Genomic DNA, 50547 nt, shown 5'->3' with positions numbered 1-50547 from the left:
CGACCGCCCGCGGTCGCGCACCGGCATCCGGCTGGCGACCGCCCGTAGCCGCGTACGGCTGACGTTGCCGCGTGTGCCCGCCGGCAGTCGCGTGGGACTGCCGGCGGGGCGGAGGCGCGACTGCCGACGCCCGGAGGCGTTCCCCTGGGGTGCGGCCGGGGGTGACTGAACGCGACCGGTCATGGCTGGACGGCCGGACGGCGGGTGGGTTCGGTCCGGAAGTGATGCGGGACACCTTGATCCCAATGGATTTGCTTCCGTGGGCTTCTCTCGCGTAATGTCGTGTTCACCGACGCGGGGTGGAGCAGCTCGGTAGCTCGCTGGGCTCATAACCCAGAGGTCGCAGGTTCAAATCCTGTCCCCGCTACTGAAGGCCGAGGGCCGGAATCCAGAAATGGGTTCCGGCCCTCGGTGTTTGTGTACGCACACGAGAAGCGTTCGTACGCGCGGGACGCGGCCGCGCGTACGCGAAAGGTCTCCGCGCCCCACCGGCCGTGCGAGGGGTCCGCACGCGCACCGGAAGCACCTCGGATGCGGGAAGTCTTCGTGTGCATTCCGGGGGCCTCGGGGATTCCGGGGGCCTCGGGGTGCGTACGAGGGCTTCCCGCGCGGGTACGCGAAGAGCCCCGGCGGATGCCGGGGCTCCAGGGAAGCGATGGTGTTACGCGCTCGCGCAGTCCGGGCACAGCCCCCGGTACGTCATCTCGACGTCCGACACCGTGAAGCCGAAGCGCTCGGAGTCGGGGAGATCGGCGAGGGGGTTGCCGATCGGGTGGACGTCACGGATCGCACCGCAGCGGGCGCAGACCAGGTGATGGTGCGGCCGGTGCGCGTTCGGGTCGTACCGCTTGGCGCGCTTGTCCGTCGTGACTTCCAGCACCTCGCCGAGGGAGACCAGCTCGCCCAGCGTGTTGTAGACGGTCGCCCGGGAGATCTCGGGCAGCTTGGCGACGGCCCGGGCGTGCACCTCGTCGGCCGTCAGATGGACGTGCTCGCCGTTCAGGACCTCGGCCACCACGCGTCGCTGCGCGGTCATCCGCCATCCGCGTCCACGCAGCCGTTCCAGAAGGTCGCTCATAGCCACCAGCCTAACAGGAAGAGGGACCAGGTCGGGAATAGGTGTGACTTTGGATCGACATTTGACTTAGACAAAGTCCATTGTAGGATCGAGACCGGCTTTGGCCACAGGGCAGGACTGGGACAGGACTAGTCAGCGATGACGCAGGAGGCGCACGTGACGCAGGGACCGCTCACCACGGAGGCCGGTGCCCCGGTCGCCGACAACCAGAACAGCGAGACGGCGGGCGTCGGTGGGCCGGTCCTCGTCCAGGACCAGCTGCTGCTGGAGAAGCTCGCCCACTTCAACCGCGAGCGCATCCCGGAGCGCGTGGTCCACGCGCGCGGTGCGGGGGCCTACGGCACCTTCACGGTGACCGCGGATGTCACGAAGTACACGCGTGCCGCCTTCCTCTCCGAGGTCGGCAAGCAGACGGAGACGTTTCTGCGCTTCTCGACGGTGGCCGGCAACCTCGGCGCGGCCGACGCCGTCCGGGACCCGCGCGGCTTCGCGCTGAAGTTCTACACCGAGGAGGGCAACTACGACCTCGTCGGCAACAACACCCCGGTCTTCTTCATCCGGGACGCGATCAAGTTCCCCGACTTCATCCACACTCAGAAGCGCGACCCGTACACCGGCAGCACGGAAGCCGACAACGTGTGGGACTTCTGGTCGCTGTCGCCCGAGTCGACCCACCAGGTGACCTGGCTCTTCGGCGACCGCGGCATCCCGGCGTCCTACCGGCACATGGACGGCTTCGGCTCGCACACCTTCCAGTGGAGCAACGAGGCCGGCGAGGTCTTCTGGGTCAAGTACCACTTCAAGACCGACCAGGGCATCAAGAACCTCACCGCCGAGGAGGCCGAGGTCCTCGCGGGCAAGGACCCCGACTCCCACCAGCGCGACCTGCGCGAGGCGATCGAGCGCGGCGAGTTCCCGAGCTGGACCGTGGGCGTGCAGATCATGCCGGCGGCGGACGCGGCGACGTACCGCTTCAACCCGTTCGACCTGACCAAGGTGTGGCCGCACGCCGACTACCCGGTCGTCGAGATCGGCAGGCTGGAGCTGAACCGTAACCCGCGGAACGTCTTCGCCGAGGTCGAGCAGTCGGTCTTCTCCCCGGCGCACTTCGTGCCCGGCATCGGCCCCTCGCCCGACAAGATGCTCCAGGGCCGGCTCTTCGCCTACGGCGACGCGCACCGCTACCGCGTCGGCATCAACGCCGACCACCTGCCGGTGAACCGCCCGCACGCCACCGAGGCGCGCACCAACTCCCGGGACGGCCTCCTGTACGACGGCCGGCACGGCGGGGCGAAGAACTACGAGCCCAACAGCTTCGGCGGACCCCGGCAGACCGGCCGCCCGCTGTGGCAGCCGTTCGACGGCTTCACCGGCGGCACCGGCAACCACCCGACCCCCGTGCACGCCGAGGACGACGACTTCGTGCAGGCGGGCAACCTCTACCGGCTGATGTCGGAGGAGGAGAAGGAGCGGCTGGTCGCCAACCTGGCCGGTGCCCTCTCGCAGGTCTCGCGCGAGGACATCGCCGAGCGCGCCATCGGCAACTTCCGCAACGCCGACGCCGACTTCGGCAAGCGGCTGGAGGCGGCGGTGCAGGCGCTGCGCGGCTGAGCCGGCCGCCTTCGCGGCTGGGCGGGCCGGACCCACGGTGCTCTGGGTCCGGCCCGTTCGTGTGCTCAGGGCACGGGTGCGGGCTCGCGGGCCGGGACCCAGCGGCGGATGATGTCGCGGACCGAGACGATCCCGGCCACCTCGCCGCGGTCGAGCACGATCAGGTGCCGGAAGCCGCCGTGCGCCATGGCGCGGGCCGCCTCCTCCAGGGTCCAGGCCGGTGCGGCGAAGACGACTTCGGTGGTGGTGTGGGCGTGGGCGCGTTCGGTGTCCGGGTTCTGGCCCAGACCGACGGAGTTGAGGATGTCGCGTTCGGTGAGGATGCCGATGCCGCCGGCGTCCGGGTCGAAGACCACGGCGGCGCCGACACGGCGGGCGGACATCAGGGCGGCTGCCTGGCGGAGGGTGTGGGCGGGGCCGAGCGTGAGGATCACCGTGCTCATGGCATCTCGGACGAGCATGGATGGGCCACCTCCTAGGAATCCCCGCCGCTGTTCAGGCCCGGCGCCGGAGGCGCCTGTTCGATACTGCACAAGTTCACAAGCGGGGGTGGACTCAGAGTGCCAGGTAAAGGGCGGGTCAACAAGGGGGTGCGCGGCGCCAGTTGAGGGCGTACCGGGACCACTCCCGTTCCTCAGCCGCGCTGGTTGAGATACCCCAGCAACTCGTCGTGCAGCAGGCCGTTGGACGCCGCCGCGTTTCCGCTGTGCGGGCCCGGGCGGCCGTCGAGGCCGGTGAAGGTGCCGCCCGCCTCGGTGACGACGATCGCGTTGGCGGCCATGTCCCACAGGGACAGCTCCGGCTCGGCGCAGATGTCCACGGAGCCCTCCGCGACCATCATGTACGGCCAGAAGTCCCCGTACGCGCGCGTGCGCCACACCTGGCGGGTGAGGTCCAGGAAGCCGTCCAGGCGGCCCCGCTCCTCCCAGCCGGAGAGCGAGGAGTACGCGAAGGAGGCGTCCGCGAGCCTGCCGACCCGGGAGACGTGGATACGGGTCGCGGAGGTGAGGTTGCGGCCGGTGAAGGCGCCGTGGCCCTTCGCGGCCCACCAGCGGCGCCCCAGGGCGGGAGCGGAGACGACGCCGACGACGGGCTCGTAGCCGCCCTCCGTCGCTTCCATCAGGGAGATGAGGGTGGCCCAGACGGGGACACCGCGTACGTAGTTCTTGGTGCCGTCGATGGGGTCGATCACCCAGCGGCGGGGACCGGTGCCCTCGATGCCGTACTCCTCGCCGAGGACCGCGTCCCTCGGGCGGGCGCGCTGGAGCTGGCCGCGGATGACGTCTTCCGCCGCCTTGTCCGCTTCGCTCACCGGGGTCATGTCCGGCTTCGTCTCCACCTTCAGGTCGAGCGCCTTGAAGCGGGCCATGGTGGCGGCGTCGGCCGCGTCCGCGAGAACGTGGGCGAGACGGAGGTCGTCGAGGTAGTCCGGCATGTGAGGCACGGTATCCGGCGGGCGGGGGCGCGGGCCACCAGGGGGCGGGTGTGAACGACCGTCGCGAACCCTTGACAGTGCATACAAGCGCGTCAAATCTGGGCGCAATGTCGCTGTGGTCCAGGGAGGCGAGGATGCCTGCTGCCCGGGAATCGCTGTTGGACGCCGCGTACACGGCGCTCGCGCGCCGGCCGTGGTCCGCGGTGCGGATGGTCGAGGTGGCCGCGTCGGCCGGGGTGTCCCGGCAGACCCTGTACAACGAGTTCGGCAGCAAGGACGGGCTGGCCCGGGCGCTGGTGCGGCGGGAGGCCGACGGCTACCTCGCCGGTGTCGAGCGGGCTCTGGCCGACTCCACCGGGGCGGTGGACCGGCTCACCGCCGCCGCCGAGTGGACGGCCGCCGCGGCCCGGGAGAACGCGCTGGTGCGGGCCATGCTCACCGGCTGCTGGACCGAGCGGCTGCCGGCCCCGCCGCTCACCGCCGTGCCCTCCGTCACCGCGGTCCCGGCCCAGCGCAGGGCGGACGGGCCGCTGCCGGCGCCCCGCGACTTCGTGCGCATCGTCCGGGACCGCGCGGCGACCGCGCTGGCCGGTCCCGGTGCCGCCCCCGGCGACACCGCCGAACTGCTGCGCTCCTGCGAACTGGTCGTCCGCGTCGCGCTGTCCTGTGTGGCGGCCCCGCCCCCGGAGGGCGGGATGGCGGAGCTGGTGCGGGCGGTGCTTCCACGGCACCTGGTGTGAGCCGGCCCCGCTGGGGTCTTCCGTTCTGACCAGGCCGGATCGGGGACGATGCCACATCCCAGCCAGCCGCGTCACCGACCTCTCCGAACAGCACACCTAGATCGAGAGGCCCTAGTACGGGCGGCCCCGGAAGTACAGGGCCCGGTACCGCCGGGGGCGGCCGCCGTGCTCGTGGGCCGCGTCGGACCGGTCGGCGGGGTCCGAACACGCCGACAGCGCGCGCAGCCGCTCCAGCCCGGCCAGCACCGCGGCCCGCCGGCCGGACTCCTTCATCCACCGCGGCAGCCGCGGGAACATCGCCCTGGTGAAGCCGGTGCCGCCCTCCCGCAGGGTCGCACCGGCATAGGCGGCCAGCGCCTCGACGTGTTCCTCGTTGTAGGCCCACAGGACACGGCTCGCACAGCGCGTCTGGAGCCACAGGGGCCGCCGGAAGAACGGGTCCTCGGTGCCGCCGAGCTGGGCCGCGACCAGCCCGCCGTCCCGCCTGTCGGCCTGCCATCCGGCGCTCGCGCCGCACCCGCCGCAGGTGAGCCGGCGGGGCCGGAACAGCAGCTCGCCGTAGTACTCGAGCGCGGGAAGACCGGGGCGCGGGAGCACGTCCGCCCGCCCGCCGCAGCGGGGGCAGACGACCAGGATGCGGCCGGCGAACCGGGCCAGCCACTCGCCACGGTCGAGATGCCGGACCGGGCCGGTGCCCTGTTCGCGGTCCACGCGGCCGCGCCTAGTGGGCGGAGCCCGACAGCTGAAGCCCGATCACCCCGACGATGACCAGGCTGATGGAGACGATCTTCAGGGTGGACACCAGGTCGCCGAGGAAGACCATGCCGTAGATCGCGGTGCCCGCCGCGCCGATCCCGGTCCACACGGCGTAGGCGGGACCGACGTCCAGCTTCTTCAGGGAGAGGGTCAGCAGGCCGAAACTGCCCAGGGCGAACGACGCGAAGGCGATCGTCGGCCACAGGCGCGTGAACCCGTGGGAGAGTTTCAGACACACGGCGAAACCGGTCTCCAGAATCCCGGCCACTATGACCAGCAGCCACGCCATGTGCGGTCCTCCCGTTGGTCCGGATCTCCGGCTCGGTGCGATTATGCACTTACCGAACTCACGCCCGGGCAAACAACGCGAGGCTCAGTCGCCCTCCTTGCGTTCCCGCGTGGCCAGCAGCCGGCGCAGGGAGAACAGCCGCGCCGGGTCCGCGTGGCCCTCCTCCACCCACGTGTCCAGCGCGCAGTCCGGCTCGTCGTGGCTGCACGCGCGCGGGCAGCCCTCCGTGCCGGGTTCGAGGTCCGGGAAGGCGTGGATCACCCGGGACGGGTCGATGTGCGCGAGCCCGAAGGAGCGGACGCCCGGGGTGTCGACGACCCAGCCGTCCCCGCCGGCCAGCGGCAGCGCGAGGGCCGAGGTGGTGGTGTGCCGGCCCCGGCCGGTCACCGCGTTCACATGTCCCGTCGTACGCCGGCGCTCCTGCGGCACGAGCGCGTTCACCAGGGTCGTCTTGCCGACGCCGGAGTGGCCCACGAACGCGGTGATCTTGTCGTCCAGGTGCGCGCGTACCCGGTCCGCCGCGCCGCCGTTCTCCAGCTCCTCCCGGCTGGTGACGACGTACGGGATGTTCAGGTCGCCGTACAGCTCCAGCAGCTTGTCCGGCGGGGCCAGGTCCGACTTGGTCATCACCAGCAGCGGTTCCAGACCGCCGTCGTAGGCCGCGACCAGACAGCGGTCGATCAGCCGGGGGCGTGGCTCCGGGTCGGCCAGGGCCGTCACGATCGCCAGCTGGTCGGCGTTGGCCACGACCACCCGCTCGTAGGGATCGTCGTCGTCGGCCGTGCGGCGCAGCAGCGACGACCGCTCCTCGATGCGGACGATCCGCGCGAGCGTGTCCTTCGCGCCGGACAGATCGCCGACCAGGGCCACCCGGTCGCCCACCACGGCCGCCTTGCGGCCCAGCTCGCGGGCCTTCATCGCCACGATCGTGCGGTCGTCGACCAGACAGGTCAACCGGCCCCGGTCGACGGTGAGGACCATCCCCTCCGCCGCGTCCTCGTGCTTCGGGCGGATGTTCGTCCGCGGCCGGTTGCCCTTGCGGTTGGGGCGGCTGCGGATGTCGTCCTCGTCGGTGTGCTTGCCGTAGCGGCGCATGGCGTGATCCCTACTGCCCGAGCATCCCGGTCCACAGCTGGGGGAAGTCCGGAAGGGTCTTCGCCGTCGTCGCCACGTTCTCGATCTGCACACCCTCGACCGCCAGGCCGATGATCGCACCGGCGGTCGCCATGCGGTGGTCCTCGTAGGTGTGGAAGGTCCCGCCGTGCAGCGGGCGCGGGCGGATGTGCAGGCCGTCGGCCGTCTCCGTGACGTCACCGCCCAGCTCGTTGATCTCCTTGGTGAGCGCGGCCAGCCGGTCGGTCTCGTGCAGCCGCAGATGGGCCACGCCCCGCAGGGTGGACGGCGAGTCGGCGAGCGCGGCCACCGCCGCGATGCCGGGGGTCAGCTCGCCCACGTCACCCAGGTCCACGTCGATGCCGTGGATCGCACCCGAACCGGTGAAGGTCAGCCCGTACTCGGTGAGTTCGCAGGAACCCCCCATCTCGGTGAAGATCTCCCGCAGCCGGTCACCCGGCTGGGTGGTGCGGGCCGGCCAGTCCGGGACCAGCACCTTGCCGCCGGTGACCAGGGCCGCCGCCAGGAACGGCTGGGCGTTGGACAGGTCCGGCTCGATCGTCAGGTCCCGGCCGAGCAGGGCGCCCGGCGTCACCCGCCACACGTTCGGCTCGCCGCCCGACTCCGGGGTGTCCACCTGGGCGCCGACCGCGCGCAGCATGTCCACCGTCATCCGGATGTGCGGCAGCGAGGGCAGGGTCGCGCCGGTGTGCCGGACCTCGACGCCCTGGTTGAAGCGCGGTCCGGACAGCAGCAGCGCCGAGACGAACTGGGACGACGAGGAGGCGTCGACGGAGACCGGGCCGCCGTCCAGCGCCCCGCCGCCCTGCACGGTCAGCGGCAGCGCGCCCCGGCCGTCGTCGTCGATCCGGGCGCCGAGCACCCGCAGCGCGTCGATCACGCCGTCGAGGGGACGCTCGTACGACCGCGGGTCCCCGTCGAACCGGATGGGACCGTCGGCCAGCGCGGCCACCGGCGGCAGGAACCGCATCACGGTGCCCGCGTTGCCGACGTCGACCGTGGCCGGGCCGTGCAGGCCCGTGGGCAGCACCCGCCAGGCCTCGCCGGTTCCGTCGGGGCCGACCCCCTCCTCGATCTCCACGCCCATGGCCCTGAGGGCGCCGGCCATCAGCAGGGTGTCCCGGGACCGCAGCGGCCGGCGCAGCCAGCCCGGCTCGGAGGCAAGGGCGGCGAGGACCAAGGCGCGGTTGGTGACCGACTTGGACCCGGGCACGTGGACCGTCGCGTCGACGGCCCCGCTCGCGTGCGGGGCGGGCCAGAGGGCGGTGGAGGAGCTGTTCGGGGCCATGGGGCCACTTTATAAGGAGGGCCCGGGGTCAACCTTCCAGCAGCCAGCGGCCGCCGCCGATCAGCGAGCACAGGGACACCGCGTGGAACAGGAACAGCCACAGGCCCGCCGGTACGTGCGTCAGCCGCGACAGCTGGTCCGCGTCCGAGTCCCCCGCCCCTCCCCGTGACCGCTTGGCCTGGAGCTCGAACGGCGGCCGGACCCCGCCGAGCAGCAGGAACCACACCACCGCGTACGCGAACGCCGCCTGCACCTGCGGTCCCGCCAGCCAGGAGACCAGCAGGAACGCCCCGCCCGTGAGGACCACGGTCAGTACGCCGTACGCGTTGCGGATCATCAACAGCATCACCAGCAGCAGGGCGGTGGCCGCCCACAGCAGCAGGGTGATGCGGCCGGCGGCCAGCAGCGCGGCTCCGCCGAGCCCGAGCAGCGAGGGGGCCGTGTACCCGGCCGCGGCCGTGAGGATCATCCCCAGGCCGTACGGCTTGCCCCGGCTGACCGTGAGCCCGCTGGTGTCGGAGTGCAGCCGGATGCCGGTGAGCTGCCGGCCGGTGAGCAGGGCGATCAGGCCGTGCCCGCCCTCGTGGGCGATGGTGATCGCGTTGCGGGATATCCGCCACAGCGGGTGCGGGACGACCACGGCGAGCGCCGCGGCCACGGTGGCCAGCACCACCCACAGGTCGGGATCGGGCTGGGTACCGGTGAGCCGGTCCCAGAAGTCGGGCAGCGCGGTGGCGGCGAGGCTGTCCATATCTCGCGGTGGCTCCCTGCGGTAGTACGGAGTCTGGCAGTGTGGCACGTATGTGCGGACGGTATGCATCGAGTCGTGGGCCCGAGGATCTCGCAGGAATCTTTGAGATCGAGAAGTGGGAGCCCGAAGAGACCTTGGAGCCGGACTACAACGTGGCTCCGACCAAAGAGGTCTACGCCGTCCTGGACCGCCCCCTGAAAGACGCGGACTCCCCGCGTCCGGTTCGCCAGCTGCGCAAGCTGAAGTGGGGCCTGGTCCCGTCCTGGGCCAAGACGCCCGAGGGCGGCGCCCGCATGATCAACGCGCGCGCGGAGACCGTGCACGAGAAGCCCTCCTACCGCCGGGCCTTCGCCGCCCGCCGCTGCATCGTGCCCGCCGACGGCTACTACGAGTGGGTCACCGGCTCGCAGGAGCGCGAGCTGGAGGTCGAGGGCAAGAAGAAGCGGCCGCGCAAGCAGCCGTACTTCGTGCTGCCCGCCGACGGCTCGGTGTTCGCGATGGCCGGCCTGTACGAGTTCTGGCGCGACCGGACCCTGCCCGACGACCACCCCCGGGCCTGGTGGGTCACCTGCTCGGTGATCACCACCGAGGCGGAGCGGACCCCGCTGGCGGTCGCCCCGGCCGACGGCCCGCACACCCTCGCCGACATCCACCCCCGGATGCCGCTGATGCTCACCCCGGACCGCTGGGACGCCTGGCTCGACCCCTCCCGCACCGATCCCGACGACCTGCGCGGCCTGCTCGCGCCGCCCCCCGCCGGCCTGATGCGCGCCTACCCGGTCGCCACCGCCGTCAGCAACGTCCGCAACAACGGCCCGGAGCTGCTGAAGGAGCTGGCGGCACCGGAAGAGGGCACACTCTTCTGACGTGACTACGCAGACCATCACCACGGACGCGGGAGAAGCCCGGATCACCTGGCACGAGGCGAGGCGGGCCCGGCTGGTGCTGGCCGTCGGTCATGGGGCGGGCGGCGGCATCGAGGCACGCGACCTCCAGGCGCTCGCCGGGACGCTCCCGGGCCACGGCGTCACCGTCGCCCTCGTCGAGCAGCCCTGGCGGGTGGCGGGCAAGAAGGTCGCGCCCGCGCCCAGGACCCTGGACACCGGATGGCGCGGCGTGTGGCCGGCCCTCGCGAAGCCGGGGCTCCCGGTGATCTCCGGCGGCCGGAGCGCCGGGGCGCGCGTCGCCTGCCGCACGGCGACCGAGCTGGGCGCCCACGCCGTCCTCGCCCTGAGCTTCCCGCTGCACCCGCCGGGCAGGCCGGAGAAGTCCCGCGCGGAGGAGCTGCTGGGCGCCGGCGTGCCCACGCTGGTCGTGCAGGGCGGCAACGACCCCTTCGGGAGGCCGGAGGAGTTCCCCGACGGCTCCTACGAGCTGATCGAGGTGCCGCACGGCGATCACGGGTTCGCCGTGCCCAAGCGCGCGGAGATCACCCAGGAGCGCGCGCTGGAGATCATCACCGCCGGGGTGCGGGAGTGGGTGTCGTCACTCGCGTGACCCGGGAATGCCGGGCGGCGGCCCGCTGTTGTGGCGTGCAGAAGTGCTGAGGTTCTCGGCGCCGACGTCGTGGGAGAGGAAGTCCGCCGCATGGGTTCGACCGTATGCCCGAGCCGCAGCAGCCGTACCGACCTGGACTGGACGGTGCTGTACGCGGGCAAGACCGCCTCTATTCGAGCGGCGGCAGGCATGGGTCGTGTTCTATCCTCCGAAACGAGTGGGACCGGTTTCGGTCCCGCCCGGGATCTTGAGGAGGTGGGTCCGGTCACTGGGACCGACGCAGGGACCGACAACGGCCAGGCGGAGCTGCCCGAGGGCCAGGGCGTCAGCGCGGAAGCGTCCGGTGAGACGACCGCGGAGCGCAGCGCGCGCTTCGAGCGGGACGCGCTCGAATACCTCGACCAGATGTACTCGGCCGCCCTGCGCATGACGCGCAACCCGGCCGACGCCGAGGACCTGGTGCAGGAGACGTACGCCAAGGCCTACGCGTCCTTCCACCAGTTCCGCGAGGGCACCAACCTCAAGGCCTGGCTCTACCGGATCCTCACCAACACCTTCATCAACTCGTACCGCAAGAAGCAGCGCGAGCCCCAGCGCAGCGCGGCCGAGGAGATCGAGGACTGGCAGCTGGCGCGCGCCGAGTCGCACATGTCGACGGGGCTGCGCTCCGCCGAGTCGCAGGCGCTGGACCACCTGCCGGACTCGGACGTGAAGGAAGCGCTGCAGGCGATCCCCGAGGAGTTCCGCATCGCCGTCTATCTCGCGGACGTCGAGGGCTTTGCGTACAAGGAGATCGCGGACATCATGGGGACACCCATCGGTACGGTGATGTCCCGGCTGCACCGGGGCCGCCGGCAACTGCGCGGCATGCTGGAGGACTACGCCCGTGAGCGCGGGCTGGTCCCGGCGGGCGCCGGAGAGTCGAACGAAGCGAAAGGCTCGGGCTCATGAGCTGCGGAGAGCCGCACGAGACGGACTGCAGTGAGGTCCTCGACCATCTGTACGAGTTCCTCGACAGTGAGATGCCGGACGTCGACCGCGACAAGTTCCAGCACCACTTCGAGGAATGCTCCCCGTGCCTGGAGAAGTACGGCCTGGAGCAGGCCGTGAAGAAGCTGGTCAAGCGGTGCTGCGGGCATGACGACGTGCCCGCGGACCTGCGCGCCAAGGTCATGGGGCGGATCGACCTGATCCGCTCCGGGCAGACCGTGCCGGAGCACGATGTGACCAAGGCCCCGGCCGCGCCCCAGGAGTCCTGACACGCCGGGTCATATCACCCGAACGTGCTAATCCTCAGGTCATAAGCCCCGCACCCCCCGAAATCCACCCTAGGCTCCGAGCCCGGACAGGCACGGTCGGGGAGGGGCGTGATGGACGCGGTACCGGCGAGGGCACGGGGCTATGTGACCGGCGTCGCTCTGCTCGCCGCGCTCTGCCTGCTGCGCCTGCCGGCCACCCCCACCCCCTGGGCGGCCTCGCTCCTGCTGGCCGCGCTCTACGCGAGCTGCGAGCACGTCGTGCACCGCCGCTTCGGCGGGCCCTTCTACCCGGTCCTGCTCGCCGGCGCGTTCCTGCTGCCCCCGGCGGCCGCCGCGTTCGTCCCGGTACCCGCCGGCCTGCTCTCCCCGGTCGAACACCGGCCCGCCCTGCCGCGACGCGTGTGGCGGGCCGCGCGGCCCGCGCTCGCCGTGTGGGGCGCCGCCCGGGTGCACGGGGCACTCGGCGGCCGGGACGCCGTCGTCCACCCCGACTTCCCGTACGCCCTGCTGCCCGCCGGCGCGGCCGTCCTCGCGTTCTGCCTGGTGCTCACCGCACTCGACGGCGGCCTGCGCGCGGCGGCCGGGCTGGTGCCGCCGCGCCGGGCATGGCGCGGGCTGCTCGCCCGCTCCCTCGCCGCCGTCGCGGTGCACGGACTCGCCGGACTGATGATGGCCGTGCTGTGGCGCAGCCCGTACGGACCCGTGTCCGCGCTGCTCGTGCTGCTGCCGATGTGCGTCTCCTGGTGGGTGTTCGCCCAGTACCACCGCGAACGCGCGGCCCACCAGGCCACCATCCGCGCCCTCGTGCAGGCCGTCGACATCAAGGACGGCTACACCCGCGGCCACAGCGAACGCGTCGGACAGGCGTCCGTGCTGATCGCCCGTGAACTCGGTATGGACGACGACCGCGTCGAGGTGCTCCGCTTCGCCGGCATCCTGCACGACGTCGGCAAGCTGGGCGTGCCCACCCGGCTGCTGCGCAAGGACGGGCCGCTCACCCCGGAGGAGCGGCGGATCATCGAACTGCATCCCGAGTACGGCCACGAGATGGTCCGAGGCATCTCCTTCCTCGGCGAGGCCCGCGCGGCCATCCTCCACCACCACGAGCGGCTCGACGGCACCGGCTACCCGTACGGCCTGGCCGGCGCCCAGATCCCCGAGTGCGCCCGGATCGTCGCCGTCGCGGACGCCTTCGACGCCATGACCTCCACCCGCTCCTACAGCAGGGCCCGCCCGGTCGAGGCGGCCATCGCCGAGCTGGAGCGCTGCGCCGGGGCGCACTTCGACCCCCGCATGGTCACCGCGCTCGTCCGCGCCCTGCGCCGCTCCGGCTGGCATCCGGCGGTCACCGCCGACGAACCGGCGTACGGCACCCCGCCCGCGGAGCGGGCCTCCCGCACCGGAGCGCCCCGATGACCGTCCTGAGGCTCATCCACGGCGCCGCCGCCCTCGTCGCGGCCGGCTCCTTGACCGTCACCCTGGGGACCGGACTGGCCGACCGGCGGGACGCGCTCGCCTTCGGAGTGCTCATAGCCGTCGGCGAGCTGACCCGGTGGAGCGACTCCCGGGGACGCCAGGCCGCGCCCTTGGGCGCCGCCGGCTCGCTGTCGTACGCCCTGCTGGGCGCCGACGCCGGGCGGCCCAGCCAGCACGACGCCGCCCAGGTCGTCACCGTCGTCCTCGTCGCCGCCCTGCTCGGCGCCGTCCCGCACATCTGGGCCGGCCGCGCCCCCACCGTCGACCACCTCGCCCGCCGCATCCTCACCGTCGGCTTCGCCGCCGTCTGCTTCCAACCCCTCTACAACCGGGGCGTCTTCAACTCCTGGGACGGACCCGCCTACGCCCTGCTGCTGCTCACCCTGCTCGCCCTCACCTCCCTGTGCGGCGCGATCCTGGCCGCCGCGCTGGCCCACTGCCGCACCGGCTGGCCGTTCGGTCCGCTGCTGCGCGAGGAACTGCGCGGGCTGCTCGGCATCGGCTCCACCGTCGTCGCGACCGGCGCGGTGATAGCGCTCGCGGTCGCCGTCGTCGGCCTGTGGGCGTTGCCCGTGTTCTGCCTGCCCATGCTGCTCGTCCAGCTGTCCGTGCGCCGGTACGCGGCCGTCCGCGCCACCTACCGGCAGACCATCGCCTCCCTGGCGCGTGCCACCGAGATCGCCGGCTGCACCCCCGCCGGGCACGCCCGTCGCGTCGCCGCGCTCAGCCTCGCCGTCGGCCGGGACCTCGGCCTGACCGGCCCGGAACTGGCCGTCCTGGAGTACGCGGCCCTGATGCACGACATCGGACAGCTCAGCCTGGTCGACCCGGTCCCGGCCGGCGCCACCGCCGCCCTGCCCGCCGCCGAGCAGCGGCGCATCGCCCTGCTCGGCGGCGCGGTCGTCCGGCAGACCGGGGTCGACGCGGCCGTCGCCGTCGTCGTGGAACGGCAGGCCGACCCCTACCCGGAACAGCCGCTCGCCGCCCGGATCGTCCGGGCCGTGAACGCCTACGAGGAGAAGACCCGGGACGCCGGACCCGAGGGCCCGCTCCGTGCGCTGGAGGAGTTACGCCTCGGCACCGCCGGGGACTACGCTCCCGAGGTCGTGGAGTCGCTCGCCCGGGTACTGGCCCAGCCCCAGGGCGTGCGCGAGCGCGTCCCCGTGAGACGAACGGGACTGTCTGACCCCGCACCCGGCTGGGTAACCCATGGGTAATGAGCGCCTTTCCCGTCGTACGTGGTTGGATGCGAGGGAGAGGGTGTCCGGGGGCACAAGCCAGCCCACTGTGCGGAAATGGAACTGGCAGGCGGGAATCGTGAGGATCTTCGGCAAGGGACGGCACCGGCCCTCCGCCTCCTGGCGGCAGGCCACGGACCGCGCGTTCACGCTCATCGGAGACGGCCGGTACGAGGACGCGGGCGAGCTGCTGACCCGCGCTGCGGACCTGGAGCCCTGGCTGTCGGAGTCCTGGTTCAACCTCGCCCTGCTGCACAAGTTCCGGCACGACTGGGAGCAGGCCCGCGCGGCCGGACTGCGTGCGGTCGCCCTGCTCGACCGGGAGACCGGGGCGCCCGACTGGTGGAACGTGGGCATCGCCGCGACCGCCTTGCAGGACTGGCCGCTGGCCCGCCGCGCCTGGCAGGCGTACGGGCTCAAGGTGCCCGGGGGTGCCGCGGCCTCCGTCGAGCCGCTCGGCATGGAGCTGGGCAGCGCGGCCGTACGGCTCTCCCCGGAAGGCGAGGCCGAGGTCGTCTGGGGCCGCCGGCTGGACCCGGCCCGGCTGGAGGTCCTCTCCATCCCGCTTCCCTCGTCCGGGCGGCGCTGGGGCGAGGTCGTGCTGCACGACGGCGTCCCGCACGGCGAGCGCACCACGTCCGCCGGGCACTCCTACCCGGTCTTCGACGAGATCGAGCTGTGGGCGCCGTCACCGGTTCCCACCTGGGTGGTGCTGCTGGAGGCGGCCACCGAGGCCGACCGGGACGCGCTGGAGCAGCTCGCGGCCGACGCCGGGTTCGCCGCGGAGGACTGGTCGTCGTCGGTGCGGCTGCTGTGCCGGACGTGCTCCGAGTCGAGGATGCCGTCGGACGAGGGCGAAGGCGTGCACCTCGATCCGCACGACCACAGTGAGCCGGGTCATCCCGGGCCGCTGGGACACCGGACGGACGGGCAGCTGTGGGTGCCGGAGCGGGAGTGCGGGGTGGCCGCGCCGGCCGCGCTGGTGCGGGGGCTGCTGGACGGGTGGGTGGCCGACAGCCCGGACTCCAGGGACTGGCGGGATCTGGAAGAGGTTTGCTGAGCCATCGGTGACCGGCCGCCTTTAGGCTGTACTCGCAGAATTTTCCAGGCTTGCAGGAAGGCGTACGTCGGTCATGGCGCAGCAGGACACCGATCAGCAGCACGCGGGCGTGCTCCCCGTCGACGACGAGGGCTATGTCGTCGACACGGAGGACTGCGAGGAGCGTGAGAGCGCCTGGCGTGAGCGCGGCACCTCGCGGCCGATCACGGTCGTCGGCAACCCGGTGCTGCACAAGGAGTGCAAGGACGTCACCGAGTTCGGCGAGGAGCTCCAGCAGCTGGTCGCCGACATGTTCGCCAGCCAGCGCACCGCCGAGGGCGTAGGACTGGCCGCCAACCAGATCGGCGTCGACCTGAAGGTCTTCGTCTACGACTGTCAGGACGACGAGGGCGCCCGGCACGTCGGTGTGGTGTGCAACCCGAAGCTGGTCGACCTGCCCGCCGAGCAGCGCCGGCTCGACGACAGCAACGAGGGCTGCCTGTCCGTGCCCACGGCGTACGCGTCGCTCGCGCGTCCCGACCACGCCGAGGTGACCGGCCAGGACGAGAAGGGCAACCCGATCAAGGTCCGGGGCACCGGCTACTTCGCACGCTGTTTGCAGCACGAGACCGACCACCTGTACGGCTACCTGTACATCGACCGGCTCTCGAAGCGGGACCGCAAGGACGCGCTGCGGCAGATGGCCGAGAACGAGCCACGCTACCCCGTGGTCGCCAACGACTGACCAGCACGGGCCGACTGGGCGCCCGGCCGGGAATCCTTCCTGGCCGGGCGCCTTCGTGTTGTCACGGTTCGCTCGGGCGTGCGTCGCACAACCATCCCCTGAGTGCTCCTACTGATCCTTAATCAGTCACGCAAGGGGGGAATCTCGGCACCTTGGGGTAGTGAGTGAAGCAAATCCGTTCCCACGGCGGTCAGTTGTGGTGCTGAATGTAAGTGCGGGGATACGCAACGGCGCACACCCGGCACAGGGGAGGGCGTGCGCTCCTGGCGGCTGAGAGGGGTTTGTCCGTGCAAGCTTTCCCACACGGCACCACAGCGACACCGACGGCGGTCGTAGTCCCACCCTCACTGGCACTGCCGGTGATCGAATCCGGCTTTCCACGGCAACGGCACCCGTATTGGCCACGACTACAGGAGAAGACACGGGTCTGGCTCCTGGAAAAACGGCTCATGCCGGCGGCCAAGGTAGAGGAATATGCCGACGGTCTGTGCTACACGGACCTCATGGCGGGCTACTACACGGGAGCCCCGGACGAGGCCTTGCAGGCCATAGCCGACTACAGCGCCTGGTTCTTCATCTGGGACGACCGCCACGACCGGGACATCGTGCACGGGCGGGCGGGCCACTGGCGGCGGCTGAGGTACCGGCTGCACGCCGCCCTCGACGCGCCGAGGCACCATCTGCACCACCCCGACCCGCTGGTGGCGGGCTTCGCGGACAGCGCGCTGCGGCTCTACGGCTTCCTGCCACGCACCTGGAACCAGCGGTTCGCCCGGCACTTCCACGCGGTGATCGAGGCCTACGACCGTGAATTCCGCAACCGCACCGAGGGATACATACCCGGCGTCGAGGAATATCTCGCCCTGCGCCGCCACACTTTCGCACACTGGATATGGACGGACCTGCTGGAAATCAGTGCGGGCTGTGAACTCCCGGGCGCCGTGCGGAAGAACCCGGCGTACCGCAGGGCCGCACTCCTCAGCCAGGAATTCGCCGCCTGGTACAACGACCTCTGCTCGCTGCCGAAGGAAATAGCAGGCGACGAGGTGCACAATCTGGGAATCAGTCTCATCACCCATGAGGGATTGACCCTGGAAGAAGCGGTCGACGAAGTGAGACGACGCGTCGAGGAATGCATCGATGAATTCCTCGCGGTCGAGCGCAATGCCCTGCGGTTCGCCGATGAAATCGACGACGGAACGGTGCGCGGCAAGGAACTGAGCGCCGCCGTCCGGTCCTGTGTCGCCAATATGCGCAACTGGTTCAGCTCCGTCTACTGGTTCCACCACGAGTCCGGCCGGTACATGGTCGACAGCTGGGACGACCGGTCCACGCCCCCGTACGTCACGAACGAAGCGGCAGGTGAGAAATGACCGTCGAGTCGGTGAAGCCCGCGACCCCCGGGACCTCCGGGACGCCCGAACTGCGCGAACCGCCCCTGGCCGGGGGCGGCGTACCGGTCCTCGGACACGGCCTGAAACTGGTCCGCGACCCGCTCGCCTTCATGTCCGGGCTGCGCGAGCACGGCGACGTCGTGCGTCTGAGGCTCGGCCCCAAGACGGTGTACGCCGTCACCACGCCGGAACTCACCGGGGCACTGGCCCTGAGCCCCGACTTCAAGATCGACGGCCCGCTGTGGGAGTCCCTCGAAGGGCTCCTCGGCAAGGAGGGCGTGGCCACCGCGAACGGCCCCCGGCACCGCCGGCAGCGCCGCACCATCCAGCCCGCGTTCCGGCTCGACGCGCTGCCCGCCTACGGCCCGGTCATGGAGGAGGAGGCGCACGCTCTGACCGGGCGCTGGAAGCCCGGCGAGACCGTCGACTGCACCTCCGAGTCCTTCCGGGTCGCCGTCCGTATCGCCGCCCGCTGCCTGCTGCGCGGCGACTACATGGACGAGCGCGCGGAACGGCTCAGCATCGACCTCGCCACCGTCTTCCGTGGTATGTACCGCAGGATGGTGATCCCGCTCGGGCCGCTCTACCGGCTGCCGTTTCCGGCCAACCGCGAATTCAACCGGGCGCTGGCCGATTTGCATCTGCTGGTGGACGAGATCGTCGCCGAGCGCAGGGCGTCTGGTCAAAAGCCGGACGATTTGCTGACGGCATTGCTGGAGGCGAAGGACGACAATGGCGACCCCATCGGGGAACAGGAGATCCACGACCAGGTCGTCGCGATACTCACCCCCGGAAGCGAAACTGTCGCCTCCACGATCATGTGGCTGCTCCAGATCCTCGCCGCACATCCGGAACACGCCGAGAAGGTACGGACCGAGGTCGAATCCGTGACCGGTGGCCGACCCGTCGGATTCGAGCACGTTCGCGCGCTCACACACACCAACAATGTCGTCGTCGAGGCCATGCGACTCCGGCCCGCCGTATGGATTTTGACGCGGCGGGCGGTGACCGACACCGCACTCGGCGGCTATCGCATTCCGGCCGGGGCGGACATCGTCTACAGCCCGTACGCGATCCAGCGCGACGGCCGCTCCTACGCCCGCCACCTCGACTTCGACCCCGACCGCTGGCTGCCGGAGCGGGCCAAGGACGTGCCGAAGTACGCCATGAGCCCGTTCAGCGTGGGCAACCGCAAGTGCCCCAGCGACCACTTCTCCATGACCCAGCTGAGCCTGATCACCGCGGCGATCTCGGCGAAGTACCGCTTCGAGCAGGTCGACGGGTCCGACGACAGCACCCGGGTGGGCATCACGCTCCGCCCGCACAACCTCCTGCTGCGGGCGATGCCCTGGTAGGTCACCTGGTACCGGCGCGCGCTCAGGCGGCCTGAGGGCCCCGGAACGCGCGCCGGTAGGCGTTCGGGGTCGTCCCCAGCGCCCGGACGAACTGATGGCGCAGCGCGGCGGCCGTACCGAAGCCGGTGCGCCAGGCGATGGCGTCCATGGTCTCGTCCGTTCCCTCCAGCAACTCCTGGGCCAGCAGCACCCGTTGCCGAAGAATCCACCGGTAGGGAGTGGTCCCCGTCTCCTGCTGGAAGCGCCGGGCGAAGGTGCGCGGCGCCATATGGGCGCGGGCGGCGAGCTGCTCGACGGTGACCTCCTGGTCGAGGTGGGCCTCCATCCAGGCCAGCACGTCCCCGACCGTGTCGCAGGGGGCCTTCGGCAGGGGCCGCTCGATGAACTGCGCCTGCCCGCCGTCCCGGTGCGGCGGGACCACCATCCGGCGGGCGATCTTGTTGGCCACCTCCGGGCCCTGCTCCTTGCGTACGAGGTGCAGACAGGCGTCGATGCCGGCGGCGGTGCCGGCGGAGGTGATGACGGGATCCTCGTCCACGTACAGCACGTCCGGCTCGACCATGAGCCGGGGATAGGCCCGGGCGAGCTGCTCGGCGTGGCGCCAGTGCACCGCGCATCGCCGGCCGTCCAGCAGGCCGGCCGCCGCCAGCATGAACACCCCGGAGCAGACGCTGAGCACCCGCGTGCCCCGGTCGACGGCGCGCCGCAGCGCCGCCAGCAGCTCCTCCGGGTACGCGCGCTCCGCGTAGGTGTCACCGGCCGGTACGGCGATCAGGTCGGCCTCCTCCAGCCGCTCCAGGCCGTACGGGGTCGACACGGTGAATCCGCAGTGCGTGCCCAGTTCGGGGCCCTCCGCCGACACCACGGCGAAGTCGTACACCGGCAGCCCTTCGTCGCTGCGGTCGATGCCGAACACCTCGCACACGACACCCAGCTCGAAAGGATGCACACCGTCCAGCAGGACGGCGGCCACGTTCTTCAGCATGACTCACCCCGTCTCGGCACCCGGCTCGGCACAAGGGCCGGCCGGAGGTCCGGGGAGCCGTCCCCCGGTACCGCACAGCATGCTGCCAGTGTGCCTCGGCAGTGGCAGTAATTCGAGGGTGTGCGGCAGTCCTGCCGCTCACGGTAAGGAGCATTCGGCGCGACAGTAGTGTCCATGAACGGAAACCAGATCGAAGGCCTCATCGGAATGCTCGTCACCCTCGGGATCCTGGTCCTCATGATCCTCCCGTCCGTGCTGGGAGTGGTGCGCGACCGGCGCGTCGACCGGCAGCTGCGGGAGGCGGAGCGGGGCGCGGCGCCCGGTTCCACCGGCCCGGCGGAAGAGCCCCGGTCCCTCAGGGGGCGCCACGGTGTGGCCCGCCATGCCTGACCGCACAAGCGAACGGCGCCGCCCGGCACCGCACCCCCCGAAGGGGGCGCGGCCGGGCGGCGCCGTCGGGCGACCGGCCGGTCAGAAGTCCTCGTCGAGGTCGACCGTGCCCTCGACCGCGACCTGGTAGGCCGAGGCGCGGCGTTCGAAGAAGTTGGTCAGCTCCTGGACGCCCTGGAGTTCCATGAAGGAGAAGGGGTTCTCGGAGCCGTACACCGGGGCGAAGCCGAGGCGGGTGAGGCGCTGGTCGGCGACGCATTCCAGGTACTGGCGCATCGAGTCGGTGTTCATGCCGGGCAGGCCGTCGCCGCACAGGTCGCGGGCGAACTGCAGCTCGGCCTCGACGGCCTCGCGGAGCATGTCGGTGACCTGCTGCTGGAGCCGGTCGTCGAAGAGGTCCGGCTCCTCCTTGCGGACGGTGTCGACGACGTCGAAGGCGAAGGACATGTGCATGGTCTCGTCGCGGAAGACCCAGTTGGTGCCGGTCGCGAGGCCGTGGAGCAGGCCGCGGCTGCGGAACCAGTAGACGTAGGCGAACGCGCCGTAGAAGAACAGGCCCTCGATGCAGGCGGCGAAGCAGATCAGGTTGAGCAGGAAGCGGCGGCGGTCGGCCTTGCTCTCCAGCCGGTCGATCTTCTCGACCTCGTTGATCCACTTGAAGCAGAACCCGGCCTTCTCGCGGATGGAGGGGATGTTCTCCACGGCGTCGAAGGCGGCGGCGCGGTCCTCGGGGTCGGGGAGGTAGGTGTCCAGCAGGGTCAGATAGAACTGGACGTGGACTGCCTCCTCGAACAGCTGGCGGCTCAGGTAGAGCCGTGCCTCGGGGGAGTTGATGTGCTTGTAGAGGGTCAGCACGAGGTTGTTGGCGACGATGGAGTCGCCGGTGGCGAAGAAGGCGACCAGGCGGCCGATGAGGTGCTGTTCCTCGGGGGTCAGCTTGGCGAGGTCGGCGACGTCGGAGTGGAGGTCGACCTCCTCGACGGTCCAGGTGTTCTTGATGGCGTCCCGGTAGCGCTCGTAGAAGTCCGGGTAGCGCATCGGGCGGAGAGTCAGTTCGAAGCCCGGGTCGAGCAGGTTCTGGGATCGGGTGGTCATTACTGGCAGGCCTCGCAGGACTCGGGGTTTTCCAGGGAGCAGGCGACCGCGTCGGGATCGGTGGCCTGCTGCACGGGGATGGTGGCCTGCGCCTGGGCGGCACGGGCGATGCGCGTCGCGGGGCGCGAGCGCAGGTAGTAGGTGGTCTTCAGACCGGCCTTCCAGGCGTAGGCGTACATCGAGGAGAGCTTGCCGATCGTCGGCGTCTCCATGAACAGGTTCAGCGACTGCGCCTGGTCCAGGAACGGGGTGCGGGCCGCGGCCATGTCGATCAGGCCGCGCTGGGGGATCTCCCAGGCCGTGCGGTACAGGTTGCGCACCTCCTCGGGGATCCAGAGGAAGTCCTGGACGGAGCCGCTGGCGTCGCGCAGGGCCTCGCGGGTGCGGGCGTCCCACACGCCGAGGTCCTTCAGGTCCTGCACCAGGTAGGAGTTGACCTGGAGGAACTCACCGGACAGGGTCTCGCGCTTGAACAGGTTCGACACCTGCGGCTCGATGCACTCGTACACACCCGCGATCGAGGCGATGGTGGCCGTCGGCGCGATCGCCAGGAGCAGCGAGTTGCGCATGCCCGTCGCCGCGATCCGCCCCCGCAGGGCGTCCCAGCGCTCGGGCCAGGTGAGGCTGGTGTCGTAGTGGTCGGGGTGGAGGACACCGCGGGCGGCGCGGGTCTGCTCCCAGGCGGGCAGCGGGCCGTTGCGCTCGGCGAGGTCGGCGGAGGCCTCGTAGGCGGCGAGCATGATCCGCTCGGCGATCCGCGTGGACAGCGCCCTGGCCTCGGCGGAGTCGAACGGCAGACGCAGCTTGAAGAAGACGTCCTGAAGGCCCATCGCACCCAGGCCGACCGGACGCCACTTGGCGTTGGACCGGCCCGCCTGCTCGGTCGGGTAGAAGTTGATGTCCACGACCCGGTCGAGGAACGTGACGGCCGTGCGGACCGTCTCGTCCAGCCGCGCCCAGTCGATGTCACCGGTCGCCGTGTCCACGAAGGCGCCGAGGTTGACCGAGCCGAGGTTGCACACGGCCGTCTCGCCGTCGTCGGTGACCTCCAGGATCTCGGTGCAGAGGTTGGAGGAGTGGACGACGTTGCCGGGCTCGGCGGTCTGGTTGGCGGTGCGGTTGGCGGCGTCCTTGAACGTCATCCAGCCGTTGCCGGTCTGCGCCAGCGTGCGCATCATCCGGCCGTACAGCTCCCGCGCCGGCATCGTCTTCTTCGCCAGGCCCGCGGCCTCGGCCCTGCGGTAGGCGGCGTCGAACTCCTCGCCCCACAGGTCGACCAGGTCGGGCACGTCGGCGGGGGAGAACAGCGACCACTGCTCGTCGGCGTTGACCCGGCGCATGAACTCGTCCGGGATCCAGTGCGCCAGGTTCAGGTTGTGGGTACGGCGGGCGTCCTCACCCGTGTTGTCCCGCAGCTCCAGGAACTCCTCGATGTCGGAGTGCCAGGTCTCCAGGTACACCGCCGCCGCGCCCTTGCGCCGGCCGCCCTGGTTCACCGCGGCCACGGAGGCGTCCAGGGTCTTCAGGAACGGCACGATGCCGTTGGAGTGCCCGTTCGTCCCCCGGATCAGCGAACCGCGCGAGCGGATACGGGAGTACGACAGACCGATGCCGCCGGCGTGCTTGGACAGCCGGGCGACCTGGTGGTAGCGGTCGTAGATGGAGTCCAGCTCGTCCAGCGGGGAGTCGAGCAGGTAGCAGGACGACATCTGCGGGTGCCGCGTACCGGAGTTGAACAGGGTGGGGGAGGACGGCAGGTAGTCCAGACGGCTCATCAGGCCGTACAGCGCCGCGACCTCGTCCAGGGAGCGCTTCGTGTCGTCCTCGGCGAGACCGCTCGCCACGCGCAGCATGAAGTGCTGGGGCGTCTCGACGACCTTGCGGGTGATCGGGTGGCGCAGCAGGTAACGGCTGTGCAGGGTGCGCAGGCCGAAGTAGCCGAACCGGTCGTCGGCCGCGCTGTCGACCAGCGCGTCGAGCCGCTCGCCGTGGATGCGGACGAACTCGGCGGTGCGGTCGGCGATCAGGCCCTCGCGGTGCCCGACGGAGATGGACTCCGTGAAGGTCGACACGCCCTGCGTGGCGGCCTCGCGGCGGATGCTGATCGTCAGCAGCCGGGCGGCCAGCCTGGAGTAGGCGGGGTCCTCGGAGATCAGGCCGGCGGCGGCCTCCGTGGCCAGCTCCCGCAGCTCCGCCTCGTCGGCCCGGGCGGACCGGCCGCGCAGCGCGGCGGCGGCGACCCGTCCGGGGTCGGCGTCGGGCAGGTCGACGGTCAGCTCGGTCAGGGTCCGCAGCAGCGCGGCACCGGGACCGTCGGTCTCCGGCTCGGTGACTGAAGCCGGGTCGACTGGCGCGATGGTCACGTGAGGCTCTCCCTCGCTCGGCACGGGGGCCTGGCGGAGGGCAGGGGGCGGCGACCGCGAGCGCGCACGGCGTCGCGTCCACCGGCCCACTCCGCGAGGCCCGGACGTCGGAACGCACCCGGATCGGACGATCGGGTGGGCTGCCGGCAGGTCCTCGGACTGGAACAGGCGTGTGGATGCACGCGAGTACACCGTTGCGGGACAGTTCCGGACTCGCACCGGATTCCCCTGCGGCGACAGCGAGGACGAGCATACATCTAGTGCCGGGCTGTCCCATCACCCCCAGATGTTGTGTCGCTCCGGTCTCAGAGGGTCAACGCGTAGGTGAGCAGCGTGAGGTCGGGGCGGCCCGGGAGGGGATTGCGGTCCCGCTCCGCTGCGCGCGCGAAGCCGAGGCGTTCGCAGACGCGGTGGGCGGTGTGCATGGTGAGGTGGCGCCGCCGAGCAGGGTGTCGTCGCGAACCGCCACGAGGACCTCCGCGGCGGCGGCCCGCTTGGCCACGTCCCGCAGCTCGCCGAGATACCAGCCGTCCTCGTCGAAGGCGAGGAGACCGTCCCCGAGGAACGCCTGAGCGCTGGTCTAGCCCAGCCGGCCGTACTCGTCGCGGGCGGCCTGCCGGACCAGGAAGTCCATGGCACCGAGTCTGCCGGACGGGTACGACAACGGGCCGCCGGATCACCTCCGACGGCCCGTCGAGCGTTGGTCGTTCAGTGGCCGGCGCCCGCGGTCGCGGACGGCAGCTCCACCTGGACCCCGGCGTCACCGGCGTCCGCCGTGTAGTCCTCGGGCCTGGTCTCGTCGAGGCCCTCGGGGGCCTTCACGGCCTTCAGCACGAAGGTCAGGACCACCGTGACCACGACGTTCATCACGAACGCCGTCAGGCCGATGTAGCCGATCTCGCCGATGCCCGGGATCTCCTTGGCGCTGCCGCCGAAGTGCTTCTGGGTGGGCGAGGCGACCCCGTACGCCGCCATCGTGCCGTAGACCATGCCCACGGCCCAGCCGGCCAGCAGCGCCCAGCGGTGGAACCAGCGGGTGAACAGACCGCCGACCAGGGACGGGAAGGTCTGCAGGATCCAGATGCCGCCCAGCAGCTGGAAGTTGATGGCGACCGTCTTGTCCATGGTGAGGACGAAGACCAGGGCGCCGACCTTCACCAGCAGCGACACGATCTTGGAGACCCGGGTCTCCTGTTCGGCCGTGGCGTCGGGCTTGATGAAGTCCTTGTAGATGTTGCGGGTGAAGAGGTTGGCCGCGGCGATGGACATGATCGCCGCCGGGACCAGCGCACCGATGCCGATCGCGGCGAAGGCCACGCCCGCGAACCAGTCGGGGAACATGTCCTCGAACAGCTGGGGGATGGCCAGCTGACCGTTGGTGACCTTCACGCCGGCCGCGATCGCCATGAAGCCCAGCAGCGCCAGCAGACCCAGCATGAGGGAGTACAGCGGCAGGATCGTGGTGTTGCGGCGGATCACCTCACGGCTCTTGGAGGAGAGCGTCGCGGTGATCGAGTGCGGGTACATGAACAGGGCGAGCGCGGAGCCCAACGCCAGGGTGGCGTACGTCCATTGCCCCGCATCCCCCGGGGCCAGCGCCCCACGTGGCGCGCCGGTCTTCGGGTTGACCTGGGCGAACGCGTCGCCCGCCTTGGCGAAGATGTCGTCGAACCCACCCAGCTTGATCGGGATGTAGATGATCGCCACGGCGATGACGATGTAGATCAGGGTGTCCTTGACGAACGCGATCAGCGCCGGGGCGCGCAGGCCGGAGGAGTAGGTGTAGGCCGCCAGCACACCGAAGGCGATGAGCAGCGGCAGGTCCTTCACGAACCAGTTGGTGTTCTCACCGCCGCCGACGCCCATCACGTCCAGCACCGCCTGGATGCCGACGAGCTGGAGCGCGATGTACGGCATCGTCGCCAGGATGCCGGTCACCGCGACCGCCAGCGACAGGCCCTTCGAGCCGAACCGGCCGCGCACGAAGTCGGAGGTGGTGACGTACCCGTGACGGTGCGAGACCGACCAGAGGCGCGGCAGGAAGGTGAAGATCAACGGGTACACCAGGATCGTGTACGGCACCGCGAAGAAGCCCGCCGCGCCCGCCGCGTAGATGGCCGCCGGTACGGCGACGAACGTGTACGCCGTGTACAGGTCGCCGCCGAGCAGGAACCAGGTGATCCAGGTGCCGAAGGACCGGCCGCCCAGGCCCCATTCGTCCAGGGAGTGCTCGTTCTCGGCCTTGCGCCAGCGCGCGGCCATGAAGCCCACGACCGTGACGGCCAGGAAGAAGAAGATGAAGACGCCGAGCGCGACGCCGTTGACGCCGTCCTTCACTTGACCGCACCCCCGTTCGTGTCCTTGCGGGCGCGCTGGTCACGCTTCCACAGCTGGTAGGCGAGCATCGTGAGTGCGGTGGAGATCAGCACCCAGAGCATCTGGTACCAGTAGAAGAACGGGATCCCGACGAACGCGGGGTCCGTCTTGGCGTACGAGCCGACCCACAGCATCGCCACGAAGGGCGCGATGAGGCACAGGGCGATGACCGCCCGGGCCGGTGTCACCACCGGTGGTCTCACTTCAGGTGTTTCGGACATGCCACGCTCCGTCCCCTCGTTGATCACCCGTGTAATGCGCAGGCAATCTAGGTGACGGTGTCGTGACAGCGGAAGACCTCGCCCGCATATCGGTATACCGATTCGGCGAACGTGCCGCGTCGTCAGTCCGCCGGCCGCTTCAGCCGGGCCACGAACTTGTACCGGTCGCCGCGGTACACCGACCGCACCCACTCCACCGGCTTGCCCTCACGGTCCAGCGAGTGACGGGAGAGCATCAGCATCGGCAGACCCACGTCGGTGCCGAGCAGACCCGCCTCGCGCGGGGTGGCCAGGGAGGTCTCGATGGTCTCCTCGGCCTCGGCGAGATGGACGTCGTAGACCTCGGCGAGCGCGGTGTACAGGGAGGTGTACTTCACCAGCGAGCGCCTGAGGGCGGGGAAGCGCTTGGCCGACAGATGGGTGGTCTCGATCGCCATCGGCTCGCCGTTGGCCATGCGCAGCCGCTCGATGCGCAGCACGCGCCCGCCGGCGGTGATGTCGAGCAGCTCGGCGAGCCGGTCGTCGGCGGTGATGTACCCGATGTCCAGCAGCTGCGAGGTCGGTTCCAGGCCCTGCGCCCGCATGTCCTCGGTGTAGGAGGTGAGCTGGAGCGCCTGGGACACCTTCGGCTTGGCGACGAAGGTGCCCTTGCCCTGGATGCGCTCGAGCCGGCCCTCCACGACCAGTTCCTGAAGGGCCTGGCGCACCGTCGTGCGGGAGGTGTCGAACTCGGCCGCCAGCGTGCGCTCGGGCGGCACCGGCGTGCCCGGCGCCTGCGTCTCCGTCATGTCGAGCAGGTGCTTCTTCAAGCGGTAGTACTTGGGCACGCGCGCGGTACGGGTTGTGCCGGCCTCGTTCTCCGCACTGCTGACGTCGGTGGTCATGCTCTGCCTTCCCGGCTCCGAATGCCGAAAGCGACCGACATCCCATCGGCCACGGCTCACATCGTGGCACGGGTTGTTGTGTCAGGACTCCACCCGCACGCTCCGTGATCCCCTCTATATACCGTTGCACCCGCTGTTGGTCTAGTCCACCGTGCGGGCGGAGCGAGCGGCCAGGCGCGCCACGGCCGTCGCCCTCACCGACTCGCGGCCCAGGTTCCGTCCGGCCCCGGCTCACCCCGTCCCAGTCTCCGCCGCCACGGCCGGCCCCGCCACGCCACCCTTCTCCGTCCGGCGCCCCGGCGGCCCCGCCACGCCACGCTTCTCCGTCCGGCACCCCGGGCTAGATCCCCTGCCACTCCGGCTTGTTGGCGTAGGTGTGCCGGAAGTAGTCGGCCAGCTTCAGCTTGGACGCTGCGGCCTCGTCCACCACCACCGTGGCATGCGGGTGGAGCTGAAGCGCGGAGGCCGGGCAGACGGCCGCGACCGGGCCCTCGACGGTCGCGGCGATCGCGTCCGCCTTGCCCTCGCCGGTCGCCAGCAGCACCAGGTGCCGGGCCTCCAGGATCGTCCCGATGCCCTGGGTGATGACGTGGTGCGGGACCTGCTCGATGTCACCGTCGAAGAAGCGGGCGTTGTCGATGCGGGTCTGCTCGGTCAGCGTCTTGATCCGGGTGCGCGAGGCGAGGGAGGAGCAGGGCTCGTTGAACCCGATGTGCCCGTCGGTCCCGATGCCCAGCAGTTGCAGGTCCACTCCGCCGGCCTCGGCGAGCGCCCTGTCGTACGCCTCGCAGGCCGCCTGGACGTCCTGGGCCGTGCCGTCCGGGCCGAGGAACGCGTCCATGTCCGTGCCCAGCGGCTCCAGCACCTCGCGGCGCAGTACCGAACGGTAGGACTCGGGGTGGTCCGAGGGAAGCCCGACGTACTCGTCGAGCTGCGCTATCCGCGCTCGTGAGGCGTCCACGGCGCCGGAGCGCACCTTGGCGGCCAGTGCCTGGTAGATGGGCAGCGGGGTGGAGCCGGTGGCCACACCGAGCAGGGCGTCGGGCTTGCGTCGCAACAGCTGGGCCATGGCCTCGGCGATCAGCTCGCCACCCGCCTCGGCGTCCGGAACGATGACAACTTCCACGCTGGGCCTGCCGTTCTGAAGAGGGCTCTGTGCGTCTATGTGGTTTAGACCAATCTAACAGAATCGACGTTCGAGAGTGCGGAGGGAAAGGGGCTTTTCCGGGCGAGTCATGTCCACCCCTCCAGATTTTCCTAGCGGTCGCTACAGAAAGACCGTACACGACCCCACGGACAATTTTCTAGGGTGCGCTATAAAATATCCCCCATGACGACGGGCCGGGACACGCAGACGCAGGGCGGCACGGGCCGGACGCGGGGCCGTCCGCGATCCTTCGACCGGGCCACGGCGCTGGAGAAGGCGCTGATGGCCTTCTGGGAGCACGGGTACGAGGCCACCTCGGTCTCCGACCTCACCAGGGTCATGGGCATCGGCGCCCCCAGTCTCTACGCGGCCTTCGGCGACAAGCGCACCCTCTTCGACGAGGTCGTCCGGGTCTACGCCGGCACCCACGGCGCCTTCGCCGACCGGGCCCTCGCCGAGGAGCCCACGGCCCGCGAAGGCATCGGGCGCATGCTCCGCGAGGCCGCCGCCGAGTACACCGACCCGTCCCATCCGTACGGCTGCCTGATCGTCCACGCCGCCACCAACTGCACCAGCGCCGAGGTCGAGGCGCTGCTCCGGGAGCGGCGCAACGCCGGCATCGCGGCCCTGGAATCCAGGATCCGGGCGGACGTCGTGGCGGGCCTGCTGCCGGCCGGCACCGATGCCGCCGCCCTCGCCCGGCACGCCGGCGCCGTGATCCAGGGCATGTCCCAGCAGGCCCGGGACGGCGCGCAGCGGGAGGAACTGGAGGCGCTCGCGAAAATTGCCATGACCATCTGGCCCCACGACTGAGCCGGGCGGGCTAGGCTGCGTGGCATCGTGTGCCAACGCCTTCGCGGCGCGGACGCTTCCGCGCCATGGACACGCCATCGTGGTCTAGTCCACAATCGAGAATGACAAGCCTCCGCCTTCCCCGCACAGGAGGGCGGATCGAGGAACTGGTGCTCTCTGCCCTGACTGCCCCGGCTCCTCGACCTTCGGCCGACCGGGACCGCACACCCCACGGCCGATGATGCTCCGGGCTGCGGTGCCGGGAGGGTTGAGGGTCCCTTCCAGGCGCCGCGGCCCGCGGGTGTTTTCCGGCCACCCGCAAGCCGCGGGTACGCTCGCACACGTGCCCTCCATGAACGAACTCGTACGCCAGCACACCGCCCTCGGGGACTCCGACCTCGAGTGGCTCCACCTGCTGGTCTCGGAGTGGCAGCTGCTCTCCGACCTCTCCTTCGCCGACCTGGTGCTCTGGGTCCCCACCCGGGACGGCACCCGGTACGTCTCGATCGCCCAGATGCGCCCCAACACCGGCCCGACCTCCTACCAGGACGACATGGTCGGCCACCTGGTCCCGCGCGGCCGGCGGCCCATGCTGGACGTGGCGCTGGACGAGGGCCGGATCGTGCGCGAGGGCGATCCGGAGTGGCGCGAAGAGGTCCCCGTACGGGTCGAGTCGATCCCGGTGCGGCGTGAGGGCCGCGTCCTGGGCGTGATCGCCCGGAACACCAACCTGCTCACCGTGCGCACCCCGAGCCGGCTGGAGCTGACCTACCTCCAGAGCGCCTCCGACCTCGCACAGATGATCGCGGCCGGCTCCTTCCCGTTCCCCAACCAGCAGGTCGACATGGACGCCTCCCCGCGCGTCGGCGACGGCCTGATCCGGCTGGACGCGGACGGCGTCGTCCAGTACGCCTCCCCGAACGCCCTGTCCGCCTACCACCGGCTCGGCCTCGCCTCCGACCTGGTCGGCCAGCCCCTCGGGCAGACCACCGCGGAACTCGCCCCCACCCGGGGTCCGGTGGACGAGGCGCTGGCCAAGGTGGCCAGCGGCTGGGCGCCGCGCGAGTTCGAGATCGAGGCCAGTGACGGCGTCATCCAGTTCCGGGCCATCCCGCTCAAGCCCAAAGGGGTACGCATCGGTTCGCTGGTGCTGCTCCGGGACGTCACCGAACTGCGGCGCCGTGAGCGCGAGTTGATCACCAAGGACGCCACCATCCGGGAGATCCACCACCGGGTGAAGAACAACCTCCAGACGGTCGCCGCCCTGCTCCGGCTCCAGGCCCGGCGCATCGACTCCGAGCGCGGCCGGGAGGCCCTGGAGGAGGCGGTCCGCCGGGTCGGTTCGATCGCCATCGTGCATGAGACGCTGTCTCAGAACCTGGATGAGCGGGTGGAGTTCGACGACATCGCCGACCGGGTGCTGGCCATGGTGGCCGAGATCTCGCCGGGCAAGGTGACCGGCCGGCGCAGCGGGCGGTTCGGCATACTCGACGCCGAGGTCGCCACCCCGTTGTCCATGGTCCTCACCGAGGTCCTGCAGAACGCCCTGGAGCACGGTTTCCGCGAGGGCGACACCGGCACGGTCGAGGTCGCCGCGGTGCGTGGCGGCACCACCAAGGAGGCCCGTCTGCTGGTCACCGTCCAGGACGACGGGGTCGGCCTGCCCGAGGACTTCGACCCGCACCGCTCCGGGAACCTCGGCCTCCAGATCGTCCGGACCCTGGTGGAGGGTGAGTTGGGCGGCTCGTTCGACATGGTGCCGGCGCCCGAGCGGGGGACGCGCGTGATCCTGGACATCCCGGTGCGCGCGCAGAAGTGACCGGCCGCCTCGCCGTGCAAGGGCGTTGGGCCTTGCACGGGTGAGGGGCACACCGCGGGGCGGGGGATGGACACCGCCGGCAGGGGATGAGCACCGCCGGCAGGGGATGGACTCCGCGGTCGGAGAGGAGCAACCGCGGGCCGGGGATGTGCAACCGCGGGGCGGGGATGTGCACAGCAAAAAGCCCCGGACCGCCATTGGTCCGAGGCTCGTGCTCGTTGCTGCTCTGCTAAATCGCTAAGCGCATCGGGGGATACTGCGCGCTGCGGCTCGGGGGCGGGAGATGCGTACGTGCTGTGCGCGCCGCCAAGCTCAGGCTGTCAGCAGGGGTGGGTATGTCAGGCGGAGGCCTGACGGGCCCGGTTGCGGGCGGCGCGGCGCTTCATGGCGCGGCGCTCGTCCTCGCTGAGACCACCCCAGACGCCGGAGTCCTGGCCGGACTCGAGCGCCCACTGCAGGCACTGCTCCATGACGGGGCAGCGACGGCAGACGGCCTTGGCTTCCTCGATCTGCAGCAGCGCAGGACCGGTGTTGCCGATGGGGAAGAAGAGCTCGGGGTCTTCCTCGCGGCAAACGGCGTTGTGACGCCAGTCCATGGCTGCTACCTCTCCTTGGTATTACGTGCAGGTTGCTTGTGAATGTGAACGCTTTCACGAATCCCTCAACAAGTGAAGGGCCGACCGCCGAGTCTTCCTCGGCGTGGTCCTTGGTTTGAAGAGGGGTTCCGGTGATCAGTGGAGGCCGGTCTTGCGGGCCGTCCCGATCGCCACGTAGAGACTCGCAAACCTCGGCGGCGGATACAACCCCTTCCGGAAAGTTTTTTTTGATTCCTCGGTGTCGACTGGGTCACAGCCGTACTTCCATGGGGTGGATCCTGGCCTAAACGTTCGAGTGAAAGGACTTTCGCCCGTTCCGCTCACACAATCACACGCAGTGCGCGGCGTACGCCTGTGAACGTCACGCTCGTACGCAGCCCCAGGTGGTCACCGTCCATCTGAAGGGGCAGAGGCGCCTTCGAATGCAAGGTGAACTGGTCCAGATCGTGCAGCGAGACCGCGTGCCTGCCGTGCGGGCCGCGCTCGGGGGACGAAGTGAGCAACTGGGTGCCATACCGGGCAACCGCGGCCGTCGACAGGCGGCTGAGACCGAGCACATCGATGCCGGTGTCGAACGAGGCCTTAGGTGACGTGTACATCGGACGATTGCCGAGATACGTCCATGGGGACGTGTTCGAGGCTATGGCGACGACAAGGTCCTCGATCGGGTCCTCGCCGGGCTGCTCCAGCGTGATCGTGCCGTGCCGGCGGTTCGGCTCGCCGAGGAACTGCCGGACTACTTGGCGGACGTAGAGCGCGTGCGTCGACTTCTTTCCGCGCTCGCGCTGCTGCTCGACCCGGCCCACCACGCCCGCGTCGAAGCCGAGACCCGCGTTGAAGGTGAACCAGCGGGCCGGCGCCGCCTCGTCCTCACTGCCCGCCGGACCCGAGGTCAGTCCGAGGCCGACGACCCGCTCGGTGCCGTCGCGCAGCGCGTCCAGCAGGGCGCCGGTGGCCTCGACGGGATCGTTGGGCAGCCCCAGGGCCCGGGCGAAGACGTTCGTGGAACCACCGGGGACGACGGCCAGACCGGGCAGGCGGTCCGGGTCCGGGCCGGCGTGCAGGAGGCCGTTGACCACCTCGTTGACCGTGCCGTCGCCGCCGAGCGCCACCACCAGGTCGATGTCGTCGCTCTCCGCCGCCTGGCGGCCGAGGTCGCGGGCATGGCCGCGGTACTCGGTGGTGACCGCCTCCAGCTTCATCTCGCTCGCCAGCGCGTGGATCAAGACATCGCGTCTGCGTGCACTTGTGGTGGTTGCCGCCGGATTGACCACGAGAAGTGCACGCATGCAAGGCAGCGTACCTACTGGGGGGTACTCGGCCCAGACCGAGGTAGGGATCGGGTAAGAGGAGGGGGCGTGAGTCTGGACACTCGGGCGCGGGGCGCGGCGGGGCGCTCCGGGGGCGGGGCTACCCTGCTGGGGTGAGCAGTGAGCAGACCCCCGCCCCGGACACCGCCGCAGCCGGCACGGCCACGGAGCCGCGCCCGCGCAAGCTGACGTACGCGGCGGTGCTGGCCGCGCTGGAAGGTGCCGCCCTGGTGGCCGGCGGCCTGGGAGCGCTCGTCCTCGGGTTCACCGGTGCCCCCGACGACCGGCAGCAGGCCGTGACCCTCGGCATCACCCTGGTCGTCCTCGCGCTGCTGCCGCTGCTCGCCGCGCGCGGGCTGCTGCTGCGGCGCAGCTGGAGCCGGGGCCCCGCGGTGATCACCCAGGTCATGGCCCTTCCGGTGGCCTACAACCTGATCCATGCCGACAGCCTGGCCGTCCCGGCCGGCATCGTCCTCACGGCGGTGGCCGTGTCGGCTCTGGTGTTCCTCGTCAACGGCGAGACGACACGGGCCCTCGGGATCAAGGGACCGGGCCGGACCGAGTAGGGCCCTGCGGAGCCGCGCCCACCGGGGGCAGGCCCGGTGAGCCGCTCGGCGGGCAGGGCCGCGCGCCGAGCAGCGGGCGGATGTCATGAGGCAGGCCCGGTGAGCCGCTCGACGGGGGCTCACCGAGAAGGTCCGGTGAGCCGTTCACCGGGCGCGGCTCACTCCTCGACGAGGAGCTTCTCCCGCAGCTGGGCCAGGGTGCGCGCCAGCAGGCGTGAGACGTGCATCTGGGAGATGCCGACCTCCTGCGCGATCTGCGACTGGGTCATGTTCCCGAAGAAGCGCAGCAGCAGGATCCGCTTCTCGCGCGGCGGCAGATCCTCCAGCAGCGGCTTGAGGGACTCGCGGTACTCCACGCCCTCCAGCGCCTCGTCCTCGGCGCCCAGGGTGTCGGCGACCGCCGGCGACTCGTCGTCCGTGTCCGGGACGTCCAGGGACAGCGTCGAGTACGCGTTCGCGGACTCCAGTCCCTCCAGGACCTCCTCCTCGGAGATCGAGAGCTTCTCGGCCAGCTCGTGGACCGTCGGGGAGCGGCCGTGCAGCTGGGACAGCTCGGCCGTCGCGGTGGTCAGCGCGAGCCGCAGCTCCTGGAGCCGGCGCGGCACGCGGACCGCCCAGCCCTTGTCGCGGAAGTGCCGCTTGATCTCGCCGACGACGGTCGGGGTGGCGTACGTGGAGAACTCCACGCCACGCTCGGGGTCGAACCGGTCGACGGACTTGATCAGGCCGATCGTGGCGACCTGGGTGAGGTCGTCCAGCGGCTCGCCGCGGTTGCGGAACCGGCGCGCCAGGTGCTCCACGAGCGGCAGGTGCATACGGACCAGCTTGTTGCGCAGCTCCGCGTACTCCGCGCTGCCCGCGTTCAGCCGACGCAGCTCGACGAACATCGCCCGCGCTCCGCTGCGGTCCCGGTCGTCGTGCCGTGCGGCCTGCACGGACTCCGCGTCGTCCTCGGCGTACCGCTCGTGCTCGCTCATCGTCCCGCCCGTAGCCCTTCCCCGAGCCCTCGCACCCGTGCGGACGGTGGATCCGGCGCCGTCGCGTGCCTCCGGTGGCGTGCCCTGTCCGGCATCGTCACCGTCGACCCGCGCGGCGTCGTCCTCCGGGTGGGGTCTGGCCTGCTCGGGGATGCCGTCGATGCCGTCCGCCATGCGCTGGGAATCGTCCCGGGGGACAGCCCCGGGGGTCTCGGCGGCGCCTCCGCCGTCGGCTTCGCTCGAGCGGGAGGATCCCCATGACCAGGGGGCACCTCCGTCCCCGGTCGGCAGCTCCCGTGTGCCGCGCTCTTCGTCCCGCACCGGCCCGTCCCCGTTCCTCACGCCGGCCCGGGGCCGACGCCGCGCTGTTTGTAGAGGCTGATCGACACCGTCTTGTCCTCGTCCACGGCGGACGAGACCTTGCCCGCGAGGGCCGACAGCACGGTCCAGGCGAAGGTGTCCCGCGAGGGGGCGTGGCCGTCCGTGGTCGGCGCCGACACGGTGACTTCCAGCGAGTCGTCGACGAGCCGGAAGACGCAGCTGAGGACCGAGCCGGGCACGGCCTGCTGGAGCAGGATCGCGCAGGCCTCGTCCACGGCGATGCGCAGGTCCTCGATCTCGTCCAGGGTGAAGTCCAAGCGGGCCGCGAGACCGGCCGTGGCCGTCCGCAGCACCGACAGGTAGGCACCCGCAGCCGGCAGCCGGACTTCCACGAAGTCCTGGTTCGCCGCGGGCTCGCCTGCGATCTGGGACACCCTCACCTCCATGGTGGTACAAGCTTTACGGGGGCCGAGGGTCGCCCCCCGGGGTAACGCGTAGATGGTTCAAGCGGTGACGCTATCGCGCTCCGAACGTTCCTGTCCCGGGACCCCAACCCCCTGGCGTCACTCACAGTAAAGCTGTGGATACGCTCCGTGTCTAGAGGGTCTGCGTCCCCAAATGGGAAGAGCGCGCGCCGGGTTGACGTACCCAGACGTCAGGCGCTCGAACCGTCGTGCGGCAGCCGCCGCATGCAGTGTCACACGAGAACGGGGTCGGGCGAGACTCTCCCGCTCAGACGAGCACGTGGTCGACGAAGCACCACCGCCAGTCCTCGCCGGGCTCGAAGGTCCGCATCACCGGGTGGCCGGACCTCGCGTGGTGCTCCGTCGCGTGCCGTCCCGGCGACGAATCGCAGCAGCCGACGTGTCCACAGGTGAGGCACAGCCGCAGCTGCACGGGGTGCGTGCCGTCCCGCAGGCACTCCGGACAGGTCTCGCCGAGCGGCTCCGGTTCCGGGTGCGGCAGCGCGTCGGCGTGCGTGCACTGTTTCATGATTGCCAGATTACGACGGGTGTGCGGGTGGCCGCGCGGAAAAAGAGGGTGGGCGAGGACCATGGACGTGATGCCCCTGCTGTTGCTGGTGGCGGGCAGTGCGGCGGTGGCCGCGGCGGCCAGGCGCACCCCCGCGCCGGCGCCCCTGCTGCTGGTCGCCGTCGGTCTCGCGGTCTCCTACATCCCCGGAGTGCCGTCGTACACCCTCGACCCGCACGTCGTTCTTCCGCTGCTGCTGCCCCCGCTGCTGTACACCTCGGCGAGCGACAGCTCCTACCTCGACCTGCGGGCGCAGCTGCGGCCGGTGGCGCTGCTCTCGGTCGGTTACGTGCTCTTCGCGACCTTCGTCGTCGGCTGGGCCGCCTATCTGATCGTTCCCGGGCTGTCGCTGCCCGCCGCGCTGGTGCTGGGCGCGGTGGTGGCGCCGCCGGACGCGGTGGCCGCCACGGCGGTCGCGCGCCGGGTCGGGCTGCCCTCCCGGATCACCACCATCCTCCAGGGCGAGTCGCTGCTGAACGACGCCACGGCGATCACCGCCTACAAGGTGGCGCTCGGCGCCGCCGTCGGCGAGGGGGCCACCTGGGCCGGAGGGATCGGCGAGTTCGCGCTCGCCGCGATCGGCGGCGTCGGGATCGGTCTCGTCCTGATGGCGCCCCTGCACTGGCTGCGCACGCATCTGACCGAGCCCCTCCTCCAGAACACGCTATCGCTGCTGATCCCGTTCGTCGCCTACGGGGTCGCCGAGCAGGCGCACGCCTCCGGCGTGCTCGCCGTCGTGGTCGTCGCCCTCTATCTCGGCCATCGCGCGTGGGAGGTCGACTTCGCCACCAGGCTCCAGGAGGAGGCCGTGTGGAAGATGGTCGCCTTCGTGCTGGAATCCGCGGTGTTCGCCCTGATCGGTCTCCAGCTGCCGATCGTCCTGAAGCGGCTCGGCGAGTACGAGGGGATCTCCGCCGCGTGGTACGCGGTCGCCGTCTTCCTGGTCGTCGTCGTGGCCCGGTTCGTCTGGGTCTACCCGGCCACCTTCCTGCCCCGGCTGCTGTCGGCGCGGGTCCGGGAGCGCGAGCAGGACCCCACCTGGCGGGGCGCGATGGTCACCTCGTGGGCCGGCATGCGCGGTGTCGTGTCCCTGGCCATCGCCTTCGCCATCCCGTCGACCATGGCCGACGGTCCCCGCAACCTGATCCTCTTCCTGACCTTCACCACCGTCATCGGCACGCTCGTCGTGCAGGGTGTGACCCTGCCGCCGCTGATCCGGCTGCTGAAGTTCCCCGCCCGCGACCGGCAGGCCGAGACGCTCGCCGAGGCCAACGCCCAGGCGCAGGCCTCCCGGGCCGCCGAGGCCCGGCTCGACGAACTCCTCTCCGACGAGCGCAACGCCCTGCCGCCGCCGCTCGCCGACCGGCTGCGCACGGTCCTGGAGCGCCGCCGCAACGCCGTCTGGGAACGGCTCGGCCAGGTCAACCCGATCACCGGCGAGTCCGTGGACGACACCTACCGCCGGCTGTCCCGGGAGATGATCAGCGCCGAACGCGAGGTCTTCGTCAGGCTCCGTGACCAGCGCTACATCGACGACGAGATGCTGCGCGCCCTGCTGCGCCGGCTGGACCTGGAGGAGGCGGCGGCCTTCAGGGAGGCCGGTTAGCGCTCGGGGATGCGGCTGTCGGGGGACTCGGGGAACGGACGTCCGGTGACGACGGCCGCGATCGTGGTCCCGCGCGCGAAGGCGCCCTCCTCCGCGAGGGTGACGAGTCCGTGCAGCAACTTGGCGACATAGAGACGCTCCACGGGCAGTCCGTGCCGCTGCTCGAAGTCCCGTGCGAATGCGTCCAGGTCGGGTGTCGTGCGGGCGTAGCCGCCGCAATGGAAGCGGTCGTCCAGCGACCAGGTACCGCCGCGGGCACCGAAGGCACGTTCCTGCAAGGCCTGTACGTCGGCCTCCAGGAACCCGCCCTTCAGTACCGGTATGCCGAGCGCCCGCTGGCCGGCCGCCAGCCCGGCGGCGAGGCCGGCCAGGGTGCCGCCGGTGCCGCAGGCGACCGCGACGACGTCCGCGTGGCCGCGCAGTTCCGCACCGAGGGCGCGGCAGCCGCGCACCGCCTCGGCGTTGCTGCCGCCCTCGGGCACGACGTACGCCCCCGCGGCGCCGGCCGCGCGGAGTATCCCGGCCAGGGTGTCCGGCTCGGTCTTGCGGCGATATGTCGATCTGTCGATGAAGTGCAGTCGCATGCCGTCGGCCGCGCACCGGGCCAGGGACGGGTTGAGCGGGCGGTCGGCCAGCTCCTGGCCGCGGACCACGCCCGTGGTCGCCAGGCCCAGCAGACGGCCCGCGGCGGCGGTGGCCCGCAGGTGGTTGGAGTAGGCCCCGCCGAAGGTGACCAGGGCGCGGCCGTCTGCCGCCGCGATGTTCGGCACCAGCTTGCGCCACTTGTTGCCGATGAGGTCGGGGTGGATCAGGTCGTCGCGCTTGAGCAGCAGTCGCAGCCCGCGCCGGCGGAAACGGTCGTCGCGTATTTCCTGGAGGGGGGAGGGGAGGCTGGGAGCGAGCGGGTCGGGGCTGGTCACGGCTTCATTGTCGCCCGGTGCGGGGAACCGGGCAGTGGCACGGCCGCACCCGGCCGACGTCCGTCCCGGTCCGCACCCCGGCGCCGTCATCCCTTCAGGCGTTCGGCGACCCGTTCTCTCAGCCACGACATCGTGAACCCCCGAGGGTCCACCTTGCCCGGCTGCCACTCCCGGTGGCCGATGACCGACCGTTCCGTCCAGCCGTGATGGCGGCACAGCGCCGCGGCCACCTGTTGGATCGCGGTCAGCTGCTCCTGCGGCCACGGGTCCTCCCCGTCGCCGAGGTTCTCGCACTCGAAGCCGTAGAAGTGCCGGTTGCCGTCGGTGTTCGCCTCGTTGTCCAGCGGCAGCCCCTTCTCGGCGATCACCGCGCGCAGCACCTCGTCGTCGCCGAGCCCGGCGTGGTTGGTGCGGCCGTAGCCGATCAGATGGACCTTGCCGTCCTTGGTGATCACGCCGTGGCACAGCGGCCCCGGCAGGTCCGGGAAGCCGGCCCGGCACAGCGCCACGGTGCGCTCGCTGCCGCTGGTCACCGTGTGATGGACCATCACGCCGTGGACGGGGCCCCAGGGGCCCTTGTGATTGCGGTTGTGTTGCCGCCAGTCGCCGACCTCGACGACCGTGACGCCCTCCGCCCGAAGCGCGTCCAGGAATCCGTCCGCCGACATGGGTGAGGCCATGCCCGACTCCTTCGTGCCGTGCCCGTCCGGCCGCCGGTCGCGGCCGTCTGTCCTGGCTGCTTCTACCTAAAACGGACGTCTCGGAACACATCGTTCGTACGCTGTGCGAGCCGATCAGGACAGGACGCGCATTCCGCCGAGGTCGGATGAGGTCCCTCTTTGTGCCCGGTAATCAGATGATCCATTCCCGCTCTTTCGGGTAATGGCGTGCCTACGCACCGTGCTGGAAGGGTCGGACATGAGACCGGTGCCCGGTGCAAGTTCGGCACCGGGCATACACGGGAGGTCATTTCCTTATGTCGGTAGGCGAAGAGGTCCGCACGGATCAGGGCAAGCCGCAGCAGTCCCTCGGGACGGCGGCAGCGCGGAACCTGGCCACCACCACCAAGTCCGTTCCACAGATGCAGGAGATCAGCTCCCGCTGGCTGCTGCGCACGCTTCCCTGGGTGGACGTCCAGGGCGGCACCTACCGCGTGAACAGGCGGCTGACCTACGCCGTCGGCGACGGCCGCATCACCTTCGTGAAGACCGGGGACCAGGTGGAGGTCATCCCGGCGGAACTGGGCGAACTCCCGGCCCTGCGGTCGTACGAGGACGAGGAGGTGCTGACGGAGCTGGCCCGGCGCTGCCGCCAGCGCGACTTCGCGCCCGGCGAGGTGATCGCCGACTTCGGCAACCAGACGAACGAGGTCTATCTGCTCGCCCATGGCCGGGTGGAGAAGATCGGCACCGGTCCCTACGGCGACGACGCCGTCCTCGGAGTACTCGCCGACGGCGCCTACTTCGGCGACCAGTCGCTGCTCGACCCGGAGGCCATCTGGGAGTACACCGTCCGTGCGGACACCGCGAGCACGGTGCTGATCCTCTCCCGCCAGGACTTCGAGCAGGTCGCGGAGCGCTCCGACTCCCTGCGCGCGCACCTCGAACAGCTGCGCGCGATCCCCGAGCAGCGCACCAACAAGTACGGCGAGAAGGAGGTCGAGCTGGCGGCCGGCCACTCCGGCGAGCCCGACATCCCGCACACCTTCGTGGACTACGAGGCGCGGCCCCGCGAGTACGAACTGAGCATCGCCCAGACCGTCCTGCGCATCCACTCACGCGTCGCCGACCTCTACAACCAGCCGATGAACCAGACCGAGCAGCAGTTGCGGCTCACGGTCGAGGCGCTGAAGGAGCGCCAGGAGCACGAGCTGGTCAACAACCCGGAGTTCGGTCTGCTCAGCAACTGCGAGTACGACCAGCGGATCCAGCCGCACGACGGCGTGCCCAGCCCGGACGACCTGGACGAGCTGCTCAGTCGCCGCCGGGGCACCAAGCTGCTCCTGGCCCACCCGCGCGCGATCGCCGCGATCGGGCGTGAGCTGAACAAGCGGGGGCTGGTGCCCGAGACGATCGACATCTCCGGCAACCGCATCCCCACCTGGCGCGGGGTGCCGATCTACCCGTGCAACAAGATCCCGATCAGTGAGGCCCGTACGACCTCGATCATCGCCATGCGTACCGGCGAGTCCGAGCAGGGCGTCATCGGCCTCAGGCAGTCCGGCATCCCGGACGAGATCGAGCCGAGCCTGTCCGTCCGCTTCATGGGCATCAACGAGCAGGCCATCATCAAGTACCTGGTGACGGCGTACTACTCGGCCGCCGTCCTGGTGCCGGACGCGCTCGGTGTGCTGGAGAACGTCGAGATCGGCCGGTGGAGGTGACGTTTCCGCACGTCGCGGCCGTGTCTCCGCCCGTCGTGGCGGGTAGGCCCTCGGGGTATGCGTCCGGCCGGGCCGGTGACGCCGGCCCTCGCGGACCTGGCGAGGGGGAGGCATGGCCGAGTTCATGACGGAGACCGACGAGCGTTCCCCCGGTGTGCCGCGTGCCGGCACGGCGGGGGAGCCGCACGAGGGGGCCGGGGCCGTCGCCGGTCCGCTCGACGGGCAGGAGGCGGCGGCACAACTGGAGCGCACCCGGGCCCTGGTCGACCCGGAGCTGCGGGCGGCCATCGAGTCGCTGCCCGGCGCCATGCGCCGGGTCGGGCTCTACCACTTCGGCTGGGAGCAAGCCGACGGCACGCCTGCGGCGGGCAACGCGGGCAAGGCCATACGGCCGGCGCTCGTGCTGGCGGCTGCGGCCGCGCTCGGCGGGCCTGCGGCCCGGACGGCCGCGGTCCGGGCGGCGGTGGCGGTCGAACTGGTGCACAACTTCACGCTGTTGCACGACGACGTGATGGACCGGGACACCAGCCGTCGGCACCGGCCGACAGCCTGGAGCGTCTTCGGGGTACCGGACGCGATCCTCGCCGGGGACGCCCTCCAGGCGCTGGCCCTGCGGCTGCTAGCCGACGACCCGCACCCGGCCTCCGCCCCGGCCGCGGCCCGGCTCGCGGCCTGTGTCGTGGAGCTGTGCGAGGGGCAGCACGTGGACACCGACCTGGAGCGGCGAGCGCCGGACGCGGTCACCCTGGACGAGGTGTTCGCCATGGCGGAGGCCAAGACGGGCGCCCTGCTGGGCTGTGCCTGTGCGCTCGGCGCGCTCTACGCGGGCGCGAGCGAGGAGGACGTGGCCGCGTTGGACGGCTTCGGCCGCCAGGCCGGGCTCGCCTTCCAGCTGATCGACGACGTCATCGGCATATGGGGCGACCCGCGACGCACCGGCAAGCCGGCCGGCGCGGATCTCGCCGCCCGCAAGAAGTCCCTGCCAGTGGTGGCGGCGCTCACTTCCGGCGCCCCGGCGGCGGCCGAACTCGCCGAGCTGTACGGGAAGCCGTACCCGCAGGACGGGGCGGGGGCCGAGGAGATCGCCCGTACGGCGCTGGCGGTGGAGCGCGCCGGCGGCCGGGACTGGGCGCAGGCCGAGGCGGCCGACCGGATGGCGCAGGCCATGCAGGAGCTGGCCCGGGCGGTGCCCGATCCCGATGCGGCGGGCGGACTGCTGGCGCTCGCCGAGTTCGTCACCCGGCGCACCAGCTGAGGGCCGCCGGACCGGCGGCCGGGAAGAACCCGGAGTCCCCGGACCCGCGCGGCTCCTGACCCCGCGCGGCCGCCGGGGGCTCCGGTCAGGCGGTCCCCGCACATCCCACCGTGTGCGGGGCTGTCGCCGTGCCCGTACCCTGGCCTCCCTGCGCACCTTCGGCAACGGCGCCCTGGTGCGGACGTACGGCAGGAAGCGCTGACGTCTCCGCCGCTCTACCCTGAAGGCATGGGCAGCGACCAACCCGTCTGTCCCGTCTGCGGACAGCCGGTCCAAACAGTCGTCAAGCGGCACAAGACCCTGGGCGCCTGGGTGCCGCTGTGGGCCCCGGGCCCGTGCCGCAACCCCGGCTGCGCCGCCTCCGCCGCCCCCGAACGGCCCGCCGAAACCGGCCGCCCCGCAAGAACCGGCCGCCCCGCAAAAACCGGCCGCCCCGCCGAAACCGCTCGGTCCGCCGAAGCCGGTCGGCCCGGCGACTCCCGCTCCGCCGACCCCGGCCGCTCCGCCGACGTGCGGGCCCGGTCGGGCGACAGCGGTCCGGAGGCCCGGTCGGGCGACAGCGGTCCGGAGGCCCGGTCGGGCGACAGCGGTCCGGAGGGTCCCTCGGCGGCCGGCGCGGGGAACAGCGCCCTCTGAGCGGGCCGGCGGAACGCCGTAGCGTGGGCGCATGCCGAAACTGCCGTACATCCTGCACATCACCGAGCGTTCCCGGTGGGAGGCGGCCCGCGAGCGCGGCGCCTACGAGCTGTCCACCCGGGGCCGCACCCTCCAGGAGGAGGGCTTCATCCACTTCTCCACCCGTGAGCAGCTCCCGCGCGTCGCCGACTTCCTCTACGGCGGCTACGACGGGCCGGACGAACTGGTCGTCCTGGTGGTGGACCCGGCCCGGGTCGGGGCGCCGGTGCGGTACGAGTCCGCCGAGCCGGGCGGGGAGGAGTTCCCGCACGTGTACGGCCCCCTGCCGGTCGAGGCCGTGGTGGACGTGGAGCCCTGGGGGTAGAGGGGCGGGGCCTACCCGGCGACGGCGCCCTGACCGCTGCCGCCGGGCAGACCGCCCGTCTCCGGATCGCGGCCGGTCAGGCAGTACGTGCCGCCGGCCGGGTCACGCATCACCGCCCAGTGGGCGCCCTCGCCCACCAGGACGGCACCCAGCTCCTCGTGCCGTGCGCGGACGGCGGAGATGCCGGCGCAGGCCAGGTCGAGATGGGCGGAGGCCGGGCGTTCCCCGTCGAGCCGCTGGAGCAGCAGCCGGACGGGAAAGCCCGTCGGCGGCAGCAGCACGGTGAACTCCGGTCGCGATCCCGCCTGTTGCCGCCACCCGGTCAGCCCGGCCCAGAAGGCGCGCTCGGCGTCGTACCGGGACGGCGGGATGTCCAGGCACACCTGGTCCAGACGGCTGCCGGACACCACCGGCGGCCGTACCGTCTCCCCGTGCCAGGGCACCGCGCAGAACGACTGGCCCGCCGGCGAGCGCAGCACGGCCCAGTCGCCGTGGTCCGCCACGAGATCGGCGCCGAGCCGGCGGGCGAGCGCGGTCAGCTCCCGTACGTCCTCGGTGCACAGGTCGATGTGGGCGCCGCCGTCCCCCTCGCGGACGCCCTGGACCTTCAGGTGCGGGTCCGTCCCCTCGGGCAGCAGGGTCACGAACTCGTCGTCGCCGCCACGGAATTCGGACAGCCCGGTACCGGTCGCGGCCGTCCAGAAGGCGCACGCCTCGGCGAGGCGTGCGGCGGGGCGGTCGATGAAGGCGTACGTCCAGCGAATGATCACGGTCGGGAGTGTAGGTGCGAACTCCCGGGCGGTGCCGGGTGATTCACCGCGTGGGACGCTCGATGAAGCGGAGCTGGTTGCCGGCCGGGTCCCTGAAGGCGCAGTCGCGCACCCCGTAGGCCTGGTCCGTCGGCTCCTGGAGGACGTCCGCGCCGGACTCGCGCACCCGCTCGTACAGCGCGTCGCAGTCGGGGGTGGTGAAGATGACCCCGCGCAGCAGGCCCTTGGCCAGGAGTTCGTTGAGCGCCTGCTTGTCCGCGGGGGAGGCGTCCGGGCTCGCGTCCGGCGGCTCCAGGACGACCTCCACGTCCGGCTGGAGCGGGGAGCCGAGGGTCACCCAGCGCATCCCCTCGAAGCCCACGTCGTTGCGGATCTCCAGACCGAGCACATCGCGGTAGAAGGCGATGGCCTTGTCGTGGTCGTCCACCGCGATGAAACACTGCGAGAGTTTCACGTCCATGGACTCACCCTAGAGCCGGCGGACACGCCCCGCCTCAGTAAAGGCGGCGCCGCGGCCGGGTCAGCCTGCGGGCCACGCAGGACGGGATCACCGCGCTCTCCTCGTGGTCGCGGGCCCGGTAGGCGCTCGGCGTCTCGCCGACCAGCTCGGTGAAGCGGGAGCTGAAGGAACCGAGCGAGGTACAGCCCACGGCGAGGCACACCTCGGTGACGGTGAGATCGCCCCGGCGCAGCAGTGCCTTGGCCCGCTCGATCCGGCGGGTCATCAGATAGCTGTACGGCGTCTCGCCGAACGCCTTGCGGAAGCTGCGCTGGAAGTGGCCCGGCGACATCAGCGCGTCACGGGCCAGGGCGGTCATGTCGAGCGGCTCGGCGTACTCGCGGTCCATGCGGTCCCGTACGCGCCGCAGCCGTCTCAGATCCTCCAGGGGGGTCACCCGCCCAGCTTCGCACAGGGGCGCACGGCGGGAGCCCTGCGGTCCGGGCCGGGGCGAGAACGACCGCACCCGGCCCGCGTGGACGCCGTGGACGGCGACCCGCGGAGCCGGGTGCGGGCAGAGGCCAAACGGAAGGCCGGCCGGTCAGGCCTGCTTGGTCTCCCAGAAGATCTTGGCGATCTGCTCGATGTAGTCCAGAGCCTTCTGGCCCGTCGCCGGGTCGGTGGACGCCTTGGCGGCCGAGAGGGCCTTCAGGGTGTCGTTGACCAGCTGGTGCAGCTCCGGGTACTTCTCGAAGTGCGGGGGCTTGAAGTAGTCGCTCCACAGGACGGAGACGTGGTGCTTGGCAAGCTCCGCGCGCTGCTCCTTGATGACAGTGGCGCGCGCCTGGAAGTGGGGGTCGTCGTTGCCGGCCATCTTCTCCTGGACGGCCTTCACCGACTCCGCCTCGATGCGGGCCTGGGCCGGGTCGTACACGCCGCAGGGCAGGTCGCAGTGGGCGCTGACCTTGACCTTGGGGGCAAACAGGCGGGAAAGCATGGAGCATTCCTTCCTCGTGATCGTCTTCTCAGGTGCGACATTACTCCCTGAGGAAGGCGATTTCTCGGCTGCCCCCTAGGGCTTAGGACAAAAGTCCAGGGTGAGACTGAGACTGGTGGAGGAACGGACCGGGGAGGTGCCGGAGATGCCGGAGCTGTCGCAGGAGACCGAGCGGGGAAGGGCGGCGGCGCCCTTCGGGCTGGCCGAGGTGACGGGCCCGTCCATGGTGCCCACGCTGCACCACGGGGACCAGCTGCTGGTGCGCTACGGGGGTGCGGTCAGGCCCGGTGACGTGGTGGTCCTGCGCCATCCGTTCCAGCAGGACCTGCTGGTGGTCAAGCGGGCCGTGGAGCGGCGCGACGGCGGCTGGTGGGTGCTCGGGGACAACCCCTACGCGGGCGGGGACAGCACGGACTACGGGGTGGTGCCCGAGGAACTGATCCTCGGCAAGGCGTGGTTCCGGTTCCGGCCGGTCCGGGCCGGTCAGCGTTCGCCGCTCGCGCTGCTGCGCTGGGCGCTCTCGGCGGCGAGGCCGCTGCTGCCCGACCGGTCGGCCTCCAGGCGCTTGCGGGCCCGGTAGGCGGCCACATTGGCGCGGGTGGCGCAGCGGTCCGAGCAGTAGCGCCGGGAGCGGTTGGTGGAGGTGTCCAGGTAGGCGTTGCGGCAGGGGGGCGCCTGGCACAGTCCGAGCCGGTCGACGCCGTACTCGGTGAGGTGGAAGGCGAGGCCCATCGCCGCGATGGCCGCGTAGCCGGCGGTGGCGTTGGAGGGGTGGTCGGCCAGGTGCATGTGCCAGAGCGGGCGGCCGTCCTCGTCGCGGAAGTCGTGCCCGGAGATCTGCGGGCTGACCGGGAACTCCAGCAGGAGTGAGTTCAGCAGGTCCACGGCCAGGGTCTCGTCGCCCCGGTCGGCGGCCTCGAAGACCCCGCGCAGCCGCGCCCGGACCGAGCGGAAGCGTGTGACGTCGGCGTCGGTGGCGCGGCGGGCGGCCGACGCGTTGACGCCGAACAGGTCGCGGACGGCCTCGACCGTGGTCAGGGCGTCCTTGCCCCGGGCCGGTTCCTCGCTGTTGACGAGACGGACGGCGTAATCCGAGTAATAGGCCAGTTCCACTTGTAGTCCTTACGAGCGCGTCTTATCGTCATGTCTGCGGTCGGGTAACAGCCGGTCGTGCTTCCAGGGTATTACGCGGATCGAGAGGGGCGGTGTTCCATGACCACGAGTGCCGGAACTGACTGGGCGGCCTGGCAGGAGAGCTGGGACCGGCAGCAGGAGTGGTACATGCCGGACCGCGAGGAACGTTTCGCGGTCATGCTCGACCTGGTCGAGGCGCTCGTCGGCACGGCCCCGCGCGTGCTCGACCTGGCATGCGGCACCGGCAGCATCACCGCCCGGCTGCTCCGCCGCTTCCCCGAGGCCACCAGCACCGGAGTCGACCTCGACCCGGCGCTGCTCGCCATCGCGCACGGCACCTTCGAGGGCGACGACCGGGTCTCCCTCGTCACCGCCGACCTCACGGACCCGGACTGGCGGACGCGGCTGCCGTACGACTCCTACGACGCCGTCCTGACCGCCACGGCCCTGCACTGGCTGCACACCGAACCCCTCGCGGCCCTCTACGGTCAGGTCGCGGAGCTGGTCCGCGACGGCGGCGTCTTCATGAACGCGGACCACATGATCGACGAGACCACGCCCCGGATCAACGCGGGGGAGCGCGCCCGGCGCCACGCCCGCATGGATCAGGCCAAACGGGAGGGCGCCCTGGACTGGGCCGAGTGGTGGCAGCTGGCGGCCCAGGACCCGGTCCTCGCCGAGCCGACCGCCCGCCGCTTCGAGATCTACGGCGAGCACGCCGACGGTGACGCGCCGTCGGCGGGGTGGCATGCGCGCACGCTGCTGGCGCGGGGATTCGGTGAGGCCCGGACGGTGTGGGCGTCGCCGTCGGACAGCCTGGTGCTCGCCGTGAAGTAGAGCCCTGGTCCGGACATGCGGGAGGGGCGGTACGAGAACTCTCGTACCGCCCCTCCCGCATGTCCGCGCCCCCGGAGGGGCGCGCGAACCGCGCCCCCGGCCACCGGCGGCCCGGTGCCGGCGCTACCCGCGGAGCGCTACAGCACCTTCGACAGGAACGACTGCGTCCGCTCGTGCTGCGGGTTGGTCAGGACGTCCCTCGGGTTGCCGGACTCGACCACCACACCGCCGTCCATGAAGACCAGGCTGTCGCCCACCTCGCGGGCGAAGCCCATCTCATGGGTGACGACGACCATGGTCATGCCGGACTCGGCGAGGTCCCGCATGACGTCCAGGACGTCACCGACCAGCTCCGGGTCCAGGGCCGAGGTCGGCTCGTCGAACAGCATCAGCTTCGGGTCCATCGCCAGGGCCCGGGCGATCGCCACGCGCTGCTGCTGGCCGCCGGAGAGCTGCGAGGGGTAGTGCCCGGCCCGGTCGCCCAGGCCCACCCGGTCCAGCAGCTGCATGGCGCGTTCCTTGGCCTGCGACCTGCTCGCGCCCTTCACCTGCACCGGCGCCTCCATGACGTTCTCCAGAGCCGTCATGTGGGGGAACAGGTTGAAGCGCTGGAAGACCATGCCGATGTCGCGGCGCTTCATGGCGACCTCGCGGTCGCGCAGCTCGTACAGCTTGTCGCCCTGCTGGCGGTAGCCGACCAGCTCGCCGTCGACGTACAGCCGCCCGGCGTTGATCTTCTCCAGGTGGTTGATGCACCGCAGGAAGGTCGACTTGCCGGAACCGGAGGGGCCGATGAGGCAGAACACCTCGCCCGGCTTCACCTCCAGGTCGATGCCCTTGAGCACCTCGACGTGGCCGAAGGACTTGTGCACGCCCTGCGCCCTGACCATCGGGACGGTGCCCTTGGCCGGGGCGTCCTGCGTCTTGCTCAGCTTGTCGGTCATGCGCCCACCGCTCCCTTCGGGCGGCCCAGCGACAGCATGTTGGCCTTCACCTTCTGCCACGGCGTGGGCGGCAGCTGGCGGCTGGAGCCGCGGGCGTAGTAGCGCTCGATGTAGTACTGGCCCACGCTCAGCACCGAGGTCATGATCAGGTACCAGGCCGCGGCGAGGAAGTACATCTCCACCGGGGCACCGGAGTTCTGGCCGATGTCCTGGGCGTAGCGGAACAGCTCGGGATACTGGACGGCCGCCACGAGCGAGGTCGTCTTCAGCATGTTGATCACTTCGTTGCCCGTCGGCGGCACGATCACGCGCATCGCCTGCGGGATGACCACCCGGCGCAGCGTCTTGCTGTGGCTCATGCCGAGGGCGTGGGCCGCCTCGGTCTGGCCCTCGTCCACCGCGAGGAGGCCGGCCCGGCAGATCTCCGCCATGTACGCCGCCTCGTTCAGGCCCAGGCCGAGCAACGCCGTCAGCAGCGGCGTCATGAAGTTCGACCAGTAGTCCTTGTAGAACGGCATCAGGTTGATGTACTCGAAGACCAGGCCCAGGTTGAACCAGAGGAACAGCTGGACCAGGACCGGGGTGCCGCGGAAGAACCAGATGTAGAACCAGGCGATCGACGAGGTCACCGGGTTCTTCGACAGCCGCATCACCGCCAGCAGGATGCCGCCGACGATGCCGATCAGCATCGACAGGACCGTCAGCAGGAGGGTCTTGCTGACGCCGGTCATGATCCGGTCGTCGAAGAAGTAGTCCGGTACCGCGTTCCAGTTGATCTTGCCCTGGCCGAACGCGTAGATGATCGCGACGAGGATCGCGATCGCGATGACGGCGGCGACGTAGCGTCCGTAGTGCCGCACCGGGATGGCCTTGATGGCCTCGGCGCCGGCCACGGGCGTGTCCGCCGGTTCCGCCGTCTTGTCTATGTCAGTCACGGGTAGTGCCTCTCAGTGGCCGCTTCTGCCGGTCGCGGTCACTTGCCGCCGTTGATCACGGACTTCTTGAGGGCGCCGTCCTGCGCGCCCCACTTCTCGAGGATCTTCTGGTACTCGCCGTTGGCGATGATCGCGTCCATCGCGGCCTGGAGCGCGTCCCGCAGCTGGGTGTCGCCCTTGGCGACGGCGATGCCGTACGGGGCCGCCTCGACCTGCTCGCCGACGATCTCGAAGTCCTTGCCGCCGCCCGAGGTCTTCACCGCGTACGCGGCGACCGGGAAGTCGGCGGACACGGCGTCCGCACCGCCCGAGCGCAGCCGGGTCTGGGCCTGCTGGTTGTCGTCGAAGGGCTCGATGGCGAGCTTCTTGCCGCTCGGACACTTCTTGGCCTGCTGCTTGGCCAGGTCCTCCGAGGTGGTGCCGCGCTGGACGGCCAGCTTCTTGCCGCACAGGTCGTCCCAGGCCTTGATGCCCTTGGTGTCGCCCTTGCGGGTGTAGATCGAGACGCCGGCGGTCAGGTAGTCGACGAAGTCGACGCCCTCGCCGACCTTCTTGCCGCTGTCCGGGTCGACGCCCTCCTGACGGTTCTTGTTGTCCGTCATCGCCGACATCGCCATGTCGTAGCGGTCCGAGCGCAGACCGGTGAGCAGGCCGTCGAAGGTGCCGTTCTGGAAGTCGAACGTCACGCCGAGCTGCTTGCCGAGGGCGTCCGCCAGGTCGGGGTCCAGGCCGACGACCTTGCCCGCGGAGTCCTTGTACTCGACCGGCGCGTACGCGATGTCCGAGCCGACGCGGATCTTGCCCTTGTTGCGGATGTCCTGGGGGAGCTTGTCGGCGAGCGGGGCGCTGATGGTGGACGCGCTGCCGGAGTCGTTGTCCTTTTCCTTGGTCTGATCACCGCAGCCGGTGAGCAGCAGGGCGCCTGCGACCGCGATCGCACCGACCGCGGCCAGACGGGAGCGCGCGGCGGTGGTACGACGGGTGGAGCTTGCGGTCATCGTGGTTCCTCCGGCGGATGGGAAGAGTTGCCGATGGGTCGACGGAAACACACACCTTCGGGTGTCGCGACCTCGTGGGTTTACGGCATCTTGCCATTCGGACTGCGCCATTCAGGGGAGTCGAAATGTCAAAATCGGATAACGGGTGACCCCCGAACCGCATCAGGTCGGTACATCCTTGGTCCATAGCCGCCGGATCATCTGCGGGAATCAAGCACTCCGGCCGGAAAATCTTCAGCGTGTCTCACGATGTGATCAGCCGGGCTTGTGTGTTTTCACGCCATTCCGGCCCGTCGGCCGTACGTCACCTCCGCGTCGCCTTCCGGTTCCTGGATGTGACCTTGGACCTAATGGACTCGTCGCGGGCACC

General features: G+C 70.9%; 53 protein-coding genes, 1 tRNA gene, 1 pseudogene and 1 riboswitch. Of the genes and pseudogenes, 24 read left to right on the top strand and 31 right to left on the bottom strand.

What is annotated here, in order from left to right:
* Nucleotides 1-293: 293 nt before the first annotated feature.
* A tRNA-Met gene (locus JK361_RS28245) sits at nt 294-367 on the top strand.
* A gap of 294 nt (nt 368-661) precedes the next feature.
* Here the strand turns inward: JK361_RS28245 and JK361_RS28240 are convergent.
* Nucleotides 662-1078, bottom strand: a complete 417-nt coding sequence (locus JK361_RS28240; RefSeq protein WP_201823115.1) for a Fur family transcriptional regulator — start codon at nt 1076-1078, stop codon at nt 662-664.
* A 156-nt stretch (nt 1079-1234) separates the two neighbouring features.
* Here JK361_RS28240 and JK361_RS28235 point away from each other — a divergent pair, with 156 nt between their 5' ends.
* The gene (locus tag JK361_RS28235) at nt 1235-2689 is read left to right on the top strand and encodes a catalase (protein ID WP_201823113.1); all 1455 of its coding nucleotides are present in this window, start codon (nt 1235-1237) and stop codon (nt 2687-2689) included.
* 65 nt (nt 2690-2754) lie between these two features.
* On the opposite strand, the gene JK361_RS28230 is transcribed toward JK361_RS28235, so the two are convergent.
* Nucleotides 2755-3150 carry a CBS domain-containing protein gene (locus tag JK361_RS28230; RefSeq protein ID WP_201823111.1) on the bottom strand — a complete coding sequence of 132 codons (396 nt, stop codon included), beginning with the start codon at nt 3148-3150 and terminating at the stop codon, nt 2755-2757.
* Between the two features lie 173 nt (nt 3151-3323).
* Nucleotides 3324-4124 (bottom strand): histidinol-phosphatase, encoded by an 801-nt coding sequence (hisN, locus tag JK361_RS28225; protein WP_201823097.1) that lies wholly within the window; start codon nt 4122-4124, stop codon nt 3324-3326.
* A 134-nt stretch (nt 4125-4258) separates the two neighbouring features.
* Between hisN and JK361_RS28220 the strand changes: the two genes are divergently transcribed.
* The gene (locus tag JK361_RS28220) at nt 4259-4864 is read left to right on the top strand and encodes a TetR/AcrR family transcriptional regulator (RefSeq protein ID WP_201823090.1); all 606 of its coding nucleotides are present in this window, start codon (nt 4259-4261) and stop codon (nt 4862-4864) included.
* Between the two features lie 111 nt (nt 4865-4975).
* Here JK361_RS28220 and JK361_RS28215 read toward each other — a convergent pair whose 3' ends face one another.
* The 5 genes from JK361_RS28215 to JK361_RS28195 all read right to left on the bottom strand — a co-directional run bounded on the left by JK361_RS28215 (nt 4976) and on the right by JK361_RS28195 (nt 9082).
* Nucleotides 4976-5575, bottom strand: coding sequence for a hypothetical protein (locus JK361_RS28215; protein ID WP_201823087.1), 600 nt, complete (start codon nt 5573-5575; stop codon nt 4976-4978).
* A gap of 10 nt (nt 5576-5585) precedes the next feature.
* On the bottom strand, nt 5586-5909 hold the full coding sequence (locus tag JK361_RS28210; protein WP_030787784.1) for a DMT family transporter: 324 nt from the start codon (nt 5907-5909) through the stop codon (nt 5586-5588).
* Between the two features lie 84 nt (nt 5910-5993).
* On the bottom strand, nt 5994-7004 hold the full coding sequence (rsgA, locus tag JK361_RS28205) for a ribosome small subunit-dependent GTPase A (RefSeq protein ID WP_201823080.1): 1011 nt from the start codon (nt 7002-7004) through the stop codon (nt 5994-5996).
* Nucleotides 7005-7014: 10 nt separating this feature from the next.
* On the bottom strand, nt 7015-8331 hold the full coding sequence (aroA, locus tag JK361_RS28200) for a 3-phosphoshikimate 1-carboxyvinyltransferase (RefSeq protein WP_201823070.1): 1317 nt from the start codon (nt 8329-8331) through the stop codon (nt 7015-7017).
* 28 nt (nt 8332-8359) lie between these two features.
* The gene (locus JK361_RS28195; protein ID WP_201823067.1) at nt 8360-9082 is read right to left on the bottom strand and encodes a M50 family metallopeptidase; all 723 of its coding nucleotides are present in this window, start codon (nt 9080-9082) and stop codon (nt 8360-8362) included.
* A gap of 50 nt (nt 9083-9132) precedes the next feature.
* On the opposite strand from JK361_RS28195, the gene JK361_RS28190 reads away from it, so the two are divergent.
* From JK361_RS28190 to JK361_RS28145, 10 genes are all read left to right on the top strand, one after another.
* Nucleotides 9133-9948 (top strand): SOS response-associated peptidase, encoded by an 816-nt coding sequence (locus JK361_RS28190; protein ID WP_201823065.1) that lies wholly within the window; start codon nt 9133-9135, stop codon nt 9946-9948.
* A gap of 1 nt (nt 9949) precedes the next feature.
* On the top strand, nt 9950-10579 hold the full coding sequence (locus tag JK361_RS28185; protein ID WP_201823063.1) for an alpha/beta hydrolase family protein: 630 nt from the start codon (nt 9950-9952) through the stop codon (nt 10577-10579).
* A 255-nt stretch (nt 10580-10834) separates the two neighbouring features.
* Nucleotides 10835-11530, top strand: coding sequence for a sigma-70 family RNA polymerase sigma factor (locus JK361_RS28180; RefSeq protein WP_201823149.1), 696 nt, complete (start codon nt 10835-10837; stop codon nt 11528-11530).
* Nucleotides 11527-11838 carry a mycothiol system anti-sigma-R factor gene (rsrA, locus tag JK361_RS28175; protein ID WP_030657159.1) on the top strand — a complete coding sequence of 104 codons (312 nt, stop codon included), beginning with the start codon at nt 11527-11529 and terminating at the stop codon, nt 11836-11838. Before JK361_RS28180 ends, rsrA begins: the two co-directional genes overlap by 4 nt.
* Nucleotides 11839-11949: 111 nt before the next feature.
* Nucleotides 11950-13254 carry an HD-GYP domain-containing protein gene (locus JK361_RS28170; RefSeq protein WP_201823062.1) on the top strand — a complete coding sequence of 435 codons (1305 nt, stop codon included), beginning with the start codon at nt 11950-11952 and terminating at the stop codon, nt 13252-13254.
* On the top strand, nt 13251-14531 hold the full coding sequence (locus JK361_RS28165) for an HD-GYP domain-containing protein (protein ID WP_201823053.1): 1281 nt from the start codon (nt 13251-13253) through the stop codon (nt 14529-14531). The genes JK361_RS28170 and JK361_RS28165 overlap by 4 nt, the downstream gene beginning before the upstream one ends.
* Nucleotides 14532-14631: 100 nt before the next feature.
* Nucleotides 14632-15612, top strand: a complete 981-nt coding sequence (locus JK361_RS28160) for a hypothetical protein (protein WP_201823051.1) — start codon at nt 14632-14634, stop codon at nt 15610-15612.
* A gap of 73 nt (nt 15613-15685) precedes the next feature.
* Nucleotides 15686-16336, top strand: a complete 651-nt coding sequence (gene def, locus JK361_RS28155; protein ID WP_201823049.1) for a peptide deformylase — start codon at nt 15686-15688, stop codon at nt 16334-16336.
* Between the two features lie 287 nt (nt 16337-16623).
* The gene (gene cyc1 / locus JK361_RS28150; RefSeq protein ID WP_201823147.1) at nt 16624-17709 is read left to right on the top strand and encodes an epi-isozizaene synthase; all 1086 of its coding nucleotides are present in this window, start codon (nt 16624-16626) and stop codon (nt 17707-17709) included.
* Nucleotides 17706-19085 (top strand): bifunctional albaflavenone monooxygenase/terpene synthase, encoded by a 1380-nt coding sequence (locus JK361_RS28145; protein ID WP_201823048.1) that lies wholly within the window; start codon nt 17706-17708, stop codon nt 19083-19085. Before cyc1 ends, JK361_RS28145 begins: the two co-directional genes overlap by 4 nt.
* A 22-nt stretch (nt 19086-19107) precedes the next feature.
* On the opposite strand, the gene JK361_RS28140 is transcribed toward JK361_RS28145, so the two are convergent.
* Nucleotides 19108-20070, bottom strand: a complete 963-nt coding sequence (locus tag JK361_RS28140) for a GlxA family transcriptional regulator (RefSeq protein WP_201823040.1) — start codon at nt 20068-20070, stop codon at nt 19108-19110.
* A 174-nt stretch (nt 20071-20244) separates the two neighbouring features.
* Between JK361_RS28140 and JK361_RS28135 the strand changes: the two genes are divergently transcribed.
* Complete coding sequence (locus JK361_RS28135) at nt 20245-20460, top strand: hypothetical protein (RefSeq protein ID WP_236053672.1); 216 nt, start codon at nt 20245-20247, stop codon at nt 20458-20460.
* An 81-nt stretch (nt 20461-20541) separates the two neighbouring features.
* On the opposite strand, the gene JK361_RS28130 is transcribed toward JK361_RS28135, so the two are convergent.
* The 7 genes and pseudogenes from JK361_RS28130 to nagB all read right to left on the bottom strand — a co-directional run bounded on the left by JK361_RS28130 (nt 20542) and on the right by nagB (nt 28525).
* Entirely contained in the window at nt 20542-21555 is a 1014-nt protein-coding gene (locus tag JK361_RS28130) for a ribonucleotide-diphosphate reductase subunit beta (RefSeq protein ID WP_201823038.1), read from the bottom strand.
* On the bottom strand, nt 21555-23918 hold the full coding sequence (locus JK361_RS28125; RefSeq protein WP_201823035.1) for a ribonucleoside-diphosphate reductase subunit alpha: 2364 nt from the start codon (nt 23916-23918) through the stop codon (nt 21555-21557). The genes JK361_RS28130 and JK361_RS28125 overlap by 1 nt, the downstream gene beginning before the upstream one ends.
* A 128-nt stretch (nt 23919-24046) precedes the next feature.
* A riboswitch (cobalamin riboswitch) is annotated at nt 24047-24184 on the bottom strand.
* A gap of 39 nt (nt 24185-24223) precedes the next feature.
* Nucleotides 24224-24552 (bottom strand): annotated as a pseudogene (locus JK361_RS28120) (hypothetical protein).
* A 74-nt stretch (nt 24553-24626) separates the two neighbouring features.
* Nucleotides 24627-26255 carry a monocarboxylate uptake permease MctP gene (gene mctP, locus JK361_RS28115; protein ID WP_201823023.1) on the bottom strand — a complete coding sequence of 543 codons (1629 nt, stop codon included), beginning with the start codon at nt 26253-26255 and terminating at the stop codon, nt 24627-24629.
* A complete protein-coding gene (locus JK361_RS28110) occupies nt 26252-26515 on the bottom strand; it encodes a DUF3311 domain-containing protein (RefSeq protein ID WP_201823020.1) in 264 nt (87 codons plus the stop codon). The genes mctP and JK361_RS28110 overlap by 4 nt, the downstream gene beginning before the upstream one ends.
* Nucleotides 26516-26637: 122 nt before the next feature.
* Nucleotides 26638-27399 (bottom strand): GntR family transcriptional regulator, encoded by a 762-nt coding sequence (locus JK361_RS28105; RefSeq protein WP_201823016.1) that lies wholly within the window; start codon nt 27397-27399, stop codon nt 26638-26640.
* 340 nt (nt 27400-27739) lie between these two features.
* Nucleotides 27740-28525 carry a glucosamine-6-phosphate deaminase gene (gene nagB / locus JK361_RS28100; RefSeq protein ID WP_201823013.1) on the bottom strand — a complete coding sequence of 262 codons (786 nt, stop codon included), beginning with the start codon at nt 28523-28525 and terminating at the stop codon, nt 27740-27742.
* A 204-nt stretch (nt 28526-28729) separates the two neighbouring features.
* On the opposite strand from nagB, the gene JK361_RS28095 reads away from it, so the two are divergent.
* Nucleotides 28730-29359 (top strand): TetR/AcrR family transcriptional regulator, encoded by a 630-nt coding sequence (locus JK361_RS28095; protein WP_201823010.1) that lies wholly within the window; start codon nt 28730-28732, stop codon nt 29357-29359.
* A 322-nt stretch (nt 29360-29681) separates the two neighbouring features.
* The gene (locus tag JK361_RS28090; RefSeq protein ID WP_201823007.1) at nt 29682-31157 is read left to right on the top strand and encodes a sensor histidine kinase; all 1476 of its coding nucleotides are present in this window, start codon (nt 29682-29684) and stop codon (nt 31155-31157) included.
* Nucleotides 31158-31495: 338 nt separating this feature from the next.
* Here JK361_RS28090 and JK361_RS28085 read toward each other — a convergent pair whose 3' ends face one another.
* Entirely contained in the window at nt 31496-31753 is a 258-nt protein-coding gene (locus tag JK361_RS28085; RefSeq protein WP_016639615.1) for a WhiB family transcriptional regulator, read from the bottom strand.
* Nucleotides 31754-32073: 320 nt separating this feature from the next.
* Nucleotides 32074-33042 carry a diacylglycerol/lipid kinase family protein gene (locus JK361_RS28080; protein WP_201823006.1) on the bottom strand — a complete coding sequence of 323 codons (969 nt, stop codon included), beginning with the start codon at nt 33040-33042 and terminating at the stop codon, nt 32074-32076.
* Between the two features lie 134 nt (nt 33043-33176).
* On the opposite strand from JK361_RS28080, the gene JK361_RS28075 reads away from it, so the two are divergent.
* Nucleotides 33177-33629 (top strand): hypothetical protein, encoded by a 453-nt coding sequence (locus tag JK361_RS28075; RefSeq protein ID WP_201823004.1) that lies wholly within the window; start codon nt 33177-33179, stop codon nt 33627-33629.
* A 158-nt stretch (nt 33630-33787) separates the two neighbouring features.
* On the opposite strand, the gene JK361_RS28070 is transcribed toward JK361_RS28075, so the two are convergent.
* The 3 genes from JK361_RS28070 to JK361_RS28060 all read right to left on the bottom strand — a co-directional run bounded on the left by JK361_RS28070 (nt 33788) and on the right by JK361_RS28060 (nt 35920).
* Nucleotides 33788-34780: an RNA polymerase sigma factor SigF gene (locus tag JK361_RS28070; protein ID WP_236053671.1), complete on the bottom strand. Its 993-nt coding sequence runs from the start codon at nt 34778-34780 to the stop codon at nt 33788-33790.
* 164 nt (nt 34781-34944) lie between these two features.
* Nucleotides 34945-35361, bottom strand: a complete 417-nt coding sequence (locus JK361_RS28065; protein WP_030609825.1) for an ATP-binding protein — start codon at nt 35359-35361, stop codon at nt 34945-34947.
* 298 nt (nt 35362-35659) lie between these two features.
* Nucleotides 35660-35920 carry a UBP-type zinc finger domain-containing protein gene (locus JK361_RS28060; protein ID WP_201823001.1) on the bottom strand — a complete coding sequence of 87 codons (261 nt, stop codon included), beginning with the start codon at nt 35918-35920 and terminating at the stop codon, nt 35660-35662.
* Between the two features lie 61 nt (nt 35921-35981).
* On the opposite strand from JK361_RS28060, the gene JK361_RS28055 reads away from it, so the two are divergent.
* Nucleotides 35982-37565 carry a Na+/H+ antiporter gene (locus JK361_RS28055; RefSeq protein ID WP_201822999.1) on the top strand — a complete coding sequence of 528 codons (1584 nt, stop codon included), beginning with the start codon at nt 35982-35984 and terminating at the stop codon, nt 37563-37565.
* On the opposite strand, the gene JK361_RS28050 is transcribed toward JK361_RS28055, so the two are convergent.
* Nucleotides 37562-38485 carry a 1-aminocyclopropane-1-carboxylate deaminase/D-cysteine desulfhydrase gene (locus JK361_RS28050; RefSeq protein WP_307787331.1) on the bottom strand — a complete coding sequence of 308 codons (924 nt, stop codon included), beginning with the start codon at nt 38483-38485 and terminating at the stop codon, nt 37562-37564. The two genes, JK361_RS28055 and JK361_RS28050, sit on opposite strands and share 4 nt — an antisense overlap.
* A gap of 86 nt (nt 38486-38571) precedes the next feature.
* Nucleotides 38572-39165, bottom strand: coding sequence for an N-acetylmuramoyl-L-alanine amidase (locus JK361_RS28045; RefSeq protein ID WP_201822993.1), 594 nt, complete (start codon nt 39163-39165; stop codon nt 38572-38574).
* A 296-nt stretch (nt 39166-39461) separates the two neighbouring features.
* Between JK361_RS28045 and JK361_RS28040 the strand changes: the two genes are divergently transcribed.
* The 4 genes from JK361_RS28040 to JK361_RS28025 all read left to right on the top strand — a co-directional run bounded on the left by JK361_RS28040 (nt 39462) and on the right by JK361_RS28025 (nt 43123).
* Complete coding sequence (locus tag JK361_RS28040; RefSeq protein ID WP_201822990.1) at nt 39462-40868, top strand: family 2B encapsulin nanocompartment shell protein; 1407 nt, start codon at nt 39462-39464, stop codon at nt 40866-40868.
* A gap of 112 nt (nt 40869-40980) precedes the next feature.
* Nucleotides 40981-42123 (top strand): family 2 encapsulin nanocompartment cargo protein polyprenyl transferase, encoded by a 1143-nt coding sequence (locus JK361_RS28035; RefSeq protein WP_201822987.1) that lies wholly within the window; start codon nt 40981-40983, stop codon nt 42121-42123.
* Nucleotides 42124-42351: 228 nt separating this feature from the next.
* Complete coding sequence (locus JK361_RS28030) at nt 42352-42759, top strand: LITAF-like zinc ribbon domain-containing protein (RefSeq protein WP_201823151.1); 408 nt, start codon at nt 42352-42354, stop codon at nt 42757-42759.
* Nucleotides 42760-42790: 31 nt separating this feature from the next.
* Nucleotides 42791-43123: a DUF952 domain-containing protein gene (locus JK361_RS28025; RefSeq protein WP_201822984.1), complete on the top strand. Its 333-nt coding sequence runs from the start codon at nt 42791-42793 to the stop codon at nt 43121-43123.
* A gap of 11 nt (nt 43124-43134) precedes the next feature.
* Here the strand turns inward: JK361_RS28025 and JK361_RS28020 are convergent, their stop codons facing one another.
* The 4 genes from JK361_RS28020 to sodN form a co-directional block, all read right to left on the bottom strand.
* The gene (locus JK361_RS28020) at nt 43135-43893 is read right to left on the bottom strand and encodes a VOC family protein (protein WP_201822981.1); all 759 of its coding nucleotides are present in this window, start codon (nt 43891-43893) and stop codon (nt 43135-43137) included.
* A 43-nt stretch (nt 43894-43936) separates the two neighbouring features.
* Nucleotides 43937-44353 (bottom strand): VOC family protein, encoded by a 417-nt coding sequence (locus JK361_RS28015; RefSeq protein WP_201822978.1) that lies wholly within the window; start codon nt 44351-44353, stop codon nt 43937-43939.
* Nucleotides 44354-44387: 34 nt separating this feature from the next.
* On the bottom strand, nt 44388-44741 hold the full coding sequence (locus tag JK361_RS28010) for a helix-turn-helix transcriptional regulator (protein ID WP_201823143.1): 354 nt from the start codon (nt 44739-44741) through the stop codon (nt 44388-44390).
* Between the two features lie 192 nt (nt 44742-44933).
* On the bottom strand, nt 44934-45329 hold the full coding sequence (gene sodN, locus JK361_RS28005; protein ID WP_201822975.1) for a superoxide dismutase, Ni: 396 nt from the start codon (nt 45327-45329) through the stop codon (nt 44934-44936).
* A gap of 145 nt (nt 45330-45474) precedes the next feature.
* Here sodN and sodX point away from each other — a divergent pair, with 145 nt between their 5' ends.
* A complete protein-coding gene (gene sodX, locus JK361_RS28000; protein WP_201823140.1) occupies nt 45475-45909 on the top strand; it encodes a nickel-type superoxide dismutase maturation protease in 435 nt (144 codons plus the stop codon).
* Here the strand turns inward: sodX and JK361_RS27995 are convergent.
* Nucleotides 45813-46442, bottom strand: a complete 630-nt coding sequence (locus tag JK361_RS27995; RefSeq protein WP_201822972.1) for a CGNR zinc finger domain-containing protein — start codon at nt 46440-46442, stop codon at nt 45813-45815. The two genes, sodX and JK361_RS27995, sit on opposite strands and share 97 nt — an antisense overlap.
* A gap of 99 nt (nt 46443-46541) precedes the next feature.
* Between JK361_RS27995 and JK361_RS27990 the strand changes: the two genes are divergently transcribed.
* Nucleotides 46542-47300, top strand: coding sequence for a class I SAM-dependent methyltransferase (locus JK361_RS27990; protein ID WP_201822969.1), 759 nt, complete (start codon nt 46542-46544; stop codon nt 47298-47300).
* A 137-nt stretch (nt 47301-47437) separates the two neighbouring features.
* Here the strand turns inward: JK361_RS27990 and JK361_RS27985 are convergent, their stop codons facing one another.
* The 3 genes from JK361_RS27985 to JK361_RS27975 are packed head-to-tail and all read right to left on the bottom strand — an operon-like array spanning nt 47438 to nt 50177.
* Nucleotides 47438-48244 (bottom strand): amino acid ABC transporter ATP-binding protein, encoded by an 807-nt coding sequence (locus tag JK361_RS27985; protein WP_307787330.1) that lies wholly within the window; start codon nt 48242-48244, stop codon nt 47438-47440.
* The gene (locus tag JK361_RS27980; protein ID WP_201822966.1) at nt 48241-49179 is read right to left on the bottom strand and encodes an amino acid ABC transporter permease; all 939 of its coding nucleotides are present in this window, start codon (nt 49177-49179) and stop codon (nt 48241-48243) included. Before JK361_RS27980 ends, JK361_RS27985 begins: the two co-directional genes overlap by 4 nt.
* 38 nt (nt 49180-49217) lie before the next feature.
* Nucleotides 49218-50177, bottom strand: a complete 960-nt coding sequence (locus JK361_RS27975) for an ABC transporter substrate-binding protein (protein ID WP_201822963.1) — start codon at nt 50175-50177, stop codon at nt 49218-49220.
* Between the last annotated feature and the right edge of the window lie 370 nt (nt 50178-50547).

Origin of the sequence: Streptomyces musisoli (assembly GCF_016741855.1) — a bacterium.
Taxonomy (GTDB): domain Bacteria; phylum Actinomycetota; class Actinomycetes; order Streptomycetales; family Streptomycetaceae; genus Streptomyces; species Streptomyces musisoli.
This window is presented reverse-complemented; position numbering and strand designations above follow the sequence as displayed.

What these genes read in the sequence shown, in the direction of transcription:
- JK361_RS28230 (WP_201823111.1), bottom strand. Translation starts at nt 3,150, where the DNA reads ATGCTCGTCCGAGATGCCATGAGCACGGTGATCCTCACGCTCGGCCCC.
- JK361_RS28085 (WP_016639615.1), bottom strand. Translation starts at nt 31,753, where the DNA reads ATGGACTGGCGTCACAACGCCGTTTGCCGCGAGGAAGACCCCGAGCTC.
- JK361_RS28040 (WP_201822990.1), top strand. Translation starts at nt 39,462, where the DNA reads ATGTCGGTAGGCGAAGAGGTCCGCACGGATCAGGGCAAGCCGCAGCAG.
- JK361_RS28030 (WP_201823151.1), top strand. Translation starts at nt 42,352, where the DNA reads ATGGGCAGCGACCAACCCGTCTGTCCCGTCTGCGGACAGCCGGTCCAA.
- JK361_RS27990 (WP_201822969.1), top strand. Translation starts at nt 46,542, where the DNA reads ATGACCACGAGTGCCGGAACTGACTGGGCGGCCTGGCAGGAGAGCTGG.
- JK361_RS28195 (WP_201823067.1), bottom strand. Translation starts at nt 9,082, where the DNA reads ATGGACAGCCTCGCCGCCACCGCGCTGCCCGACTTCTGGGACCGGCTC.
- JK361_RS28035 (WP_201822987.1), top strand. Translation starts at nt 40,981, where the DNA reads ATGGCCGAGTTCATGACGGAGACCGACGAGCGTTCCCCCGGTGTGCCG.
- JK361_RS28190 (WP_201823065.1), top strand. Translation starts at nt 9,133, where the DNA reads ATGTGCGGACGGTATGCATCGAGTCGTGGGCCCGAGGATCTCGCAGGA.
- JK361_RS28015 (WP_201822978.1), bottom strand. Translation starts at nt 44,353, where the DNA reads ATGGACGTGAAACTCTCGCAGTGTTTCATCGCGGTGGACGACCACGAC.
- JK361_RS28105 (WP_201823016.1), bottom strand. Translation starts at nt 27,399, where the DNA reads ATGACCACCGACGTCAGCAGTGCGGAGAACGAGGCCGGCACAACCCGT.
- JK361_RS28165 (WP_201823053.1), top strand. Translation starts at nt 13,251, where the DNA reads ATGACCGTCCTGAGGCTCATCCACGGCGCCGCCGCCCTCGTCGCGGCC.
- JK361_RS28145 (WP_201823048.1), top strand. Translation starts at nt 17,706, where the DNA reads ATGACCGTCGAGTCGGTGAAGCCCGCGACCCCCGGGACCTCCGGGACG.
- JK361_RS27985 (WP_307787330.1), bottom strand. Translation starts at nt 48,244, where the DNA reads ATGACCGACAAGCTGAGCAAGACGCAGGACGCCCCGGCCAAGGGCACC.
- JK361_RS28010 (WP_201823143.1), bottom strand. Translation starts at nt 44,741, where the DNA reads ATGGACCGCGAGTACGCCGAGCCGCTCGACATGACCGCCCTGGCCCGT.
- sodN (WP_201822975.1), bottom strand. Translation starts at nt 45,329, where the DNA reads ATGCTTTCCCGCCTGTTTGCCCCCAAGGTCAAGGTCAGCGCCCACTGC.
- rsrA (WP_030657159.1), top strand. Translation starts at nt 11,527, where the DNA reads ATGAGCTGCGGAGAGCCGCACGAGACGGACTGCAGTGAGGTCCTCGAC.
- def (WP_201823049.1), top strand. Translation starts at nt 15,686, where the DNA reads ATGGCGCAGCAGGACACCGATCAGCAGCACGCGGGCGTGCTCCCCGTC.
- JK361_RS28095 (WP_201823010.1), top strand. Translation starts at nt 28,730, where the DNA reads ATGACGACGGGCCGGGACACGCAGACGCAGGGCGGCACGGGCCGGACG.
- JK361_RS28220 (WP_201823090.1), top strand. Translation starts at nt 4,259, where the DNA reads ATGCCTGCTGCCCGGGAATCGCTGTTGGACGCCGCGTACACGGCGCTC.
- JK361_RS28110 (WP_201823020.1), bottom strand. Translation starts at nt 26,515, where the DNA reads ATGTCCGAAACACCTGAAGTGAGACCACCGGTGGTGACACCGGCCCGG.
- JK361_RS28055 (WP_201822999.1), top strand. Translation starts at nt 35,982, where the DNA reads ATGGACGTGATGCCCCTGCTGTTGCTGGTGGCGGGCAGTGCGGCGGTG.
- JK361_RS28045 (WP_201822993.1), bottom strand. Translation starts at nt 39,165, where the DNA reads ATGGCCTCACCCATGTCGGCGGACGGATTCCTGGACGCGCTTCGGGCG.
- JK361_RS28025 (WP_201822984.1), top strand. Translation starts at nt 42,791, where the DNA reads ATGCCGAAACTGCCGTACATCCTGCACATCACCGAGCGTTCCCGGTGG.
- JK361_RS28070 (WP_236053671.1), bottom strand. Translation starts at nt 34,780, where the DNA reads ATGGCGGACGGCATCGACGGCATCCCCGAGCAGGCCAGACCCCACCCG.
- JK361_RS28135 (WP_236053672.1), top strand. Translation starts at nt 20,245, where the DNA reads ATGAACGGAAACCAGATCGAAGGCCTCATCGGAATGCTCGTCACCCTC.
- rsgA (WP_201823080.1), bottom strand. Translation starts at nt 7,004, where the DNA reads ATGCGCCGCTACGGCAAGCACACCGACGAGGACGACATCCGCAGCCGC.
- JK361_RS27975 (WP_201822963.1), bottom strand. Translation starts at nt 50,177, where the DNA reads ATGACCGCAAGCTCCACCCGTCGTACCACCGCCGCGCGCTCCCGTCTG.
- JK361_RS28210 (WP_030787784.1), bottom strand. Translation starts at nt 5,909, where the DNA reads ATGGCGTGGCTGCTGGTCATAGTGGCCGGGATTCTGGAGACCGGTTTC.
- JK361_RS28170 (WP_201823062.1), top strand. Translation starts at nt 11,950, where the DNA reads ATGGACGCGGTACCGGCGAGGGCACGGGGCTATGTGACCGGCGTCGCT.
- JK361_RS28240 (WP_201823115.1), bottom strand. Translation starts at nt 1,078, where the DNA reads ATGAGCGACCTTCTGGAACGGCTGCGTGGACGCGGATGGCGGATGACC.
- aroA (WP_201823070.1), bottom strand. Translation starts at nt 8,331, where the DNA reads ATGGCCCCGAACAGCTCCTCCACCGCCCTCTGGCCCGCCCCGCACGCG.
- JK361_RS28140 (WP_201823040.1), bottom strand. Translation starts at nt 20,070, where the DNA reads ATGCTGAAGAACGTGGCCGCCGTCCTGCTGGACGGTGTGCATCCTTTC.
- JK361_RS28080 (WP_201823006.1), bottom strand. Translation starts at nt 33,042, where the DNA reads ATGCGTGCACTTCTCGTGGTCAATCCGGCGGCAACCACCACAAGTGCA.
- hisN (WP_201823097.1), bottom strand. Translation starts at nt 4,124, where the DNA reads ATGCCGGACTACCTCGACGACCTCCGTCTCGCCCACGTTCTCGCGGAC.
- JK361_RS28060 (WP_201823001.1), bottom strand. Translation starts at nt 35,920, where the DNA reads ATGAAACAGTGCACGCACGCCGACGCGCTGCCGCACCCGGAACCGGAG.
- sodX (WP_201823140.1), top strand. Translation starts at nt 45,475, where the DNA reads ATGCCGGAGCTGTCGCAGGAGACCGAGCGGGGAAGGGCGGCGGCGCCC.
- JK361_RS28130 (WP_201823038.1), bottom strand. Translation starts at nt 21,555, where the DNA reads ATGACCACCCGATCCCAGAACCTGCTCGACCCGGGCTTCGAACTGACT.